67 protein-coding genes and 1 riboswitch (1 of these 68 running past the window's edge) are annotated in these 57671 nt (G+C 37.5%); of the genes, 16 read left to right on the forward strand and 51 right to left on the reverse strand.

What is annotated here, in order from left to right:
* Positions 1-173: 173 nt before the first annotated feature.
* The gene (gene glcT, locus ACM5BR_RS07650; protein ID WP_416827069.1) at positions 174-1022 is read right to left on the reverse strand and encodes a glucose PTS transporter transcription antiterminator GlcT; all 849 of its coding nucleotides are present in this window, start codon (positions 1020-1022) and stop codon (positions 174-176) included.
* A gap of 168 nt (positions 1023-1190) precedes the next feature.
* On the opposite strand from glcT, the gene ACM5BR_RS07655 reads away from it, so the two are divergent.
* Complete coding sequence (locus ACM5BR_RS07655) at positions 1191-1997, forward strand: Cof-type HAD-IIB family hydrolase (protein WP_416827070.1); 807 nt, start codon at positions 1191-1193, stop codon at positions 1995-1997.
* Positions 1998-2564: 567 nt separating this feature from the next.
* Here the strand turns inward: ACM5BR_RS07655 and scpB are convergent.
* The gene (gene scpB, locus ACM5BR_RS07660) at positions 2565-3140 is read right to left on the reverse strand and encodes an SMC-Scp complex subunit ScpB (RefSeq protein WP_416827071.1); all 576 of its coding nucleotides are present in this window, start codon (positions 3138-3140) and stop codon (positions 2565-2567) included.
* Complete coding sequence (locus tag ACM5BR_RS07665) at positions 3137-3889, reverse strand: segregation/condensation protein A (protein ID WP_416827073.1); 753 nt, start codon at positions 3887-3889, stop codon at positions 3137-3139. Before ACM5BR_RS07665 ends, scpB begins: the two co-directional genes overlap by 4 nt.
* 222 nt (positions 3890-4111) lie before the next feature.
* Between ACM5BR_RS07665 and ACM5BR_RS07670 the strand changes: the two genes are divergently transcribed.
* Complete coding sequence (locus ACM5BR_RS07670) at positions 4112-4627, forward strand: DUF309 domain-containing protein (RefSeq protein WP_416827074.1); 516 nt, start codon at positions 4112-4114, stop codon at positions 4625-4627.
* A gap of 13 nt (positions 4628-4640) precedes the next feature.
* Here the strand turns inward: ACM5BR_RS07670 and ACM5BR_RS07675 are convergent, their stop codons facing one another.
* Both ACM5BR_RS07675 and ACM5BR_RS07680 read right to left on the reverse strand, forming a co-directional pair.
* The gene (locus ACM5BR_RS07675) at positions 4641-5003 is read right to left on the reverse strand and encodes a GNAT family N-acetyltransferase (protein ID WP_416827076.1); all 363 of its coding nucleotides are present in this window, start codon (positions 5001-5003) and stop codon (positions 4641-4643) included.
* 407 nt (positions 5004-5410) lie between these two features.
* Entirely contained in the window at positions 5411-5845 is a 435-nt protein-coding gene (locus ACM5BR_RS07680; RefSeq protein ID WP_416827077.1) for a peptidylprolyl isomerase, read from the reverse strand.
* Positions 5846-6107: 262 nt separating this feature from the next.
* On the opposite strand from ACM5BR_RS07680, the gene ACM5BR_RS07685 reads away from it, so the two are divergent.
* Entirely contained in the window at positions 6108-6974 is an 867-nt protein-coding gene (locus tag ACM5BR_RS07685; protein WP_416827079.1) for a DUF1002 domain-containing protein, read from the forward strand.
* Between the two features lie 74 nt (positions 6975-7048).
* Here ACM5BR_RS07685 and ACM5BR_RS07690 read toward each other — a convergent pair whose 3' ends face one another.
* The 11 genes from ACM5BR_RS07690 to ACM5BR_RS07740 form a co-directional block, all read right to left on the reverse strand.
* Positions 7049-8524, reverse strand: coding sequence for a spore germination protein (locus tag ACM5BR_RS07690; RefSeq protein ID WP_416827080.1), 1476 nt, complete (start codon positions 8522-8524; stop codon positions 7049-7051).
* Positions 8499-9080, reverse strand: a complete 582-nt coding sequence (spoVAEA, locus tag ACM5BR_RS07695) for a stage V sporulation protein SpoVABEA (protein ID WP_416827081.1) — start codon at positions 9078-9080, stop codon at positions 8499-8501. Before spoVAEA ends, ACM5BR_RS07690 begins: the two co-directional genes overlap by 26 nt.
* 5 nt (positions 9081-9085) lie before the next feature.
* Positions 9086-9436 carry a stage V sporulation protein AE gene (spoVAE, locus tag ACM5BR_RS07700; RefSeq protein WP_416827083.1) on the reverse strand — a complete coding sequence of 117 codons (351 nt, stop codon included), beginning with the start codon at positions 9434-9436 and terminating at the stop codon, positions 9086-9088.
* 10 nt (positions 9437-9446) lie between these two features.
* On the reverse strand, positions 9447-10451 hold the full coding sequence (spoVAD, locus tag ACM5BR_RS07705) for a stage V sporulation protein AD (protein WP_416827084.1): 1005 nt from the start codon (positions 10449-10451) through the stop codon (positions 9447-9449).
* Between the two features lie 10 nt (positions 10452-10461).
* A complete protein-coding gene (spoVAC, locus tag ACM5BR_RS07710) occupies positions 10462-10914 on the reverse strand; it encodes a stage V sporulation protein AC (protein ID WP_416827085.1) in 453 nt (150 codons plus the stop codon).
* An 11-nt stretch (positions 10915-10925) separates the two neighbouring features.
* Positions 10926-11330 (reverse strand): stage V sporulation protein AB, encoded by a 405-nt coding sequence (locus tag ACM5BR_RS07715; RefSeq protein WP_416827868.1) that lies wholly within the window; start codon positions 11328-11330, stop codon positions 10926-10928.
* Between the two features lies 1 nt (position 11331).
* Positions 11332-11952 carry a stage V sporulation protein AA gene (locus ACM5BR_RS07720; protein ID WP_416827086.1) on the reverse strand — a complete coding sequence of 207 codons (621 nt, stop codon included), beginning with the start codon at positions 11950-11952 and terminating at the stop codon, positions 11332-11334.
* A gap of 155 nt (positions 11953-12107) precedes the next feature.
* A complete protein-coding gene (gene sigF, locus ACM5BR_RS07725; RefSeq protein WP_416827087.1) occupies positions 12108-12866 on the reverse strand; it encodes an RNA polymerase sporulation sigma factor SigF in 759 nt (252 codons plus the stop codon).
* 12 nt (positions 12867-12878) lie between these two features.
* Entirely contained in the window at positions 12879-13319 is a 441-nt protein-coding gene (spoIIAB, locus tag ACM5BR_RS07730; RefSeq protein ID WP_416827089.1) for an anti-sigma F factor, read from the reverse strand.
* Entirely contained in the window at positions 13320-13670 is a 351-nt protein-coding gene (spoIIAA, locus tag ACM5BR_RS07735) for an anti-sigma F factor antagonist (RefSeq protein ID WP_416827090.1), read from the reverse strand.
* Positions 13671-13901: 231 nt separating this feature from the next.
* Entirely contained in the window at positions 13902-15083 is a 1182-nt protein-coding gene (locus ACM5BR_RS07740) for a D-alanyl-D-alanine carboxypeptidase family protein (protein ID WP_416827091.1), read from the reverse strand.
* A gap of 306 nt (positions 15084-15389) precedes the next feature.
* Here ACM5BR_RS07740 and ACM5BR_RS07745 point away from each other — a divergent pair, with 306 nt between their 5' ends.
* Positions 15390-16040, forward strand: a complete 651-nt coding sequence (locus tag ACM5BR_RS07745; protein WP_416827092.1) for an SIMPL domain-containing protein — start codon at positions 15390-15392, stop codon at positions 16038-16040.
* 216 nt (positions 16041-16256) lie between these two features.
* Here the strand turns inward: ACM5BR_RS07745 and ACM5BR_RS07750 are convergent, their stop codons facing one another.
* The 7 genes from ACM5BR_RS07750 to spoIIM all read right to left on the reverse strand — a co-directional run bounded on the left by ACM5BR_RS07750 (position 16257) and on the right by spoIIM (position 21822).
* Positions 16257-17072, reverse strand: a complete 816-nt coding sequence (locus ACM5BR_RS07750) for a purine-nucleoside phosphorylase (protein ID WP_416827093.1) — start codon at positions 17070-17072, stop codon at positions 16257-16259.
* A 13-nt stretch (positions 17073-17085) separates the two neighbouring features.
* Positions 17086-18264: a phosphopentomutase gene (gene deoB, locus ACM5BR_RS07755; RefSeq protein ID WP_416827094.1), complete on the reverse strand. Its 1179-nt coding sequence runs from the start codon at positions 18262-18264 to the stop codon at positions 17086-17088.
* A 266-nt stretch (positions 18265-18530) separates the two neighbouring features.
* Positions 18531-19247, reverse strand: a complete 717-nt coding sequence (locus ACM5BR_RS07760; protein WP_416827095.1) for a FixH family protein — start codon at positions 19245-19247, stop codon at positions 18531-18533.
* Positions 19248-19401: 154 nt separating this feature from the next.
* Positions 19402-20286 (reverse strand): site-specific tyrosine recombinase XerD, encoded by an 885-nt coding sequence (gene xerD / locus ACM5BR_RS07765; protein WP_416827097.1) that lies wholly within the window; start codon positions 20284-20286, stop codon positions 19402-19404.
* 6 nt (positions 20287-20292) lie between these two features.
* Positions 20293-20517 carry a YqzK family protein gene (locus tag ACM5BR_RS07770; RefSeq protein WP_416827099.1) on the reverse strand — a complete coding sequence of 75 codons (225 nt, stop codon included), beginning with the start codon at positions 20515-20517 and terminating at the stop codon, positions 20293-20295.
* Positions 20518-20615: 98 nt separating this feature from the next.
* Positions 20616-21068, reverse strand: a complete 453-nt coding sequence (fur, locus tag ACM5BR_RS07775; RefSeq protein WP_416827100.1) for a ferric iron uptake transcriptional regulator — start codon at positions 21066-21068, stop codon at positions 20616-20618.
* Between the two features lie 112 nt (positions 21069-21180).
* A complete protein-coding gene (gene spoIIM / locus ACM5BR_RS07780; RefSeq protein WP_416827102.1) occupies positions 21181-21822 on the reverse strand; it encodes a stage II sporulation protein M in 642 nt (213 codons plus the stop codon).
* Positions 21823-21942: 120 nt separating this feature from the next.
* Between spoIIM and ACM5BR_RS07785 the strand changes: the two genes are divergently transcribed.
* A complete protein-coding gene (locus ACM5BR_RS07785; RefSeq protein ID WP_416827103.1) occupies positions 21943-22506 on the forward strand; it encodes a GNAT family N-acetyltransferase in 564 nt (187 codons plus the stop codon).
* Between the two features lie 16 nt (positions 22507-22522).
* On the opposite strand, the gene ACM5BR_RS07790 is transcribed toward ACM5BR_RS07785, so the two are convergent.
* On the reverse strand, positions 22523-23071 hold the full coding sequence (locus ACM5BR_RS07790; protein ID WP_416827104.1) for an NUDIX hydrolase: 549 nt from the start codon (positions 23069-23071) through the stop codon (positions 22523-22525).
* Between the two features lie 166 nt (positions 23072-23237).
* Between ACM5BR_RS07790 and ACM5BR_RS07795 the strand changes: the two genes are divergently transcribed.
* On the forward strand, positions 23238-24155 hold the full coding sequence (locus ACM5BR_RS07795; protein WP_416827869.1) for an aldo/keto reductase: 918 nt from the start codon (positions 23238-23240) through the stop codon (positions 24153-24155).
* Between the two features lie 146 nt (positions 24156-24301).
* Here ACM5BR_RS07795 and ACM5BR_RS07800 read toward each other — a convergent pair whose 3' ends face one another.
* From ACM5BR_RS07800 to ACM5BR_RS07815, 4 genes are all read right to left on the reverse strand, one after another.
* Positions 24302-24544, reverse strand: a complete 243-nt coding sequence (locus ACM5BR_RS07800; protein WP_416827105.1) for a YqkE family protein — start codon at positions 24542-24544, stop codon at positions 24302-24304.
* 223 nt (positions 24545-24767) lie between these two features.
* Entirely contained in the window at positions 24768-25229 is a 462-nt protein-coding gene (locus ACM5BR_RS07805; protein WP_416827106.1) for a CopG family transcriptional regulator, read from the reverse strand.
* 421 nt (positions 25230-25650) lie between these two features.
* The gene (locus ACM5BR_RS07810; RefSeq protein ID WP_416827108.1) at positions 25651-26766 is read right to left on the reverse strand and encodes an RNA-guided endonuclease InsQ/TnpB family protein; all 1116 of its coding nucleotides are present in this window, start codon (positions 26764-26766) and stop codon (positions 25651-25653) included.
* Positions 26767-27058: 292 nt separating this feature from the next.
* Positions 27059-28006, reverse strand: coding sequence for a LacI family DNA-binding transcriptional regulator (locus ACM5BR_RS07815; protein WP_416827110.1), 948 nt, complete (start codon positions 28004-28006; stop codon positions 27059-27061).
* Between the two features lie 193 nt (positions 28007-28199).
* On the opposite strand from ACM5BR_RS07815, the gene ACM5BR_RS07820 reads away from it, so the two are divergent.
* On the forward strand, positions 28200-29120 hold the full coding sequence (locus ACM5BR_RS07820) for an alpha/beta hydrolase (protein ID WP_416827112.1): 921 nt from the start codon (positions 28200-28202) through the stop codon (positions 29118-29120).
* 73 nt (positions 29121-29193) lie between these two features.
* Here the strand turns inward: ACM5BR_RS07820 and ACM5BR_RS07825 are convergent, their stop codons facing one another.
* A complete protein-coding gene (locus ACM5BR_RS07825; RefSeq protein ID WP_416827113.1) occupies positions 29194-29433 on the reverse strand; it encodes a DUF2552 family protein in 240 nt (79 codons plus the stop codon).
* Positions 29434-29688: 255 nt separating this feature from the next.
* Between ACM5BR_RS07825 and ACM5BR_RS07830 the strand changes: the two genes are divergently transcribed.
* A complete protein-coding gene (locus ACM5BR_RS07830; RefSeq protein ID WP_416827115.1) occupies positions 29689-29913 on the forward strand; it encodes a CDGSH iron-sulfur domain-containing protein in 225 nt (74 codons plus the stop codon).
* 136 nt (positions 29914-30049) lie between these two features.
* On the opposite strand, the gene crcB (ACM5BR_RS07835) is transcribed toward ACM5BR_RS07830, so the two are convergent.
* Both crcB (ACM5BR_RS07835) and crcB (ACM5BR_RS07840) read right to left on the reverse strand, forming a co-directional pair.
* The gene (gene crcB / locus ACM5BR_RS07835; RefSeq protein ID WP_416827116.1) at positions 30050-30406 is read right to left on the reverse strand and encodes a fluoride efflux transporter CrcB; all 357 of its coding nucleotides are present in this window, start codon (positions 30404-30406) and stop codon (positions 30050-30052) included.
* On the reverse strand, positions 30406-30798 hold the full coding sequence (gene crcB, locus ACM5BR_RS07840) for a fluoride efflux transporter CrcB (RefSeq protein WP_416827117.1): 393 nt from the start codon (positions 30796-30798) through the stop codon (positions 30406-30408). The genes crcB (ACM5BR_RS07835) and crcB (ACM5BR_RS07840) overlap by 1 nt, the downstream gene beginning before the upstream one ends.
* Positions 30799-30960: 162 nt before the next feature.
* Positions 30961-31106, forward strand: a riboswitch (FMN riboswitch).
* Between the two features lie 187 nt (positions 31107-31293).
* On the opposite strand from crcB (ACM5BR_RS07840), the gene ribD reads away from it, so the two are divergent.
* From ribD to ribH, 4 genes are read left to right on the forward strand one after another with little or no spacing between them, the layout of a single operon-like run.
* Entirely contained in the window at positions 31294-32385 is a 1092-nt protein-coding gene (gene ribD / locus ACM5BR_RS07845) for a bifunctional diaminohydroxyphosphoribosylaminopyrimidine deaminase/5-amino-6-(5-phosphoribosylamino)uracil reductase RibD (RefSeq protein WP_416827118.1), read from the forward strand.
* Entirely contained in the window at positions 32385-33026 is a 642-nt protein-coding gene (gene ribE / locus ACM5BR_RS07850; RefSeq protein WP_416827120.1) for a riboflavin synthase, read from the forward strand. Before ribD ends, ribE begins: the two co-directional genes overlap by 1 nt.
* Before the next feature lie 14 nt (positions 33027-33040).
* A complete protein-coding gene (locus ACM5BR_RS07855; protein ID WP_416827121.1) occupies positions 33041-34234 on the forward strand; it encodes a bifunctional 3,4-dihydroxy-2-butanone-4-phosphate synthase/GTP cyclohydrolase II in 1194 nt (397 codons plus the stop codon).
* Between the two features lie 15 nt (positions 34235-34249).
* Complete coding sequence (ribH, locus tag ACM5BR_RS07860; RefSeq protein WP_416827122.1) at positions 34250-34720, forward strand: 6,7-dimethyl-8-ribityllumazine synthase; 471 nt, start codon at positions 34250-34252, stop codon at positions 34718-34720.
* Positions 34721-34773: 53 nt separating this feature from the next.
* Here the strand turns inward: ribH and bioB are convergent, their stop codons facing one another.
* From bioB to ACM5BR_RS07875, 3 genes are all read right to left on the reverse strand, one after another.
* Positions 34774-35772 (reverse strand): biotin synthase BioB, encoded by a 999-nt coding sequence (gene bioB / locus ACM5BR_RS07865; RefSeq protein ID WP_416827123.1) that lies wholly within the window; start codon positions 35770-35772, stop codon positions 34774-34776.
* 227 nt (positions 35773-35999) lie between these two features.
* The gene (locus ACM5BR_RS07870; RefSeq protein WP_416827125.1) at positions 36000-36716 is read right to left on the reverse strand and encodes a DUF554 domain-containing protein; all 717 of its coding nucleotides are present in this window, start codon (positions 36714-36716) and stop codon (positions 36000-36002) included.
* Between the two features lie 118 nt (positions 36717-36834).
* A complete protein-coding gene (locus tag ACM5BR_RS07875; protein WP_416827126.1) occupies positions 36835-37410 on the reverse strand; it encodes a class D sortase in 576 nt (191 codons plus the stop codon).
* Positions 37411-38271: 861 nt separating this feature from the next.
* On the opposite strand from ACM5BR_RS07875, the gene ACM5BR_RS07880 reads away from it, so the two are divergent.
* On the forward strand, positions 38272-38709 hold the full coding sequence (locus ACM5BR_RS07880; RefSeq protein WP_416827127.1) for a MarR family winged helix-turn-helix transcriptional regulator: 438 nt from the start codon (positions 38272-38274) through the stop codon (positions 38707-38709).
* 418 nt (positions 38710-39127) lie between these two features.
* Here the strand turns inward: ACM5BR_RS07880 and ACM5BR_RS07885 are convergent, their stop codons facing one another.
* The 5 genes from ACM5BR_RS07885 to argJ all read right to left on the reverse strand — a co-directional run bounded on the left by ACM5BR_RS07885 (position 39128) and on the right by argJ (position 43945).
* Positions 39128-39691, reverse strand: coding sequence for a DUF2062 domain-containing protein (locus ACM5BR_RS07885; protein ID WP_416827128.1), 564 nt, complete (start codon positions 39689-39691; stop codon positions 39128-39130).
* 127 nt (positions 39692-39818) lie between these two features.
* Entirely contained in the window at positions 39819-40769 is a 951-nt protein-coding gene (gene argF, locus ACM5BR_RS07890) for an ornithine carbamoyltransferase (RefSeq protein WP_416827129.1), read from the reverse strand.
* Between the two features lie 17 nt (positions 40770-40786).
* The gene (locus ACM5BR_RS07895; RefSeq protein ID WP_416827130.1) at positions 40787-41944 is read right to left on the reverse strand and encodes an acetylornithine transaminase; all 1158 of its coding nucleotides are present in this window, start codon (positions 41942-41944) and stop codon (positions 40787-40789) included.
* Positions 41944-42711 carry an acetylglutamate kinase gene (gene argB / locus ACM5BR_RS07900; protein WP_416827131.1) on the reverse strand — a complete coding sequence of 256 codons (768 nt, stop codon included), beginning with the start codon at positions 42709-42711 and terminating at the stop codon, positions 41944-41946. The genes ACM5BR_RS07895 and argB overlap by 1 nt, the downstream gene beginning before the upstream one ends.
* A gap of 10 nt (positions 42712-42721) precedes the next feature.
* Positions 42722-43945, reverse strand: coding sequence for a bifunctional glutamate N-acetyltransferase/amino-acid acetyltransferase ArgJ (argJ, locus tag ACM5BR_RS07905; protein ID WP_416827132.1), 1224 nt, complete (start codon positions 43943-43945; stop codon positions 42722-42724).
* A 560-nt stretch (positions 43946-44505) separates the two neighbouring features.
* On the opposite strand from argJ, the gene ACM5BR_RS07910 reads away from it, so the two are divergent.
* Positions 44506-44703 (forward strand): YqzH family protein, encoded by a 198-nt coding sequence (locus tag ACM5BR_RS07910; RefSeq protein ID WP_416827133.1) that lies wholly within the window; start codon positions 44506-44508, stop codon positions 44701-44703.
* A 62-nt stretch (positions 44704-44765) separates the two neighbouring features.
* Here the strand turns inward: ACM5BR_RS07910 and ACM5BR_RS07915 are convergent, their stop codons facing one another.
* Positions 44766-45554: an SDR family NAD(P)-dependent oxidoreductase gene (locus ACM5BR_RS07915; protein WP_416827134.1), complete on the reverse strand. Its 789-nt coding sequence runs from the start codon at positions 45552-45554 to the stop codon at positions 44766-44768.
* 9 nt (positions 45555-45563) lie between these two features.
* Positions 45564-46508, reverse strand: a complete 945-nt coding sequence (locus ACM5BR_RS07920) for an MBL fold metallo-hydrolase (protein WP_416827135.1) — start codon at positions 46506-46508, stop codon at positions 45564-45566.
* A 227-nt stretch (positions 46509-46735) separates the two neighbouring features.
* On the opposite strand from ACM5BR_RS07920, the gene proI reads away from it, so the two are divergent.
* Positions 46736-47575: a pyrroline-5-carboxylate reductase ProI gene (proI, locus tag ACM5BR_RS07925; RefSeq protein WP_416827136.1), complete on the forward strand. Its 840-nt coding sequence runs from the start codon at positions 46736-46738 to the stop codon at positions 47573-47575.
* Positions 47576-47640: 65 nt separating this feature from the next.
* Here proI and rnz read toward each other — a convergent pair whose 3' ends face one another.
* The 5 genes from rnz to mce form a co-directional block, all read right to left on the reverse strand.
* Entirely contained in the window at positions 47641-48567 is a 927-nt protein-coding gene (rnz, locus tag ACM5BR_RS07930; protein WP_416827137.1) for a ribonuclease Z, read from the reverse strand.
* Positions 48568-48641: 74 nt separating this feature from the next.
* Positions 48642-49862 (reverse strand): DNA polymerase IV, encoded by a 1221-nt coding sequence (locus tag ACM5BR_RS07935; RefSeq protein ID WP_416827138.1) that lies wholly within the window; start codon positions 49860-49862, stop codon positions 48642-48644.
* Positions 49863-49981: 119 nt separating this feature from the next.
* Positions 49982-51097, reverse strand: a complete 1116-nt coding sequence (locus ACM5BR_RS07940; protein ID WP_416827139.1) for a tripeptidase T — start codon at positions 51095-51097, stop codon at positions 49982-49984.
* A 176-nt stretch (positions 51098-51273) separates the two neighbouring features.
* Positions 51274-52824 (reverse strand): acyl-CoA carboxylase subunit beta, encoded by a 1551-nt coding sequence (locus tag ACM5BR_RS07945; RefSeq protein ID WP_416827140.1) that lies wholly within the window; start codon positions 52822-52824, stop codon positions 51274-51276.
* A 2-nt stretch (positions 52825-52826) separates the two neighbouring features.
* Complete coding sequence (gene mce / locus ACM5BR_RS07950) at positions 52827-53240, reverse strand: methylmalonyl-CoA epimerase (RefSeq protein ID WP_416827141.1); 414 nt, start codon at positions 53238-53240, stop codon at positions 52827-52829.
* Positions 53241-53413: 173 nt separating this feature from the next.
* Between mce and prli42 the strand changes: the two genes are divergently transcribed.
* The gene (prli42, locus tag ACM5BR_RS07955; RefSeq protein WP_416827142.1) at positions 53414-53506 is read left to right on the forward strand and encodes a stressosome-associated protein Prli42; all 93 of its coding nucleotides are present in this window, start codon (positions 53414-53416) and stop codon (positions 53504-53506) included.
* A 49-nt stretch (positions 53507-53555) separates the two neighbouring features.
* On the opposite strand, the gene ACM5BR_RS07960 is transcribed toward prli42, so the two are convergent.
* From ACM5BR_RS07960 to ACM5BR_RS07980, 5 genes are all read right to left on the reverse strand, one after another.
* On the reverse strand, positions 53556-54071 hold the full coding sequence (locus tag ACM5BR_RS07960; protein ID WP_416827143.1) for a L,D-transpeptidase: 516 nt from the start codon (positions 54069-54071) through the stop codon (positions 53556-53558).
* A gap of 626 nt (positions 54072-54697) precedes the next feature.
* Positions 54698-55420 carry an amino acid ABC transporter ATP-binding protein gene (locus ACM5BR_RS07965; protein ID WP_416827144.1) on the reverse strand — a complete coding sequence of 241 codons (723 nt, stop codon included), beginning with the start codon at positions 55418-55420 and terminating at the stop codon, positions 54698-54700.
* A complete protein-coding gene (locus ACM5BR_RS07970) occupies positions 55413-56072 on the reverse strand; it encodes an amino acid ABC transporter permease (RefSeq protein ID WP_416827870.1) in 660 nt (219 codons plus the stop codon). Before ACM5BR_RS07970 ends, ACM5BR_RS07965 begins: the two co-directional genes overlap by 8 nt.
* Positions 56073-56224: 152 nt before the next feature.
* Positions 56225-57010 carry a transporter substrate-binding domain-containing protein gene (locus ACM5BR_RS07975; RefSeq protein ID WP_416827145.1) on the reverse strand — a complete coding sequence of 262 codons (786 nt, stop codon included), beginning with the start codon at positions 57008-57010 and terminating at the stop codon, positions 56225-56227.
* Between the two features lie 291 nt (positions 57011-57301).
* Positions 57302-57671 carry the 3' end of an anti-sigma factor domain-containing protein gene (locus tag ACM5BR_RS07980; RefSeq protein ID WP_416827146.1) on the reverse strand. It continues 632 nt past the right edge of the window, so 370 of the gene's 1002 nt are visible here — the last part of the coding sequence; the start codon falls outside the window, past its right edge; its stop codon occupies positions 57302-57304.

Below are 57671 nucleotides of genomic sequence, written 5' to 3' on the forward strand. Positions count from 1 at the left end.
TCGTGAGTAAACAAGTGCAATATTCAACTTGTACGACTAGGCAAACGGTTTCGCTTGTCGTTATACAAAGTTTGTCGAAAGTGAAAAACTTTCCATGCCTTTATTATACATAAGAGATGAAAGCGATTCAACCATTTTTTTTAGCGTTTTCATTTTCGACATTTTTCGACAATTCAGACACCTCGTTTACTCTGAACAAGTCGTTGCAAATGCATAGTTAAGTACACAATCTCAGCATCATACACGTTCATCTGTAATCTATTTTGCATCACTTTAATTAGTTTCCAAGCTAAATTGTATGCAATAGGATATTCATCCTTTAAAATATCAGCAAAACGTTTCGGCTCGACCACTTTTTCTCCGTTTTTAATCCTTTCAATAGCGTAATGAAGATGACGTATGAGTCGTAAATAATGAATACTTTCCTTATCTAACTCCAACGCTAATTGCTCCTCAATTAATGACACTAGAGAGGCAATAAGAAAAGAATTTTGATTAACAGTTGAAAATTCCGAATTCGTAGCCGAGCTATAAATGTGCAAAGCAATAAATCCAATTTCTCCTTCGGGTAAGTTGATTTGGAGATGTTCATTTATTAATTCAACAACTTCAGTAGCTACTTCATATTCATTCGGATACAATGCTTTCGTTTCTAATAAAAACGGATTATCAATAGCAAAACCTTGCTTTAAACGTCTTATGGCAAATGCAATATGATCGGTAAGAGCAACGTGAATGTGTTCATCCAGAGGGGCGTCTATTTTATCTTGAATGAGCAACATAACATCATTCATAATTGCAATAAGCCGTTCACTTACATGAGGAACAAGCATTGTGTACTGTTCACGCTCGCGCTCATTTGTAAGTACAAACATTTTTTCTACAATACCTTCTGGCAGTACATCGCCTACCTTTTTACCGAATCCAATTCCCTTTCCTATTACAACTACTTCCTCATGTTCAGGATGAGAAGCAATGATAACGTTATTGTTTAAAATCTTTTTGATTTCTAGTTCATACATGCGCCTGCCCCCTTTTTACGAAGCGTAATGTGATATTATGTTACATAACAAATCGATTGAAAGTCAATAAAATAATAGTAATATTTTAGACAGAGCAACTGCGGTCTTCTATAATATACTTATGTTCCATACCGACACGGTTTTATAGGAAAATAAAGGAGAAGATACATGATTAAAATGTTTGTAAGTGATATTGATGGTACTCTCATGCAGTCTGGCGGATACATTGACCAACAAGATTTAACCTCACTGCAATCTCTAGATCAAGATGCTATCATGCTTTGCTTTGCATCAGGTCGACTCGATAATGAAATTGTTTCATTAATGAATAAAATAAGCTCTCGTTTTCACCGAATTAGCGTAAATGGTGTTTTTATTTATACAAGCGAAAATAAACAGCTATTCTCAGCTAGCTTTGATCCCACCATATTACATAAATTAGTTGAAACGACAACAAGCAAACGTTTTATTCGCTATGTAAGTGATGAACATCATTATTATATTGAAAGAAAAACTCATGAGGTTCTTCAGCTAGAAAAACTAGCCGCTATGACCTCGGTTGAAATTCCCAATCTAATGCACGAACTCGGTAAGAGTATATTTCCTAACAAAATTTCAATCGGGGGAAAAACGGAAGAATTACTCCAACTTCAAACCACATTACAACATACGTTAAAAGGGTATGTCAGTACCTTTCTTTCTGCTTCAAATTGTCTTGATGTAGTGCCGATACATATAAATAAAGGAGCGGCACTTACAAAGTTAATAAAGCAACATCAATTAAAACCAAACGAAATCGCATGCGTTGGCGATTCATACAATGACATACCTATGTTTGAACTAACTCCCTATAGTTTTGCAGTAGAAAGCGCTGATGAAGAAGTAAAAAAATATGCCAACTATGTGGTTAAAAATGTTCGTGAAGCAGTCGATACTGTGAAAGTGATAAATAAAACCCGGTCACTTCCACTATAATTTCCTCTTGTTACAACCATAAAAACTTGCCTTCTTTTCATATAAAGAAGGCTTCATTTCTCTTGATTGTATTTATACTTAGTCAAATGACATACTACAGCATAACAATTATCGAGAATCCTTATCAATAACCAGGAAACCTCCACTTAAAAACTCTTGTTTGAATACAGTCATTTAAATAGGCCGCAAAAAATATAACGCTTACAAAAATGAATCATACAACATATATAGTATGACAAACTTACTTTAAGCTTAAAACTTTACCATAGTATTTACCTTTTAAGTTTATGGGATAAGTTATTTGCAAGCAAGTGGATTTTTATCAAAAATTGTAGAACATGATCGATTCGTGTCTATTTTATTGCATTTTTATGAAAACAGGCACAAATTATATCCGTTATTTCCTAATTCTGTGAAAGTACAATAAAATCTAAATTATTCCCTGCTTTCATCGTTCCTTATGCAAAGTCTCTGTATAAAGGGAACATTATGCTTTTGTATTGTGAACTACACAATACAAAAAAGAGGCTGTCCAAAAGAAAACATCACCTCTTTTGAATAAGCCCCTTACTCTCCTGAAAAAGCATTCAACGTTCCAAAAAATAAATCAGCTTCTTCTACAATATCTGAATCTTCCGGTAAAGGCGGAAGCTCATCTATGGATTTAAGACCAAATAGGTCTAAAAATTCCTTTGTTGTTCCATATAAAATAGGACGGCCTGTTCCTTCTGCTCTCCCCGTTTCCTTTATTAGAAGATGAGATACGAGCGTTTGCAATGGCTTTTCTGTTTTTACACCGCGAATTTCTTCAATTTCCGTTCTCGTAATCGGCTGACGATAGGCAACAATTGCTAACGTTTCGAGGGCAGCTTGTGAAAGCGAATTAGAAGATGGCGTTTGAATCAGCTTTTCATAATAATGTGCATGTTCACGTTTGGTTGTAAGTCGATATGCATTTGCAAATTGTACAATAGTAAATCCGCGATTCACAGATGCATAATCTTCTACCAATTGTCCAATTAGGGAGCGAACTTCATCTATTCTAATACCTAAAACTTGTGAAATTTGATCTGGGTAAATTCCTTCCTCACCACTAACAAACAGCAATCCTTCTAGAATTCCTTTTTGTTCATTCTGATTCAATTTTTATCATTCCCCTCTTCTAGGACACAAACATATATTTCTTCAAAATTCTTTTCTTGTTCAGCAATAAGCAGCCTTTTTTTCATTAATTCTAAAATAGCAAGAAAAGTAACGACAATTGATTCACGGCTATCTTCAAGAAATAAATCAAAAAAGCTACATCTGCCATTAAATCTTTCTAATCGCTGTACAATCTCTACCATACGTTGTTCAATAGGAATCTCTTGCCGCGATACTGTAGTAGAAATAGGTTTTTGTAATTTTTTCCTACGCATTAGTTTTTGAAATGCCGCTAGCATATCATATAATGTAACATCCATCGGCAATCGTTCTTCTCTTTCCGTATGAACAAAACTGCTTAAATCAGCAGGAGCTCTTGTGTATAATAGAGCTCTTTCACGCTCCCTTTCCTTTAGCTCTATTGCAGCCTGCTTAAATTTTTTATACTCGATTAACCGTTCCATAAGCTCTTGACGAGGATCTTCTTCCCATACCTCTTCTTCTAAAAGCTCCTCTTCTTGTTTTGGCAAAAGCATTTTACTTTTAATTGCTAAGAGTGTCGCTGCCATGACTAAATATTCGCTTGCCACATCCAATTGTAACTCCTTCATCGCATGGATATAGCCAACATATTGCTCTGTAATTTCAGCGACAGGAATATCATATATATCAATTTCAAAGCGATTAATTAAATGCAACAGTAAATCAAGTGGACCTTCAAACGCATCAATTTTAATATTATATTGCACGTAACATCCCACCAACCATTTATATATCAGTATAAGTATAGAGCATGACTGAGGTCTATCCAATCCTTTTTCTATTAAATAGACAAACAGATACGCACAATAACCCATATTATATAATATCATGTTTGCACCGATGAGGAACTACCTTCATATATAGTAGGAGAGAGTACAAGGCAAATACAGTTTGTTCATGATACAATGAGGACAAAAGGAGCGTTTTTCATGTACCCATATGCTTACATACAATTTTTAGTTCACTTCCATGCAGATCGAGATTATTTTGAATGTCATGAAATAGGAGAGGAATATTGGAAACAAGGTTCAAACAGGCTCTCTCTTTGGGTAGCTCTCATACAAATTGCAGTAGCACAGTATCATTATCGTAGAAAAAATACGAATGGGGCGATTCGCTTACTAAATCACGCAATTTCTATTTTAGAGGGCCAAGATGAGACGGTTACCCAATATGGATTACACTATGAAAACCTTCTGACTCTGCTTCATAATGAACTTCTGCGAATGAAGGAAGGAAAAGCATACGAAAGTATTACTTTACCTATTGCTGACTCTGCATTAGCGTTCACATGTATACAAACCTGCAAGGAGCTAGGTCTAAACTGGAATAGCAAAAGTGATATGACAAATACTTTACTCATCAATAAACATACACTTCGCGATCGTACTGACGTAATGAATGAACGCTACAAACAAATAGAAAAAAGAAAGCAGAGATCGTAATCTCTGCTTTCTTTTAATGGTGAATGGTATCCGTTTTGCAACTTTCACAAAACGGTTTTGTAAATTCATTTCCGGATAGGGTAACCCCAGGCATCATGGACCGAATCTCGCTAACCATTTTCTTACCAATACCTACATGACGATGTGATGGCGTTACACAAATATGTTGAATTTGCACGACCCCATCTTCCTTTTTCACAGTTCCTATAATCCCGAGAACAGCTTCATCTTCCTTCCATAAATAAAGCTGCCAATCCTCGTTCGTTTCATATTCTTTCACAGTTGCTTGCAACTTTTTCACTTCTTTTTCAGTCGGCATAAAAGAAAGAAGACCCATCGCAATTTTTTCGTAATTTTTCTTGAAACGAATCAACATAAAAGATTTTCCCTTCTTATCGAAAAAGCTTTCCAACTTAATGTTACTACATATAAAACAGATCTGTCTCCTTTAGCATTACGTAATTACAATTACTAGCTGTGATACGTTCATTCTACAACAATTTTCAAACAGTGAAAAGTTGCTGTTTGCTTCTTTATTACCTCACAATCTTATTATATACTCTTTATGCAAAGAAATGTTCCGTGTATGCCTAAAACAAAAGGAAATGATATCCTTATTTATTCGACATTTTTTTCCTTTATCAAAAAGGAAATGGCTGGACGTAATCGCTTTCAAAAATAATGAAATTCTACAAAAAGAAAGCATGGGCAAAAAGATGATAACAAACCAGGTAATTGCTACCCATTATTCATTATCATCCTTATCCCTAGCTAAATATTAACTTATTCTTCCCAAACCTTAACTTCTTTCATGACATCCCCATTTTTCATGGCAAGAACCGTATCCATTCCACTAGTAACCTGTCCAAACACAGTATGAACACCGTCTAAATGAGGTTGTGGTGCGTGAACGATGAAGAATTGGCTACCGCCTGTATCTCTTCCTGCATGTGCCATAGAGAGTGCTCCTGCACCATGACGATGTGGATTGCCTTTTGTTTCACATTTAATCGTGTATCCAGGACCACCAGCTCCTGTGCCTGTTGGATCCCCTCCTTGGCTAACAAATCCAGGAATAACTCTATGGAACGTTACGCCATTATAAAATCCATCATTAGCTAATTTTTCAAAGTTCGCAACAGTTCCTGGTGCTTCGCCTGGAAAAAATTCCATTTCAATTTTCTGACCGTTTTCCATTAATATATAGCCTTTTTTCATATTCGTATGTACCTCCAATTATCCCCGTTTATTGTAAGAAAAGCTCCATCTATACTACTCTTTGTAAGCCATAGGGAGTATTCTTAATTCTGATTCATCATAACATAATTATTATAGAAAAAGGAAATAAGGTGCAGTGAAAAAATAAGACAAACTGAGAATCTTTCATAAAATTCAACTTAAAACCGATGACAAATCATAAAAATGTACTATAATGACTTTACTGCCCTACAATTTTCGAAAAGGTAAAGGAGCGATTTTCGTGAAAACGAAATTAAGTGCGTTTCTTCTCATCTTTACATTGCTTATTCCAACCTTGGCATATGCTGATACAACTGAGGGAGAAACGATTATCACATTGGGTGAAAATTTAACAGACCAACAGAAACAAACCGTATTAAATGATATGAAAGCACCACAAGATGCACAAATCATTACTGTTTCTAATGCAGAAGAGCATAAATATTTAGACAGTTACGTACCACAGTCACAGATTGGAACAAGAGCCATCTCTTCGTCAAAAATCACATATACGAAGGCTGGGTCGGGTCTTGTCGTTCAAACCCATAACATCTCGGGTATTACAGATGCCATGTACACCAATGCACTTATTACGGCAGGGGTAAAAGACGCAAACATCTATATAACTGCACCATTTTCCGTTTCGGGTACAGCAGCATTAACAGGTATTATGAAAGCTTACGAAAAAACATCAAACAAAGCAATACCAGAAGGAGTAAAACAAGTAGCAAACCAAGAAATGGTTACTACATCAAACCTTGGAAATCAAATTGGTAATGACAAAGCGGTGCAACTTGTGAATAATATCAAAGGAGCCATCGCACAAAATCCGCCTCAAACTACAGATGACTTACGAACTTTGATTAAGAAAATTGCAGATCAAATGGGAATTCAGCTTACAGATGACCAGTTAAATAGCCTTGTTTCTTTATTTGATAAAATGAAAAATTTAAATATTGACTGGAATCAAGTTGGCAATCAGTTGAACAATGCAAAAAACCAAGTATCAACGTTTCTAAAATCTGATCAAGGACAAAGCTTTTTAGATCAAGTTAAATCTGTCTTTTCTAGCTTTATTGATTTTATTAAATCATTGTTTAAAAATTAAGATTGGTATAGAGAAAAGGGGGCGAAGAATCTTTCGTCTCCTTTTCCTTCTATTATTTACTTATATTGAGTAGTCTACTCTTGTCGTCTACTATTTTGCGGATGAACAATACTCGGTCTAATTTTTAAGCTTGAAATGGTTGGTCGAACAAATATTTTCATTAGTGCACCACCATCAAATGGAAGAAATGGCCATAAATACGGTGTTTGTAAGCTTCTTGTCGAGGCAAGATACAAAATAAGCAAGGTAAAGCCGATAATAAACCCAGATTGATGTAGCCAGGCCGTTAATAAAATAATGATAATTTTCGTAATTTTGTTTGCTAGACTAAGCTCGTAGCTTGGTGTTGCATAAGCACCAATAACGGAGATTGCTGAATACAAAATAACCTCTGGTACAAACAATCCTACTTGAATTGCAATTTCTCCAATTAGCACTGCGGATATTAAACCTAAAGAGGTGGAAATAGCGGCCGGTGTATGAATAGACGCCATTCGTAAAAACTCTAAACCGATTTCAGCAAATATAATTTGTAGAAACGTTGGTAAATGTGTGACTTTGTTTGGTCCAATAAAAGCAAGCTGAGGAGGAAGTAGCGTTGGATCAATCACAAACACAAGCCAAAAGGGAAGTAAAAATAGCGAAAAGAAAATTCCAAGATATCGTACCCATCTTTGAAACGTTCCAACGACCGGATTTTGGCGAAACTCTTCCGCATGCTGTACGTGATGGAAAAATGTAGTTGGTGTAATCATAGCACTCGGTGTCGTATCGCAAATAACGAGAACATGTCCTTCTAATAGATGGTTAGCTGCTACATCAGGACGCTCCGTGTAACGTACGAGTGGAAATGGACTAAAATGATGCTTGACAAGAAATTCCTCAATCGTTTTATCCGACATGGTGATTCCATCTATTTCAATGGCTTGTAGCTCCTGTTTTATTATTTTTATCAAATCAGGATTTGCAATATCTTGTATATATGATATACAAATATCCATTTGAGATCGTTCGCCTACCCTAATGATCTCATTACGTAGTCGTGGATCTCGTATCCGTCTGCGAATAAGAGCGGTATTTACAATTATATTTTCAACAAATCCATCTTTAGCTCCTCGAACTACCTTTTCTGTATCTGGCTCTGTTGGGGTACGTCCTGGATAGCTTCTTACATCAATCTCAAATGCCTCTGTCTCACCATCTACAAAAATGACAATAAGGCCCGACAGAACTTTTAAAATTGCATCATCCATCGTCTTCACTCGAGCTACTTGTTGATGAATAAGATGATTTTCAATCAACTCCATAGGAGAATTTGTATACACATCCCCTTTATTCAAATCAACGACCTCTTCTAAAATGTGAATGATATAATTACTATCACATAATCCGTTAACAAACGTAACAGCGATTTTTCTACCAAGTATGTTGAACATACGCATGCCAACATCAAAGGTGACACCGATTCCTACTGTTTGTTTTAAGTAGTTTTCATTATCACTTAAAAAAGATGAGATAGGGATTTTAATACGTTGTTCTTTTTTTGGCATAATATCCGCTCCTTTCGAGGATTAGTTCAACAGCCTTTTTCGTTATGGGAGATCCTTTCTTTATGTCGTCATTCGTGCACATTTTTCCAATATCTCCAATTCCAACAATGATAGGAACCTCAAGAGAATCTAAACAGTACACTGTATCTCCATTTATTCGCCCTATCTCTATATCAGAAAGTCCGTATTTATCAACACCATACTCCGTCAAGGAACCATAACGATCTATACTTACATCCACGCGAGCCCATTCATACCGATGGGTGTTAGAAGCTACGGCTAAAATACCAAGTACCTCAATATCCGAATGAGCCGTAACGTATCGCATAGCACTTTCTCCGGTTCCCTCCCCTACGTAGCCGCTATCATCAAACATAATAAATACCGGATCATACGGTGCTTGAAGGATAAGCTTAACCATTTCACTGCCGGTAAGTCGTGTTGGATTCCCCTGCGATGCAGAGATACAGCGACCTCCAATTTGCTTTGCGACATATTCGATTGTTCTTTTCGCGTATTCATCTCCATCGGTTACTAAAATGACCTTTCGCTTCATCTGTTTTATCCTTTCGGTTTAAATATAAGCGCTGCTAGAAATGCAAATAAAACTGCTGATGATATTCCAGCCGATGATAGCTGAAACATCCCCATTCCAATACCAAGATATCCATGTTGCTCGGCTTCCCGCATCGCTCCGTGTAAGAGGGAATGACCAAAACTCGTAATGGGAACGGTTGCCCCTGCACCAGCAACCTGAATCAGAACATCGTAAATGCCAAATCCATCTAATATAGCACCAACTACAACAAAAATTGCCATTACATGACTAGGAGTAAGCTTTGCAAAATCGAGAAGAAGCTGTCCTATAACGCATATCGCACCACCTAAAGCAAATGCATATAGAAATTCCATCTCATCCTCCTTACGCTCGTTCGAATGAAACAGCGTGCGCAATCGCTGGGATTGATTCTTTTTGCTGCATCATAATTGGATTTAATAGTGCACCCGTTGCAACCACAAGAATACGATGATAGGTACCTTTTTTAAGTTCATGAAATAAATGACCATAGGTTACCACAGCTGAGCAAGCACATCCACTGCCTCCTGCAAACGTATTTTGACCGCTATCATAAATGAGTAAACCACAATCATCATACCTAGCCCCTAAATCATATCCTTCCTCATGCAGCAATTGACGTGCAATCGGGGTACCAACTCCCGATAAATCTCCTGTTACGATAAGGTCATACTCCTTGTATGAAATATGTAAATCTTCAAAGTGCTGACAGATAGTATGAACAGCTGCCGGGGCCATTGCAGAGCCCATATCATAAGGATTCGTTATTCCTAAATCATGTACCCTTCCTATGGTGGCACTCCGGATGACAATGCTGCTTGGCTCTCGGCTGATTAGACAGGTTCCCGCACCTGTAACAGTGGAAGTAGCCGTTAATGGTTTTTGCCCCGCATATTCTGTTGGATTACGAAATTGACGCTCTGCAGTAGCATTATGGCTGCTAACGGTAGCAAGAATTCGGTTAGCAAACCCTCCATCCACTAATGAACTGCCTATTGCGATCGTCTCCATTGAAGTCGAGCATGCGCCAAACATACCTAGAAATGGAATTTTGTGCTGCCTAGCAACATAATTAGCAGTTACATTTTGATTTAATAAATCACCAGCTAAAAAAAAATCAATATGATGTGGTTGTAGGTTTTCCTTTTTTAACGCGTATTTGATGGAATCTTGCATGAGTCGTCGCTCTGCAAGCTCCCAATTTTGTTCCTTACAATGTAAATCATCATAGTAGCTATCAAAACTGTCTTTTAAAGGGCCAGCTCCTTCGATTGGGCCTACTACTGTACCCGTTGTATTTACATATATTCCATTTTCAAACACCCATGATTGCTTTCCCGTTAATCTCATACGTTTCCTCCTACATAAGTAGCTTCACCGTATATCGAATGAGTCCGACAATATATGCACCAACAACACCGAATACGATCGCCCCTCCAGCAAGCTTAAACATATTTGTTGCTATGCCTAGTACAAGTCCTTCACTGCGATGCTCCATAGCAGCACTCGTCATCGAATTAGCAAATCCTGTAACAGGTACCAAAGCACCCGCTCCAGCAAATTGACCGATTCTATCATACACACCAAAACCTGTAAGAAGCGTAGCGAGTAAAATAAGTGTTGCAACAGTTGGGTTTCCTGCATTTTGTTCAGTAAAATGAAAATAATGAATATAGAATACTGTTAATGCTTCTCCAAGTAGGCAAATAAGTCCGCCTACTACGAAGGCTTTTAAACAATTTTTCAAATAATTCGGTTTTGGATGATACTTCTTAATCTTATTTTTATAATCATCCTTTAATTTTTTATTCACGTAACTTCCTCCTATCTCACAAAAAACATCCAATGGAATAAAGATCCAAATACTTTCCCTAACACAAGTGCCATTAGCAGAGCTACCATTCTATCGACCATCCCTACTCGCTTCGCTAAAATGGGAAGAACATTTAAAACTTCTGTTAATGCAGCAGCAAGCATACCAACAAATACACCGCACAAAAGCCCAATCAAAATTAACCAATACTGCGATAGATAAAATATAGAATCTCTTAAGCTGAACCATGAACCACATAAAGCGCCTAGTACAACTGCCCATTCATAAATAGGAATGAGCTTCACACTTTTTGTTAATTGTGTTAATCGTGGAATGACACCTAATACAGATAAGAAAGCCACGAATCCTGCTCCTACTGCAATCCCTCCTGCAAGACCTGTAAATGCCACTACCATTTCAAGGATTATCAATTTTCTTCGTACTTTCTTTATTTTGATTCATCATGACATATTCATCGAGGGATTGCTGATATTGAAACATTTCCACCTCAAGAGGGCTTGGCTCCTCATTAATACGTTTCTTGAATAAATGATTAAAAAACAGAATCATTCCTAGACCAAGACCTATGGAATAGGGAATTTGCAGGATAAGAGGTTTTCTATTTATCTTTCCTGTAATCATGTAATACAATCGTTCATGTACTTGCTGCATACTTACATCCTCATGAAAGTATATAATTGCAAGCCCCGCTCCTACGAAAAGAAGAAGCCATACTAAAGCAAAAAAAAATGGGTTACTTGCTTTTCTTTCATACATAATTTCTACAATCGTTTGCGATGAGCCGATTAGATTCACTTCAACCGAGTTGTTCGCATTTTGAATCGCTACTAAAATCATCATCGCATCGATGACAACATGTGTTTTATCTGCTGATGTAATCTCATAGACAGGCAATTCCTGCAAATACGATATTACCTGACTAGGTCCGGAAATTTGTGCAACGTCTTTTAACGTAAGTCGATAGTTTGGAGAGACTTGCAGACGTTGTCGCATTTTCACATAAATCATGTCAGTCAAGTCTATTCCTCCTTCTGAACGAATCTTATATTTGTAGTATGGTTGAGAGGCTTTTTTTCATACAATGTTTTTACATTCGATTCTAAAGGAGTTTTTTTAAATTAATGGATAATTACGGAATGATTGTCTGTAAAAAATGGAAAAGACCGAATAGGCTATTCACCTATTCGGTCTTTCATCTCTAGTAAAATTTTCTTTTCTAGACGAGACACTTGCACCTGCGAAATCCCTAGACGCTCTGCTACCTCTGATTGCGTTTGATCCTTATAATAACGCAAATAAACAATGAGTCTCTCTCGTTCATCAAGCTCTTGAATAGCCTCTTTTAAAGCAAGTTTATCAAACCATCTCGATTCCGTTTGATCTGCAATTTGATCCAAAATGGTAATCGGATCTCCATCGTTCTCGTACACGGTTTCATGAATAGACGACGGCGTTCGACTTGCTTCCTGAGCCATAATTACTTCTTCAACCGTAAGATTCAAAGCTTCTGAAACTTCCGAAATAGTAGGAGTACGCCCTAGCTTCTTCGATAGCTCATCCTTCATCTTCCGTACTTTATTTCCTGTTTCTTTAAGGGAACGGCTCACCTTTACGGTACCATCATCACGAAGAAATCGTTGAATCTCACCAATAATCATCGGTACAGCGTACGTTGAAAATTTGACATCATAGGACAAGTCAAATTTATCCACTGATTTTAACAATCCAATACAGCCGATTTGAAACAAATCCTCTGGCTCATACCCACGATTTAGAAAACGCTGAACGACTGACCATACGAGACGCATATTACTTTGTACAATTGTATCGCGTGCTGCTTGGTCTCCTGCTTGGCTTTTCTGAATCAATTTCTTTAGCTCATGGTCCTTTAACTGCACTTTCCCATTTTCATTTCTCACCTCTATGTCCATAGGCTCGTCTCCTTAATTGCATAGAGCGTTGCTTTTTGACAAATACTTTGTAAGATGGATTGTTGTTCCGTATGATTCATTAGATATAACTTCAACCTCGTCCATAAAGTTTTCCATAATCGTAAATCCCATGCCGGAACGCTCTAATTCAGGTTTTGTTGTAAATAATGGCTGTCTAGCTTCTTCCAAGTTCTTTATTCCAACGCCTTTATCACGAATGGTTAATCGTACAATTTCATCATCTAGCGTAACCGAAATATATACGGTACCTTCAGGATTTCCTTCATAGCCATGTATGATGGCATTCGTAACAGCTTCAGAAACAACAGTTTTAATTTCTGTTAATTCGTCTAAGGTAGGATCAAGCTGCGCAATAAATGCTGCTACCGTAACTCGAGCAAACGACTCATTTTGACTTAAAGCGGAAAACTGAAGGTGCATTTCATTTTTCATTTAAGCCACCCCCAGTGTTGCAAGCGCATTCTTCTCATTTATTTCTAATCGGATAATTTTAAATAAACCAGACATTTCGAATAGACGTTTTACAACCGGAGAGATTGCGCATACAACCATTTCTCCACCTAAACTCTTTATGTGCTTATATCTTCCAAGTATGACTCCTAGTCCAGAGCTATCCATGAACGTTAATTGTTCTAGATTTAAAAGGATATGATGTACTTGATAAGTTTGTAGTGTGTCTTCTACACGACTACGTAATTCTTCTGCTGTATGATGATCGAGTTCTCCAATTAAACGGATACACAATACATCACGTTTTACTTCCATATTGATCATCAGACTCACGTTTACTTCCTCCTTTTCTAAGCGCACACTGCGCAAAAAAGTATAAGGAATCTTTCGCCGATTCACAACATGAATCCTTCTTGACGACAAAAGAAGTGGTTTTTCGAAGGAAGGAGAAATATTTGTCCTATCTTTAAGACAATGAGAATAAGATGACGCAAACAATTCATCTTCCTTGCGTCATCTCTAAATTTCTCCATTTCAGAGCCCTATTATTTGCAAACTATCCTATCATTCGACCTTTGAAAAGATTTGAAGGTTGCGTTTCACCATTTCCCAAAGGCTGGCTTGTTTTACGGCTTCACCTGCAATAAGCGGTTCCTTCGTTACAACAGTATCTCCTTTTTTTATGACGAGCGTACCAAGCGTATCTCCCTTTTTAATCGGAGCTTTCACAGTCTGCTCTGCTACAATTTCTTGTTTCACGGAATCAGATTGTTCCCCTCTTTTCATAAGAAGTGAAACCTGATCCTTGGCTACAAGATTTACTGTACTTTTGTCTCCTCTGCTTACTTTAACAGATGTAATAACTTGATCTTTGGCAAATAGCTTCTTTGTTGCATACTGGCTGTAAGCAAAATCAAGAAGCTTGGTAACCTGGGCATTTCGCTCCTTCGAAGTAGGAGCCCCCATAACAACTGCAATTACACGCATGCCATCTCTCTCGGAAGAAGCAGTTAAACAGTACCGTGCCTCTGCTGTAAACCCTGTCTTTACACCATCAACTCCAGGATAAAAACGGACAAGCTTGTTGGTATTTACAAGCCAAAACTTTTTATCTGTATTTTCTCGTAAATAGTCCTCATATTTACCTGTATACTGGCGAATCAGCGGGTATTTCATTAACTCTCTTGCCATAATTGCCATATCATAGGCCGTTGAATAATGATTTTTAGCTGGTAACCCTGTTGGATTTTGAAAATGAGTATTTTTAAGTCCGAGAGATTTTGCTCGTTCATTCATTAATTTCACAAACCCCTCTTCTGATCCCGCAATATGTTCTGCCATAGCAACAGATGCATCATTCCCTGAAGCAATAGCTATACCCTTGAGCATTTGATCCACTGTCATTTCTTCACCAGGCTCAAGGAAAATTTGAGATCCTCCCATAGAGGCAGCATGTTCGCTTGTCCTTACCTTTTCTTCTAGCTTCAGCTTTCCACTTGCTATTTGTTCCATTATTAACAGCATCGTCATAATTTTCGTCATGCTCGCAGGTGGAAGTTTTTCATTGCTGTTCTTATCAAAGAGAATTTGTCCTGTATCCTGTTCTAACAACACGGCTGATGACGCTTGTTCCACTAGCTTCGGCTGCTCTTCCTGCTTTTGATTTGTCTTTGATTGCGCAAATCCGACCGAAGTAACAGAGCTTAGCAAAGTGAAACTTAATAAAATTGCAAATAATCGTTTCATGTCTGCACCCTCCATTCCATATCAAACCTATTTTTTCCATTTCAAAGATGTTTATACAAATTTTCTTGAAAAAGAGGATACAGGTGATAGTAAAAAAGACCGTCAAGTTTCACTTGACGGTCTTTACACATTCTCTTTTCAACTAACAAGACCTATAAAGTCCCATAGAAGGATATTTTTTTGTTTTTCAGGTTGGTAATCTTATTATTTTCTTTAATCTCTCATATACATGAAAAATAAGAATAGAATGCCCAACAATTAATGAAACGATGCGGGCTAGTATTAGCTTATTTGATAGGAAGGATGATGAATAAAGTGCAATATATACCTCCATATTTACCTCCATATCGTGAAACAAAAGATACATTCATACAGGTGCATGGTGAAGGGATGGTCAAGGCAGAACCGGATGTTGTCATTGTAACGCTTGGTGTAATAACTGATGATATAAGTGTTCAAACTGCACAAGAAAGAAATGCTACTACCTCAAAGTCTTTGCTTTCAGCATTAAAACAAATCGGAATTGAAGAAAGCGATATTGCAACATTATCTTATACAATTACCCCTTTATATAAGGTAGACAACACACTACAAGGCTATCGTGTAGAGCACTTATACGAAATTACAGTCGTAAATGTGCAAAAGGCAGGGGGTGTTTATGCAGTGGCTATGGAGGCAGGAGCAAATATTACTCATGGACTTACCTTTCGCGTTTCAAACCCTAATACGTTTATAAATAAAGCACTAACGATAGCCGTTGCAAACGCACTCGAAAAAGCATCGGTTATTGCAAATGCGCTGCGTGTAACCATCCATCCTGTTCCAATTTCTATAAAGGAAGAAAGAGGGACTAGTTTTGCGGTTTACGGTGCTAGTCAAATCTTGTCAGCACCATCCATTCAACCAGGTGAAATAACAATTACAGCTCGTGTTATAGCTAATTTTACATATACTTAATGAATAAGAATTTGCTATAACACGGTGAACCCTATAGAGGATTATTAAAAGTTGCACTTGGTAACAAAAAGAAGTTGGAAAAACTTTATATATTATAGCAAGTTTGTTTTTCTCAACATTTGTATTGCATACGATTTTATAGTAAAAACGACGCAAAAGAAGGAATCTCCTTATGCGTCGTTTTTTTGCCATGTATTTTTCAATCCCTATCTATTCCTAAAGTGAGCTAACTATTTCTTTAACTAGAGATAGAAAATTTGCTTTGACCCGTTCTGTCGTTTCAATTACTTCCTCGTGATTCAGTGGTTGATTTAAAATACCTGCCGCCATATTTGTAATACAAGAAATACCAAGCACCTTGATCCCGCTATGTCTAGCAACAATCACTTCAGGTACAGTTGACATACCTACAGCATCTGCCCCTAGTGTGCGAAACATATGAATTTCAGCTGGTGTTTCGTAAGAAGGGCCCGTAACTGCTAGGTATACCCCCTCTTGAACGTCTATATGTAAACGTTTAGCAGCATCCTTTGCGATTTGTCTAAGATCATTAGCATACGCCTCTGACATATCAGGGAAGCGAGTACCAAGATCCGACTCATTTGGACCGATAAGCGGATTCGTACCCATAAAATTGATATGATCGCGAATAATCATTAAATCTCCTGGTGCAAACGAGGTTTGTATTCCTCCAGCAGCATTTGTTACGAGTAACGTTTCTACACCTATCGCTTTCATAACACGAACGGGAAAGGTTACACTATTCATTTCATAGCCTTCATAATAATGGAAACGGCCTTGCATAGCCACAACGGATACTCCTTTTAATGTACCGAAGACAAGCTGACCCGCATGACCTTCTACAGTTGTAACGGGAAACCCTGGAATATTCCCGTAGCTAACCTTAACCGGACTTTCGATTTCATCAGCTAACACACCAAGTCCTGACCCAAGGATAAGTCCTAATTTAGGGATATTCTTACATTTATGTCGTAAATAATCAGCTGCTTGTTCAATCAATTCGTACTTCATCCTATGACTCCTCCTATTGTAACTGTTTTAAAAAGCTCTTTCCATATTTCGGCATGTTTACCTCAAAGTTTTCCGCAACGGTAGCACCTATATCCGCAAATGTTTTGCGAATCTTTAGATCCTTTCCTTCTTTCATAGATGGACTATATACGAGTAACGGAACGTACTCACGTGTATGATCGGTACCAGCGTGAATTGGATCATTTCCGTGGTCAGCTGTAATAATAAGAAGATCATCATCCTTAAGTAGATCGAGAACTTTAGCAAGACGTACGTCATACTCCTGCAATGCTTCCCCATAGCCTTGCGGATTGCGTCTGTGACCATATAGTGCATCAAAGTCTACTAAGTTTACGAAGCTAAGACCCGTAAATTCCATATGAAGGGTGTCAACAAGCTTATCCATTCCATCCATATTCGATTTTGTACGAAGCGACTTTGTAACTCCCTCTCCATCATAGATGTCGGAGATTTTTCCAATTGCAATCACATCAAATCCACTATCCTGCATTTCATTCATCACCGTTCTGCCAAACGGCTTCAATGCATAATCATGGCGGTTTGCAGTACGTGTAAAGCTTCCAGGTTTCCCTATGAATGGCCGTGCAATAACGCGGCCTACCATATATTTCTCATCTAATGTTAGCTCACGAGCAATATTGCAAATAGAATAAAGCTCCTCAAGAGGTACAATATCTTCATGGGCTGCAATTTGCAATACACTATCTGCTGATGTGTAAACAATAAGAGCCCCTGTTTTCATATGTTCTTCTCCCAGCTCGTCTAAAATAGCAGTACCAGAAGCGGGCTTGTTTCCAATAATTTTTCGTCCAGTACGTTTTTCTAGTTCGTCAAGCAATTCTTTTGGAAACCCTTTCGGAAATACACGAAAAGGGGTATCAATAAATAGACCCATAATTTCCCAATGCCCTGTCATCGTATCTTTTCCAACTGATTTTTCTTCCATTTTTGTATAATATGCCATTGGATGTTCACTTTTTTTAATCCCTTTCAGCTCACGAATATTGCCGAGCCCTAATTTCTCCATATTTGGCATATGTAGTCCATTCATGTGTTCGGCTATATGACCGAGTGTATCCGCCCCTGCATCTCCGAAAGCTTGTGAATCAGGCGCCTCTCCAATCCCTACAGAATCCATCACGATTAAAAAAACCCGCTTAAACTTTTTCAACATAATTTCCTCCTATTTAAAAGTATCAAGATAAAGTTATTGACTATGTCAGATGTCAGACTTTATCATCTGTGCCATTTTTGTTTTATATATCCTAGTATATCGTATGTAAAACCGTACTTCAAACTGGCAGTTATGTAACGTAGATTTCTTTTATCCCTCACTTTAGAGAGTAAACTAAGGTTGCTATCCCTCTACTCTGATACCTCTCCTATCTTGGAATAAAAAAAACTGATTACATCCTAGTTTGATGTAATCAGCTAACTTCATTTTACTTCAACAAGCTGTTCCATATGATCATGCAATGAATCTTTTTCAACATGCACCTTTACATGATAGCTTCCAGCATCTTTAAACACTGGATTGGCATTGTACTCACCATTCATTCCTTCTTTTGCAGAAACAAAATTATGCTTCTCGTCTCCATCTTTCCATGTTTCAAACTCAACATTTGCTCCCGTTAACGGAGAACCATTTTGTTTTATATGCGCCATCATGTTAGTCGGAACATTGGCTTTCAATGAATCTACCATAAGTTGAATCGCTACATCATTATTTCCGTCATTACCATTATCCTTAGTAACTGCTGCATTTCCTACTGCAATCTTCACTTCAGGCATAACGTGCGTATCTCTAGCATTTGTATGTGCTATGATGTGATACACTCCATCTTGAGGAAAGGTGATGTCTGCTGCATATATACCGTTACTTTTATGTTTTGCATCTGTCATCGTATGCTTTTGATCATTTTCTTTCCACGTTTCAAATTTCACATCTTGTGCATCATCGACCGCTTTTCCATCCTGTGTAACAATTGCTTGCAGTTCAATTTTTTCATTTGGTTTTAATGTATCTGGATTCGTTTTTATTTCAACTTTTACTTCCTTTGGTACTGCATCGCTTTGTGTATGTTGGTGGCTTTGTGAATTACATCCAGCTAATACAATAAGCGTCATACATAAACTTGTAAGAACTTTTTTCATCGTACAACCTCCTCTAATCTAGTATAGAGGAATATAAAAATATTTGTCTATATACGCATAGTGATTAGATTGAAAACAATATAAGAATAAAATGTGAAGTTTCTGTGAAGTGAAAAAGTCAAATAGAAGGGCTTACATGAACAGCAGCATAAGATTACGCCCTTGGATGAAACTGCTGATATACATCTTTAAGCCGTACTTTTGAAACGTGAGTATATATTTGTGTTGTTGAAATATCTGCGTGACCTAGCATTTCTTGAACTGCTCTTAAATCTGCCCCGTTTTCTAATAAATGAGTTGCAAAGGAATGACGGAGCATATGCGGGGTTAAATCCTTCTGAATGTTTGCATCTTTGGCAAGCTGCTTTAAGATTTTCCAGCATCCTTGCCGAGACAAACGCTCTCCATGATGATTTAGAAAAAGCGCATCTGTTGATTTTTTCCGTGCTAGTTCATTCCGACCTCTTTCGATATACTTTGTAATCGCCTCTGTTGCCAATCTGCCGAGCGGAATAATTCTTTCCTTGCTCCCCTTACCAAGGCACCGTACAAATCCCATCGTAAGATGAATATCTGCAAGATTTAAGTTAATAAGTTCAGAAACACGTAAACCGGTTGCATATAATAATTCTAGTATTGCTTTATTTCGTAATCCGAAAGCACTCTTATCACGAACTTCAAGAAGTGCTTCTACTTCTTCAATGGATAGAACACTCGGTAGTTTTCGCTCAAGCTGCGGTGTTTCAATATGTACAGAAGGGTCACTTTCAGCAATCCTCTCACGCAATAAAAATTGATGGAAGGAACGGATTGAGGCAATATGACGTGCTATCGTTTTTGCTGATTTATCTTGATCCTTTAATAGATGAAGAAAATGAATAATGTTTATCCGTGTAACGTCTGTTACGTTTATTCTTTCTACCTTATCTATATATTGCAAGTAGCTTTTTAAATCTCGTTCATAAGACAAAATCGTATTGCCAGCTAGTCCCTTTTCTATCCGCATATAATGTATAAAATCCTTTAGATATTCCTCCAAGTTCCTCTACTCCCCATTTTCAAAGAAAAAAAACAGTCGATTCATCCAAGCAACTGATCCATCTAGCTTTGATACTTCTTCTACTGATTCTCCCTTTGGCTTTTCGAATCGATGATAACTCTGATATTCTTCATTTATCCATAGCATAGCAAAATAAAAAAGAAGCGTACAACTTGTAAATAAGAGAAAAACCTTGATCAATTGCGCTACCATTTTCAATCCACTTCGCATGTAAAGCCCTCCATATGCTTTGATATTACAACATATGCCAAGCTTACACTGCTTTATACATTTCCAAATAAAAAAACCTCTTCCAAGAAAGGAAAAGGTTATTTATCGTTTTGCTTTTGCCAACATGAATGACAAATACCATAAAAAGTGAGTCGATGATCTTTCACTTTGAATTTCCAAGTTTGCTCAACTTTCTTTTCCACATCTTTCAATAAATCTTCTTGAATTTCCTCAACTATTCCACACACCGTACAAAACAGGTGATGATGAAAACGAGAAGCGCCTTCTTGGCGTAAATCATAACGCGAAACACCGTCACCAAAATTAATTTTATCGACTATTTTAAGCTCTGTTAATAGCTCTAACGTGCGATAAACGGTTGCTAATCCTATCTCGGGCGACTTTTCTTTTACAAGGAGGTAAACATCTTCCGCGCTTAAGTGGTCTTCTTCATTTTCTAGAAGTACACGTACGGTAGCTTCTCTTTGTGGTGTAAGTTTATAGCTTGCTGCGTGCAATTGCTTCTTTATCCGGTCAATTCTTTCTTCCATTCGGTACTTTCCCCTCCCTCGCCACTCTTACACCATTATAACAAAAGTAAGGAGAGTGTCAAAAGAAAATAATGAAAATTATATAAGTTTATATATCAAATGATAATTATTATTATTTAATTCCCGTCATGATTGTTTTCATAAGCGTAGGTGAAAGATATGCTTCGATAGCTGAAGCAAACACTAAAACAACCCCCACTATAATAAAAAAAACCGTATATCGAATAAAGAAAGGAAGTAAAGGCCCATTCATTTTCCTCACAAACTGATGGCGAATCATTCGAAGAGAAAAGCTAATCGATACCGCTGTCATGATAAGAAATACGGGTATTATAATTAAATTTTGCGGAAGCACAGCTGCAAATGATAGTAGGATCCCTTTCCAGCCAAGTTGATTAACAAGAAATCCTACTGTAAAGCCTACCACAACACCTTTTAAAAAGAGCAAAATAAAAATAACGGGTAAACCAATCATAGAAATACCTAATAGCCAAATAAAACCGGTATACTTGATATGGGATAAATAGCTTTGTTGAAACATTTCTCCCGAACTCGCAAATTTCCCTTCAGAGACTTGTACGAAAAATTTATTTAAATAAAAGTATAAATCTTGCTTTTGGCTATCTTGCAAACTATTTACTAGAATAGCTCCAAAAATAACGCCCATCACTAGTAATATACAAATAAATAAATAGAGCGAGGAATGATTTTGTATATACGTAACAACACGATCCTTCCAGGATTTCCGCACCATTTAATCCCCTTTCCATCTTCTATGCTACATTGTATGAGAGAAATGGTAGATTATGAATGACACAAGTAATGGATAATCGGTTTTTTGTTTGATAAACTATGAATAGGAGGAGGGATACGTATGAATCCATTGTTACTCGATTTTCCAACAATGTTTCAAACAAAACGACTGCAATTACGAAAGCCATTTCCTGGAGACGGAAGTGAATTGTATGAGGTCTATCAGCGATCTGCATCTGATCTAAATTCATGGTTATCATACGGTGCTGCGATCCAGTCTGAGGATCAAGCAGAGGCAGATGTCCGGGAAGCACATGCTAAATTTTTAATGCGGGAACAGCTTCGCTTTCATTTGTATGTAAAAGAAGATAATACCTTTATTGGCAGCATCACTCTTCAACCAGTAGACTGGGACATTCGAAACTTCGAAGTTTCTTGCTGGCTCGCAAGTGATGCGCGGCATAAAGGCTATATGACAGAGGCTCTTACAGGATCTATAAAATTCGCTTTCGAGAAGCTCCAATGTAACCGACTTGAAATTCGATGCGATTCGCGCAACGAAGATGCAAGACAGCTTGCAGAACGAACCGGGTTTATCCTCGAGGGAACATTACATAAAAATTGTAAAGCACTTAATAGTGACGACCTTTGCGATACATGCATCTATGCAAAAATAAAAGAATAGGTTTGAGCCTATTCTTTTATTTTTGCAACTGTAAATATTGAAGAGCCATGAATGTTTTACTATCATGAATACGCTGTTCTTTCATTAGTTCCATTGCCTCTTCTAGAGTAACTTCTAGTAACTCTACAAATTCATCTTCATCCAAACTAGCTTTCGTTTCCTTTTTCTCAAGACCAATTGCTTCATAAAGATATACAATTTCATCTGAAAATCCTGGAGATGTATAAAAAGAAGTAATAAGGCGCATTTCCTTACAGGAATATCCCGTTTCCTCATCGAGCTCCCGAATAGCACAATCCTTTGGTTCCTCGCCCTTTTCTAACTTTCCTGCAGGTATTTCTACGAGCATCTTCTCAAGTGCCTTTCGGTATTGTTCAACTAATACAATTTTCCCGCTATCTGTAACAGCGATAATAGCAACCGCACCAGGATGCTTTACAAGCTCTCGCGTACTAGCCTTGCCATCTGGTAATACTACGTCATCTACCTGCACTTGAATGACTCTACCAGAGAAGATTGGAGTGGTATGGGTTGTGCGTTCTTCAAAATGATTCAATAGACTCATCTCCTTATTCGAATCCCATGTTATACATATTTATTTTATCATATTATAAGGAGGGGAGGTCTTATTGCCCGCAAATAGCGGGATAAAATAGATCATAATGCTAACTTAACTATTTGTCTGGATGCTTACCTTTCCTTACAATAGTTACTGGGAGGGATGAATGAAAATGATAAAGCATCAAATCGGATCTTCCGATTTATTCGTAAGTAGAATTGGTTTAGGCTGCATGTCTCTTGGAACAAGTGAGAAAGAAGCTGTCTCCATACTGCACGCTGCCATCGATACAGGTATTAACTATTTAGACACTGCCGATTTATATGATTACGGTTTAAATGAAGAATTTGTAGGAAAAGCATTGCGTGGAAGAATAAGAGAACAAGTAATTGTTGCTACAAAGGTAGGTAACCGCTTTACAAAAGAAAAAAACGGTTGGAGCTGGGATCCATCGAAAGCATATATTATGCAAGAAGTAAAAGAAAGTTTACGTCGTCTTGGGACTGACTATATCGACTTATATCAATTACACGGAGGAACAATCGAGGATTCAATAGATGAAACCATTGAAGCATTTGATCAATTACAAAAAGAAGGAATTATTCGTTACTATGGTATTTCTTCCATTCGGCCTAATGTTATACGAGAATATTTAAAACGTTCACATATTGTAAGCGTCATGATGGAGTATAATCTATTGAACCGTCGTCCTGAGGAGCTCTTTTCTCTGCTTGCCAAGCATAACGTTAGTATCCTTGCACGTGGACCAGTTGCAAAAGGCCTGTTAACGAACCATAATGCCCAGAAAATACAACGAGTAATGGATAAGGGTTATTTATCCTATTCCTATGAAGAATTACAAGCTACGATTAAACGTGTCAAACAAGCAACAAGTACACGATCCTTATCTGAAACTGCTATACAATATTGCCTATACAACCCAGTAGTTGCCGCTGCCATTTCTGGTGCAAGTTCGCTAGAGCAGCTCTATGAGAATGTACGAGTAGCTGAAGCTATGCCGCTCACAAAGGAAGAATACGATTGCCTTGCATCCATCACTAAGCAAGACCAATATACATTGCATCGTTAATCCTTAACCCTTTTAGCGTACGAAAAATGAACGAAACAAAGGAGAATAGGTTCGCCTATTCTCCCTTCCTACCTTTGCTATTTTAACGTACGAATGAAGGTATCTTCACCTACTCGTTTAATATTGTTCGAATATATTACAATCTGCTATTTATAATCCTTCCAAGAAAGACCACTTTCGTTTAATAGCTCTTCAAACGACTTATTTTTTTCTCGTTCACGTCGTTCACGAATTTTTCGTTCTTCTTCTTGCTTTTGACGTATATCTTCTGCAGCAGCAAGCTGCTTCTTTTTGTCCTTTAGCTGCTGTAGTATGCTCACCTCTATACGGTCACTTACATGTAACGCTTCATCTGTGTTAGGTTTGCTATTTTTGTTCTTTTTTGCCACGTTGCTCACTCCTTCCTCGTTATTATAGTAAAATTTGTATTCCCATGCCAGTAGGTAGCCGCTCATAATTTTGTTCTTTCTACCAAACCTTTTATTTTGAAAATACAAAATTGGAAGTCTTAAAGTGTCTCAAAACTAAAATATGAAGGCACACGAAATAGACTGGCACAAATAGGAATAGTTTTCTCCCTTTTGCACCAGCTACTTGGTCCATTTCGATTGATTATTTTACTTTTCCTTCCCACTCGTGAATCCATTTTATAAGTGCTGCTTCTACAATTCGTGATTTTTGCATACCTGTAATACGAGCGTAATCATCGAGATGCTGTAGGATTCCAATTTCTATCGAAAAACTTCTTCTTACCCTCTCTCCTTCTCTTTGCGACGCAGAGCTTAGGGTTGCAACTCGTTCTAATAAGGTACGAATACGAACGAGTTCCTCATACATACGTTCTTCAATCATAAGAGTATTAGGAACTTCTTGTAAAACTGGATCTAGTATGTTAAAATCCAGTCTCTCTTCCCCTTTCCCTACAAATATTCGTTTTTTACTTTTGCTATCATATACATAGCCAAGAATACGAAGCTTTTTCGATAGGGAATAAGGTGAAATATTTAATTGTTTTGCAATAACTGCTAGCGGTTCATTCTCATTTAATCGCTCAAGAACTTCTTTAACCTTCATAGATCACCCCTATTTATACATAATAAAAAAGGAGCGTATACTTGCTTGTCTGTATTATTTTCCTAAAAAATAGTTCCTTTTCAAGCATTTCGTTATTATATAGAAAACGATGCTGCAAAAAGGAACGGTTATATGTGATGGTAGCACACAGTATATGTACGAGCTTCTCATTACCAATACGGAATGGTAAAGAACTCGGTATCAGAAGCAATTTCCTATTGAATGGAGGTCAACAACCCGCCACTTAATACCCTTACGGGTCGTTTGAAGTGGGGGCTTGCGTCTATCAGAGTTCGACAGTGCTTCTACCCTCATAGAGAGCAACTACGCTTATTCCTACCCAGTAGTGCGAACGAGCAACGCTCTCCTACCTTAGTGTGGTGGAACATAAGGACGGTTGACTTCGCCCTTACTACAAGAGCTATACTCCTGTAGTAACTACACCAATATGTTCAATCCCTTTACGGTGTAGATTCATAGCACCAATACGGTCATCATTTGACTTGTATTGGCAGTTTTTACAACAGAATGTGTGTAATTTCTTATTACGGTTTGCTTTCTGGATATGCCCACATTTAGGGCAGGTTTGAGAAGTATATTTTGGGTCTACGACAATTACCTTCTGTCCGTTCATTTTTGTTTTATATTCCAGAATTTGACGAAACTGGTAGAAAGCCCAAGAGACAGAAACATAGCGGTCTTTCACTCGTACTTTTTCAGTTGCAGAACGAACACCTGTTAAGTCCTCTAAAACAAACATAGTACCTCTAGGGTATTTATCAACGAGTGCCTTTGTAATTTGATGGTTTACATCAGTTACATAACGGTTTTCTCTTGAACCAATTTGTTTTAGTTTTTTACGAGCAGACGGTGTTTGTCGCATTTGCAATTGTTTACGAGTAGCTTTAAACTTACCACGCTTATGTTTAACAACATTTCCGTTGTAGAAAGTAGTTTCACCCTGACTATCATAAGTGGTAGCAAGAAAGTTGATTCCTAAATCAATACCGACAATATTGTTTACATCTGCGTAATCTAATTCAGCAAATTCTTTTGCCATTGGAATGTGTAAGATCCATTTTTTATGTTTATGCACAAGTTTAGCAGTACCAAACTTCCAAGTATTATTAAAGTATTTTTTCATAGCCTTGCGTTCATAATTCAATTTAAGACGACCATCAAGTGTATTTACACTAAATTGGCTCTGAGTTAATGAGTAGTCACGATTCCAAACAAGGTCATATTCTGGAAGTTTAAATTCAATTAAAGACCATTCATGTCCATTTGATTTAGCTGACTTGTATCGAGCGATCACTGTTTTCATAACAGATTGAGCCATTTGACTTTTTAGTCCAAACTGATTTCGTAAGTCAGAATAATACAAGTTATTCAAGTTTACTTGATTTAGATTTTTGGTTTCAAAGATATGTTTTGATAGCCAATTACAAGCCTTACGATAAGCGTTAGTTGTTATCTTTAGGCTTTCAGCTTGATTGCCAGAAACATAGATTTGTATTTTCGCAGTAATTGTAGACATTATCCTCACCACCTTTCACTAAATATATTATAACAAAATTTTAATGAAATTAAATAACCTGAATAGGAGGAAGGAGGAGGCAAGGTGGAAGTTTCAGATACTTAATATGGTACAAAATCTTACGATTTTTAACGTACCATACCGTATCTGACGGCAACTCCTCCCCCACTTATCGTCGGGCTACGCCCTGCACACGATTGAAGTAGGGGTATCCTTGCCAATTTTAGATGAAAGAGAGTAGCCAAAAGATAGACATATTGGTGACAGAAATAAAATGGTAATCCTATTATGTTTATATTAGCTGTAGTATGCTTTGTTTCGTAGAATCCCTCTCTACTATATAATGATGAGCATGATGAACAGCAATAGGACCCGAAATCTGTTTTATTTGCTGTACCAGCTGCTTCACCACATATTTTGTCTCATCTGCTGCATTTGTTTGCACCGTCGTTAGACTAGGATACACGTACTCTCCGATTTGACTTCCGTCAAACGCTATCACTTGTAGCCTGTCCGGCATAGGAATATGAAGACTATGTGCTGCACGAATAGCGCCAATTGCCGCCATTTCACTGCTAGCAATAATAGCATCGATATAAGGAGCACTACGTAACGCTGTCGTCACAGCTTGTTGGGCCTTAGCAATCTCAGGCTCTGCTTCGATTACCCGATACGGAATTCGTTTATCCTCTACCATATCTAAAAAGGCTTCCAACCTTTCCTGCATCTTACTAGTCGTATCTCCCACTAGAAACGCAGGGAACTTTACATCTCGTTCTAATAAATATGTAGTTGCAAGGCTGGATCCTTCATAATAACTCTCCAATGGCTCCTTCAATACCATATACGGTACAGAAAAAGACATCTCTTTCATACTTTCATAGGCAGACTCTGTAACAAGAATACCTGCAACTCCCATATGTAAAATAGCTTCCATACTTTTTTGATTTTGTATATTCCATAGGAATACTTCAAAGCCTTCCTCATGGGCTGCTATCTCTATGGAAGGTAGTACATTTGCATAAGAAAGGTGGGCAAAGTCGTCTACAAAAACAGCTATTAGTGGTGAAACCTTGATTGGTTCAGCAGATGCTGCATTCGGCCTATATCGAAGCTGACTAATAGCTTTTTCAACTAGTTGTATCGTTTCCTCGCGAACATAGCCCTTTTTATTTATCACGCGAGAAACAGTTGCAATAGAAACTCCTGCTAATTTAGCAACATCACGAATAGTAGCCACACGTTCACTCCTTGTCTGGAAATAGATTACAATTTCACCGTAATGCATCTAAGAGAAGACGTCAAGCTGAAAATCGATAGAAATAGTAGTCAACATGATTCAGGCTCAATCACTAAGTAGTATAATGAAAAGATAGAATATCATTTTACTGGATGGTAAAATAGACCATAATATGAATGGCAGGAGGATAATCATGGCAGTACTATGGACGTTTATCCTAGTTTTCGTACTTCTCTTTTTAGCGATTGGAATCGTATTTTCAAATAAGGTCATGTACATTCGAAAAAAAACGGATGAGGAAATTTTAGAGCGTGAAGCCGGGACCTATTATAATGCGGAGGAATATGACGCCTTGCCAAAGGAAATGGTGATAATACAGTCTCCATTTGGATATAGTATTGACGGTCTTTACATTCCAAACAATAGTAAAGCATGTATGATTTTTTGCCACGGCGTTACGGTTAATAAAATAAATTCTATTAAATATGCTAATCTGTTTCACAAACGTGGATTTAACATTCTCTTATACGATCATCGTAGGCATGGAAAAACAGGTGGTATGACAACGAGCTATGGTTATTATGAAAAGCAAGATTTAAAGGCAGTGGTTGACTATGTAAAACAACGATTCGCCCCAGATATTATTGGCATTCACGGAGAATCTATGGGAGCAGCCACTCTTCTACAATATGCAGGTTCTGTGGAGGATGGTGCCGACTTCTACATTGCTGATTGTCCGTTCTCAGACTTCTATGAACAGCTTGCCTATCGATTACAAGTTGAATTTCATCTGCCTAAACGGCCTATATTAGACATTGCAACTTTATTTTTAAAATGGAGAGAGGGCTACTCACTTAAAGATGTATCCCCTATTACTTACATTCAAAACATTGCACATCCCATTTTATTTATCCATAGCAAAGAAGATGATTATATTTTACCGAGTATGACGGAAGAATTATACGAAAAGAAACAAGGTCCAAAGCAACTGTTTCTTGCTGAAAAGGGGACTCACGCTCTTTCCTACGGAAAAAACAAAGAAGCCTATGAGGAAGCACTCGATTCTTTTTTGCAAAATTATGTATTTCATGAAAACAATAGTTCATTAAAATAAGTTTTTTATACGAATGAAATTTCAATGTTTTTTCATCCTATTATGATGTAATAATTTACTCCCCTTTACTATGCTATTCTAAAAGAATGTCAGTACTATACATATTTTGCATAATAAAGTACATTGCTTCGTCAACATTAGAAAACTTTTTTATTTCAAACGTAATTTCATTTTGAAGTAACCACTCCTCCATCTCATCCTTCATACTAGAAATGGACCATCGTAGAAGTGTATATGGATGGTTTTCATGCAAAAAGGATACCCATGTTCGTTCTAACGCTATCACTTGTATTTTCTTGTATACTTCGTTCATGCTGTCATTCACCTTTATGTATGTTTGTTCTGCAGTAGCAGTATATAAGATCCTTCATTCAAGGATTAAGAGAACCCATCAAAGCCAAAGTAAAGATTACTGCCTAGGGAAGGATCACTTTATCCGCATTGTAACACAATTCTTATCTAGAAAGTACGTATTCGAATTGTAAACTTGCAATACAAACATACGAACTTTATCATAGGTAAAGAATGAAATTCAGATACGATTCCAACACTTAGGAGGATGAAAGACATGGCTAATGTAAAAATTATGGTTAAGGATAATGGTGCATTTCGTGTAACAGGAGATGTAGAACTCGTAGATTTCGAAGGAAATGCCTTTGAAACAAAAGAAGCCTTTTCGCTATGTCGATGCGGTCTATCTACAAAAATGCCATTTTGTGATGGAAGCCACAAAGGAAAATTTCAATCTGTCGTACGTGCATCAAAATCTCAAGATGACATAAACGAAGAATAAAGTGCTAGGGTCTACTTTACATATATGGAATTTCGCTTGAGCCTTAAAGGTGAGTCTTACTGCCTTAAATAGCATGATAAATGAAAGTGACGAAAACAGGAGGTAAGTTCCGTTTCGTCACCTTTTTATAATATGTTTAGTTGATCATCGTACCAGTCATAAATCCTGCAAATGCAAGAGAAATTCCTGCTACATAGCTAAGCATAACATAAACGATAGTGATCATTTTGCTATTTTCCCAGAGCAGGATACTTTCAAGCTTAAAGGTTGAAAAGGTTGTAAAAGCCCCCATAAACCCCGTTCCTAATAAAAGATACCAAGCATGTTGTACATGCATTCCAAGTAACATACCAAGTAAAAATGCCCCAAGTAAATTGATACACAACGTAGCATATGGAATATTACCCTTATAATAGACTTTTATAATATTTCCAATCATAAAACGGGCAATCGCTCCAAAAAAACCACCAGTTGCAACTAAAATAATATCCATTATGCTTCCTCCTGTATAAATCGCTTCCATACCTTATTTCCAAGCCGGAAGCCAGCCCACGCCATAAAAAGTCCTCCGACTAAACTAGCGAATACATACAGAAAGGCAATCCTATAATTAGGCTCCTGAAGAAATTGCAACGTTTCCACGCTAAATGTAGAAAATGTTGTAAATGACCCGATTAATCCTGTCCCAATTGCAGGTGCGATATACGGATGAAGACCTTTCATTTTAAAAATGGACGCTGTCAAAAATGCGAGAAAAAAGCAACCAAGCATATTAATAAACCACGTAGCAATTGGTGACGGATAAGAATGTGCTATTGCTATCCCAAGGCTATATCGCAGGACAGCTCCTATTATTCCAGCTACGCCTACAAGTATGTATTTCATATTATTTCCTTCTTTCAAATTTCAAAATAAGAGTCCAGGATACATTATAACAAATCATATTCTTCTGTTACGCTTCGAATTTGACCTATTTTAAACAAACATTAATGTTATAAGCAATTTAACTTTTCTTTCCTTTTATTTATGATATAATAACAACAAACAAATATCCTTCGGGGTCGGGTGAAAGTCCCAACCGGCGGTGATGAAGCTGGCAGCTTCTTAGTCCGTGACCCGTTTTGCGTAAGCAAACCGGTGGACCTGGTGAAAATCCAGGACCGACAGTACAGTCTGGATGGGAGAAGGATTACGTTTTCATTTTGGGATACTTTTTATTTATTATGTATACGGATTTTTAATATTCTATTTTCCTTGTATTCTTACCAAAAAAATAGGATTATTTCGTATATTCCCATTTCCTTTTGAAAACCCGACTCTCTCAAACCCTAAAGGATGTCTCCTTTAGGGTTTTTTATTTTTTCAAGGAGAGGTGAAACGATGACGGATGAAGAGTATATGAGACTAGCCTTGCACTTAGCTGCTAACACGCAGGGACAAACAAGTCCAAATCCGATGGTAGGGGCGATAATCGTTCAAAATGGCTCCATAGTAGGAATAGGAGCTCATCTGCGCGCTGGTGAAGCACATGCAGAAGTTCACGCAATAAAAATGGCCGGTGATAAAGCACAAGGCTCAACGGTATATGTAACATTAGAGCCTTGCAGTCACTTTGGTAAAACACCTCCTTGCTGTGACCTACTTATAGACAAAGGGGTAAAACGAGTTGTTATTGCAACTCTTGACAGCAATCCCCTTGTTTCTGGTCAGGGAGTGCAACGTTTACAAGAAGCTGGAATCCAAGTAGATGTAGGTATTTTAGAAGCAGAAGCAAAGAAATTAAACGAAATATTTTTTCATTACATGGCTACCAAAAAACCTTTTGTAACCTTAAAAGCAGCCACAAGCTTAGATGGGAAAATTGCTACTTCTTCTGGTGAAAGTAAATGGATTACAGGTAAATTATCCCGAGAGGATGTACATCAATATCGTAACAATCATGATGGGATTCTCGTAGGGGTAAATACCGTTATCACGGATAATCCGAGCCTTACAACACGGCTTCACGGCGGCGGCAAGAATCCCATACGCATTGTACTTGATACGTATTTACGAACTCCTTTATCTTCAAACCTAGTAAAGGACGGAGAAGCACCGACATGGATCATTGTAGGTGCGCACGTGCAAAAGGAAAAGATAAAGCAATATGAAGCATATGGTGTCGCTATTATTCAAATGAAATCACCATTAATAGAAATAGATCCATTGCTATCCCTTCTTGGTGAACGCGGCATTCTATCTCTTCTTGTAGAAGGCGGTCAGCACGTTCACGCTAGCTTTTTAGAAGGGGGCTATTGGGACAGGCTTATTTTGTATATGAGCCCCCGTTTAATTGGTGGAGTGAATGCTCCTTCCTTCTTTGGCGGGAAAGGCTTTTCTTCTCTTCAAGATACTCCCCTTCTATCTATTCAAAAAATAGAAATGATTGGTGAGGATATAAAACTGATTGCACATAAGAGGGGCGTGCGCTGATGTTTACAGGAATCGTTGAAGAAATAGGAACGATTGCAAGTGTGCAGCGTTCTGGAATGGCTATTCGAATGAACATTTCTGCAAAACAGGTTTTAGAGGATGTACAAAACGGAGATAGCATTGCTGTAAATGGCATATGCTTGACGGTTGTTTCGTATACCCCTTCCTCTTTTACCGTTGATGTAATGCCAGAAACCATAAAAGCAACGTCTTTACAAGCAGCAAAAAACGGATCGCACGTGAATTTAGAACGAGCAATGGTTTCCAATGGACGGTTTGGTGGTCATTTTGTATCGGGGCATATAGACGGTACAGGAACGATAATAGCAAAACATCACGAAGCAAATGCTGTATATTATAAGATTGAAATTTCCCGTCACCTATTACGGTACTGCATTCAAAAAGGATCCATTGCAATCGATGGTACAAGTCTTACCATATTCAAGATAGATAACAATTCCATTACGATTTCACTTATTCCCCATACGCTTAACTATTCGGTTCTGGGACATAAGGAAGTCGGAGAGATTGTAAACATTGAATGCGATCTAGTAGGTAAATACATTGAACGTTTTATAACAAAGCCACCTGAAAATAGCTCTATCACAACAAGCTTTTTACAAGATAACGGATTTATGTAAGGAGGAGAAAAGGAATGTTTCATACAATTGAAGAAGCATTGCATGATTTAAAAAACGGTAAAGCGGTTATTGTTTGTGATGATGAGAATCGTGAAAACGAAGGCGATTTTATCGCCTTAGCAGAAACGATCACACCTGAAACCATTAACTTTATGATTACACATGGCCGCGGACTTGTGTGTGTACCGATTACAATCGAGCACGCACAGCGATTAAATCTAAAGCCAATGGTAAATCAAAATACAGATTCACATGGAACTGCCTTCACAGTAAGTATCGATCACAAGCATACTACTACTGGAATTAGTGCATTTGAACGCGCGATGACGATTCAGGAAATGATGAATCCAGAATCAACCGAATCAGACTTTCATCGTCCAGGTCATGTATTTCCGCTCATCGCAAAAGCTGGGGGTGTATTGCGACGTGCTGGTCATACAGAAGCTGCTGTAGATTTAGCAACGCTATGCGGAGCTGGGCCTGCTGGCGTTATTTGTGAGATTATGAATGAAGACGGAACGATGGCTCGTGTTCCTGAATTACAACAAATTGCAAAACAATTTGATATGAAAATGATCACAATCCAATCTTTAATTGAATTTCGCCGTCATCACGAAACACTTATAAAGCGTGAAGTGGAAATCCAACTTCCAACATCATTTGGAACCTTCCGCGCAGTTGGTTATTCGAATGCCATTGATGACAAGGAGCATATTGCACTAATAAAAGGTGAAATTACACCAGACGCTCCAGTACTCGTTCGCGTTCACTCCGAATGCTTGACCGGAGATGTATTTCACTCTTTACGCTGCGATTGCGGACCGCAGCTTCATGCAGCATTAGCTCAAATTGAGAAAGAAGGAAACGGCATACTTTTATATATGCGCCAAGAAGGACGGGGCATTGGTCTTTTGAACAAGCTACGAGCCTATAAGCTGCAAGAAGAAGGTTACGATACAGTAGAAGCGAATCATAAGCTTGGATTTCCTGCTGACTTACGAGACTATGGTATTGGTGCTCAAATATTAAAGGATTTGGGCGTTTCAAAAATAAAACTTCTTACGAATAACCCAAGAAAAATTGCAGGCTTAAAGGGACACGATTTAGAGATTGTAGAACGGGTTCCAATCGAAATGCCTGCTACAGAAGAAAACGCTGCTTATTTGCAAACAAAGGTAGACAAATTAGGGCATCTATTACATTTATAAGAGGAGAGATATACTATGTTATTTGAAGGACATTTAGTTGGTACAGGTTTAAAGGTGGCAATCGTCGTGGCACGTTTTAATGAATTTATAACGAGTAAACTATTGAGTGGTGCACAGGATGGCTTAAAACGCCACGGAGTTGAAGAAGCTGATATAGATGTAGCATGGGTACCGGGGGCTTTTGAAATTCCTCTAATAGCAAAGAAGCTTGCTGAGAGCGAAAAGTATGATGCTGTCATTACACTTGGTACAGTCATTCGCGGTGCAACCTCTCATTATGATTATGTTTGTAATGAGGTAGCAAAGGGAGTTGCTGCTACATCTGCACAAACAGGCATACCTGTCATTTTCGGTGTCGTTACAACAGAAAATATAGAACAAGCAATCGAACGTGCTGGAACAAAAGCAGGAAATAAAGGATGGGATGCAGCTGTTTCGGCAATTGAAATGGCAAACCTTAATCGTCAAATCCAACTTCTCTCCTAATACAAAAACAAAAAAAGAGATACAAAAGAAAATCTTTTGTATCTCTTTTTTTATTACAATGCACATTCTTCAATTTCAAATCCTAAATCTGAAATCAAATTCCAATCTGCAGTCGGTTCTTGTCCTTCCGTCGTTAAATAATCACCTACGAAAATGGAGTTTGCTGCATATAATCCAAGAGGCTGTAGTGCACGTAAGTTTACTTCACGACCCCCAGAAATACGAATCTCCTTAGAAGGATTTACAAATCGCATCATCGCTAAAATCTTTAAACATTGTAACGGATGAAGCTCTTTTGTCCCTTCCAGCGGAGTACCTGGAACTGCAACAAGAAAATTACAAGGTATAGAATCTGCATCCAATCTCTTTAACTCGAATGCAATGTCAACTCGTTGCTCTTCATTTTCACCCATTCCAAAAATAGCACCTGAACAAGGAGAAATGCCTACTTCTTTCACTTTCTCAACTGTATCCACTCGATCATCATACGTATGGGTAGAACAAATACTTTCATAATTATCTACATGAGTATTTAAATTATGATTGTAACGGTGCACACCAGCGTCCTTTAATTGTTGTGCTTGATCCTCATTTAAAAAACCTAAACAACAGCAAATTTTTAAATCTGTTGTATCTCGAATTTCCTTTACTGCGCCAATTACATGTTCTACTTCTTTATCAGATGGACGTCGACCTGATGCTACAATACAGTATGTACCTGCTTTACGACGAACTGCTTCTTGCGCCCCTTGCACAATTTTTTCTTGTGTAAGCCACGCATACTTTTCAATAGGAGCTTCTGATATGACAGATTGAGAACAATAATTACAATCTTCAGGACAAAGACCCGATTTTGTGTTAATGATCATATTCAACTTTACTTTTTTACCAAAATAATGTTGACGAATAATATAAGCAGCATTCATAACCTCTAAAATATCATCATCGGATGACTGTAAAATACTAAGTGCTTCTTCTCTCGTTATTTCTTTGCCTTCCACAATTTCATGAGCAAGCTTCTGCCAATCCTTTTTCACTAAAGCACCTTCCATCTTTCTTCTCCCCTTTTCCTATCATACCTATTCTCAATCATGTATAAATGGAAATTCCATTACATGCGTGAGTATGTAGACATCATTATATGTTAACCTTTATAAAATAAATGTTAACATTATGAAATAAATGCTGTCAATACAAACAATATTTTCAATAAAAAAAAGCACAGTCTCCTGCTGTGCTTTTTATTGAAGATAGAAAAAATAAAGCTTCTTTTCTCTATTTACATTGTAAATAGAGGAAAACTATTGACAAGTACAACGAGTAAGATAGCGATTACTAAACTTGGAAGCATATTTGCGATTCGAATAGAGGTGATTTTAAGCATATTTAATCCGATAGCAATAATTAATATACCTCCTACTGCGGTTACCTCCAGAATAATTTGATTCATTAAATACTCTGGAACTATAGCATGAATTTGTGTTGCTAATAAAGCAATTATGCCCTCGTATATAACAACAGGAATAGCTGAAAACATAACGCCGAGACCGAGTGCAGATGTAAAAATAATAGAAGAAATTCCATCTAGCATGGACTTCGTATACAAAACAGTATGATCGAAACGCAAACCGCTATCTAACGCTCCTACTATAGCCATAGCTCCTACAACATAAACCAGTGTTGCAGTAACAAAACCTTTTGAAATACTTCCTCTATGTTTGTTCCCCACTTTTTTTTCTAGCCAATATCCTAGAGCATTCATCTTTCCTTCTAAATCTAACAGTTCCCCAAAAACGGAACCAATGGCTATACTGCCAATTACAATAAGAAATTGCTTACTTTTTAACCCCATACCAATTCCTAAAATAATAACGGAAAGCGCAATTCCTTGCATAACCGTCTCTCTTATTTTCTCAGGTATATTGCGAAACACAAGGCCGAGAAGACTACCAATAATAATAGCAAGTCCATTCACGATAGTTCCTAATAGCAACATTTCTACCTACATCCCTTTCTACAGCCTACTATGTATTCTAGTTCTATTACATTTACTTAGATAGTGAATAGATATGTAAGACTCGTTCCCATTTAGATCTTTGGAAGAAGATTTACGATCACGGCTTTTCTACTGGATAGGCATAAATGATATACCGATCTGGGGCTGAACCAATATAACGAAACGGATAACACGTTGATAGAATTAACACTTCATTTGGCTTAGTAGGTGCAATAACAGTGGTGTCATCAGCTTTAACAATTCGTGCATGATCCATTTTGTAATGAAACGTACCATATGGAAGCTCTACGATGAATTCATCCCCCTTTTGTATTTCGCCAAAACGGCGAAATACAGTATCACGGTGCCCCGATAACAATATTTGATCATGGTCACTAGGAAATGCAGTTCCTGAATAATGGCCTACCCCTTTTTTTAAATCATCAGGATTTGTACCTTCTACAATCGGAAGCTCTGCATCAATTTTAGGAATTCGCAAGACTCCAATCGTTTCATTTTGACTTGGATTAAATTGCTCACGCATTTCGTGATTATCCCTTCCCTTTTGAATCGTTTCAGTAGCTTGTACCATAGAATGAGTCTGTTGGTTATTTGTATCAACAAGCTCCCAAGCACTATAGCCAATAAAACCAATTCCTACTACAAGCAGTACTGTAGCTATGAACTTTTTCATAATTTTCGTACAGGACACCTGCGACTTCAGTTATGGGAGGAATGTGCGATTTTTGCGTAAGCAAAAACACGTCCTGTACTCCTCCTTTCGTGATATAATTTAATTTAGATAAAGGAGAAAACCGTTGAATATGGAAGGCACTCCCTTACTCGTTTTGCTCTTTGACAAGATATGAGGTTGTTACAAAAAGTCGTTTGTAGCGTAAAATCTTAGACGTATTCGTCTGCCTAGTTGGATGTGGAAGCCTAGTACTGCCACTAGGCAAAACCGCCTGCGTAACGGTTGCTATTTGGGTATATCCCTTGTAGTAGGGTAGCAGTCAATCTGCCCATGATGTAACACCACCCTAAGGAAGGAGTCGCAAGACGTTTGCACTTCTGGGTAGTTACAAGCTCGCGACTTCAGTCGTGAGTAATTGACACATCCCCCTAACTCTACAGCATATTTTCTAATTCGCTTCACTTCTTTTGAAAAGAACTACAGCCTGCCACAGCTACCATAATCCCAGCAGTTATGAATGCAAAAATATTTGGTTGCTGCAACAGATAATTGATTTGATTATTTATATTCATACTTTAATTGTAATAGGTATCCTCGACATTTATCTTATCGAACGGCACCACTTTCAGTCAATTTATATTTTTTGAATAAACAAAAAACACTGTGAATTATTGATTATCAATTTGTTTTATAGCTAATGGCCCTTAAATAGCAGGATTAAAACATTTTTCATTGTATTATTTACCGGGAAATGAATAGAAAAAGGCATCGTGTATACTGTATTATTAACACCAAATTTGAATTACCCTTTTATTTACTCCTTAACATTTGCTACAATGGGATTGGAAAGGAGGCTTTTCAATGAATAATCCACAATGGGACCATATTGTAGATAACCTGCTTTCGTTAGTGCCTCTTTTTTACCGAAAATTTATGTTCCATGATCATAAGCATATGCCACAATCTCATACACAAGTGTTATTACTTCTGCATGAACATGATGTGCTTACGGTTTCAGAAATTGGAAAACGCCTTTGCATTTCACGTCCGAACATGACCCCACTTTTAAATAAACTGATTGACGAAGATCTTATACACCGCCATAACAGTGAAAATGATCGTCGCGTTCTAATTGTTTCTTTAACAGATAATGGAAAAAGTTTCGTGGATCAGTACAAGCAATACATTATGGACAAAATGCAAGAGTCATTCCAGGACATAAAGGACAATGAATTGGCAAAGTTAGACGAATCACTGCAAACACTTCAATCATTCATTTCCAAGCTTAGCGTACTATAGAGAAAATCCACTTAAGTGGGGGTTTATATTACGCGTTAATGGGAGATAGAAATTTCTATCTCTTATATAATTTGGATTTGCTACAACAACAAAACAGAATAAAAATTTGAAAGAACGAAATGCAGGTTTTAACAAAAACATCGTTTAAATCAAAAGTTATACATCGATAACATTTACTTGCTTTTATCTATGTATGAAAAAAGGAATTCCTTTCGAATTCTCAGCGTATCGAATTTTAAATTTGCACTGCATTTGCAGTGCATTTTTTTTAGACATGTAAGCTATTCATTAAAGTAAAAACAGAATGGTAATCATTCCACAGTTTTAATTACCAGAAAATCACAAATTTATACAAGTAGAAGATATGGCTAAAACACTAAAGAGCTATCCAATTCCAATGAATTGAATAGCCCTCCCATTACGTTCTCATTACAGATATGTTCATTTGGTTCTTTTTACGTCGTTGTAATCGTCTAACTCGCTCTTTTTCATAAAAATGAAAGACGATAAAGTATGAAATAAAACCAAGAACTAAGCCTATAATTGCCATACCAATAAGTGTATATAAACCCGTGCTTAGCAAATCTCTTAAGATGCCCCCTATATTCCCTGAAAAAATTTCATTGAAAGAGTGGTGAACATGATGATGCATACCAGAGCCATTCACTTTAAAAGGATACACGACTTTTCCGATTGCATGCCCAAGTGGAAGGAAAAAAACCGGTAGAAAAGTCGCCTTACACGCCAAATTTCCAATAACCGCTGCAGGAAGGGATCCTTTGCATATTCGAACAATCGGAATAAATAATAAATATACAAGCGACGCTGTTGAAATTACTGTCATTTCGATTCCAAAACCGATAGAAAATCCTAGCGATACCTTTCTTGCACCACCAGGAGAACGAAATAGTCTATAAATATTAAGCTTTAGTGCCCGCTGAAAACGCTGTAAGAAATTAAATTTCTGATTTTTATTTTTCACCTATTCATCTCTCCCAAATAGTCCTTTTACAAATAATAAAGGTCCTCTTATATTATAACTTATAACATAAATATAGAGAATACCTCAATTATTTTTATTCCTGCTGGTAATGGGAGGAAATATTAAATCATTTGTTTAACAGGCTTACGAGAAGCGCCTTCTGTGCATGAAGACGATTTCCAGCCTGCTGAAATACAGCAGAATGAATTCCGTCTATAATATCTGCTGTTACTTCCTCACCACGATGGGCTGGTAAACAGTGTAAGAATGTATAATCATCAGCTGCATATTGCATTAACTGATCATTGACTTGATAAGGGCCAAAAACCTGCAAACGTTCCTTTGCTTCTTCTTCCTGGCCCATACTTGTCCATACATCACTATAGACGAAATCTGCATCTTTCACGGCAGCAATCGGATCTTCACAAACTTCGATTAATGCACCTGTCTTTGCTGCTATATTCTGCGCTTCCTCTACAAATGTGGCGTTTGGTTTATAGCCTTCTGGACAAGCTGCTACAATATGCATCCCTACCTTTGCCGCTGCAAATAATAAGGAATGACATACGTTATTTCCATCACCAATATAGACGAGTTTTACACCTTGAAACGTTCCCTTTACTTCATAGACAGTCATTAAATCTGCCAACGCTTGACAAGGATGATGATCATCTGTTAATCCATTAATAATAGGAATCGTTGCGTGCTTTGCTAATTCTTCCACTTTGGAGTGAGAAAACGTACGAATCATAATTGCATCTACATATTGTGATAATACTTTCGCCGTATCTTCAATCGATTCACCACGTCCAAGCTGCAATTCTTTTCCACTTAAGAACATACCGTGACCACCAAGCTGAAGCATTCCCGCTTCAAAGGACACACGCGTACGTGTAGAATGTTTATCAAAAATCATTCCTAAAATTTTTCCGTTTAATAAAGGAGGATTATTTCCTTCCTTGTGTTGTTTCTTTAAATCTAGAGCAAGCATAAGAACATCCATGATCTCCTGCGAGCTCATTTCCTTTAATGACAAGACATCCTTTGTTTCCAACTTTATTGTTTTCATCGCATTCATTAATATCATCCCTCTCTTTATGAAATAGATACATAGCTTTTTTCTAATACGTCATGGAGCATTTGAACTGCTTTTTGAATCTCATCCTTTGTTACAAGTAAAGGCGGTAAGATTCGGATAACATGTGACCCTGCGGAAAGAACAAGCAGTCCTTTTTGTTGTAATGCTTCTATTAACGGTCCAACTTCCTGCTTACATTCGATTCCAAGTAATAACCCATTTCCACGAACCTCTTTTACCACTGGTAATGGTTCAATTTCATCGTGAAGCAATTGTAAGAAGTAAACTCCTTTTTCTGCAACATCTTGCAAAAACGATTCATTAAAAATAGTTTGTAATACTGTCTTTGCTGCAGCCATTGCTAGTAAATTACCGCCAAATGTAGATCCATGTACGCCCGGACCAAAGCTTTCTGCAAGCTTTTCCTTTCCAATCATCGCTCCAGTTGGTATTCCATTTCCAAGAGCCTTAGCAATTGTAATAATATCAGGTGAAACTCCAGCATGCTGATAAGCAAATGCTTTCCCCGTTCTTCCTATGCCCGCCTGAACTTCATCTACGATCATTAATGCCCCGTACTGTGTACAAAGCTTTTCAATTTCTTGTAAAAATTCTTTCGTAGCTGGCAGAACACCACCTTCACCTTGAATAGCTTCAACCATAATCGCTGCCGTTTCTTCGTCCATTGCTTCACGAAGAGCTGATATATCATTATAGGGTGTATAAACGAAAGTAGGTAATAGAGGACCAAAGCCATCGTGTATTTTACTTTGTGCAGTTGCACTCATTGTAGCGAATGTACGTCCATGAAAGGAGTGAAAAAATGTAATAATTTTAGAACGCTTTGTATGCTTACGTGCTAGTTTAATTGCTGCTTCATTTGCCTCAGCTCCGCTATTACAAAAGAATACATATTGTCCATCACTATTAGCTGTAAGTAGCTGGGCCACTTCCTCCTGCAATGAATTTTGAAATAGATTGCTAACATGCCAAACTTTATTAAGTTGCTGTTTAACTGCTTCCATAACAGCAGGATGACAATGACCTAAATTACAAACTGCAATACCAGAAACAAAATCTAAATATTCTTTCCCATTTGTATCTGTTACGACTGCTCCATTTCCTTTTTCTATTTCTATATCCCATCGTTTATATGTTGAAAATAAAGATGTCATTAGACGCTTACCCCTTTCATAACCGTTGTTCCCTCTATTATTCCATTTTCCTTTATGAACCCACGGAGACCATCTACAATCACGACACTCTCTAATTCACCCTGTAGTGAAGTGAGTGCAGCTTTCACTTTTGGAATCATTCCTCCAGTGATTGCTCCTTCATCAATCAGTTGTACGATAAGCTCTTCATCTGCCTCTTTGATTAACTTGCCATTATAAAGTACACCAGGAACATCTGTCGCAAGCAAGAAATGCTTAGCATGTAAATAATGAGCAACAGCAGCTGCAGCCGTATCTCCATTTATATTATAAAGCTGAGCAGATTGGTCAATCCCAATAGGTGATATAACCGGTACATAATCTTGACGTAATAAATTATAAATAAGAGAGGTGTTCACACTAGAAACTTCCCCAACATATCCTAATTCTTTATCTAAAGCATTTGCTTGCAGCAATGAGCCGTCACATCCCGCTAGACCAACAGCAGGAATTTGAGCCTTTTCCAGACGTGAAACTAATTTTTTATTAACACTCCCACATAAAATCATTTGTACTACTTCTAGTACTTCCTTCGTTGTAATACGAAGACCATTTTTTTTATGGACAGGTATATTTAGACGCGTAAGCATTTCATCAATCTCAGGGCCACCACCATGAACGATGACTACAGCATACGTTTTTTTTAATTCTCGTAAACTAGTAAAAAAAGATGGAGATAAATTCTCTAAAATGCTACCGCCGCATTTTATAACTACAATATCTTTCATGATTTCCTCCTTACGTACGATAGCATGCATTAATTTTGACATAGTCATAACTCAAATCACATCCCCAGGCAGTACCAGATGCCTCTCCAATATGAAGATCTAACGTAATCGAAATGGTATCTTTCTTTAAATATGCTTGCATCGTATCCTCTGCAAAGCTCTGAGGTTCACTTTGTTTTAATACATAGATATCGCCAATTTTTATATCCACATGCTCCGGATTAACAGTTGCCTCGCTATGCCCAAGAGCACTTATAATACGCCCCCAATTGGCGTCCTCTCCAAAAATTGCCGTTTTAACAAGACTGCTGCCTACAATTTTTTTAGCAGCCATGCGAGCCTCCTCTTCCGAAACAGCTCCTGTTACTTGGACCTCTACTAGCTTTGTCGCACCTTCCCCATCTTTTGCAATCAATTTTGCTAAATCTTCACAAGTTTGTTTTAATGCTAGGTAGAAGGAATCCCAATCATTATGCCCCGGATGCAATGGTTCATTGCCAGCAAGTCCACTAGCCATCACAATAACCATATCATTTGTTGAAGTTTCACCATCTACAGTAATTTGGTTAAATGTTTTCTCTGTTATCATGCTTAATGCTCCTTGCAGCATTTCACTCGAAATATTGGCGTCTGTTGTAATAAAGCCAAGCATAGTAGCCATATTCGGATGAATCATACCGGAGCCCTTTGCTGCACCGCCAATCGTAACTTGTACATCATCCACCTTCGTTTTATAGCAAGCAGTTTTGGTAATTAAATCTGTCGTTAAAATCGCTTCGCTAAAATGATTAGCCTCCTTATCATCCTTTTGAGGAGAAAGTGAAGAAATTCCTGCTCGAACCTTTTCCATTGGCAACTTTTCTCCGATAATTCCCGTCGAGGCTACTGCCACAAGATGCTCATCAATTTCGAACTGTTTTGCAGCAAGAGATCGCATTTCAAATGCATCCTGTTCTCCTTGTTTACCTGTACAAGCATTCGCATTTGCACTATTTACAACAATCGCTTGCAGCTTATGCTCCGTTTGAATACTATGTTTTGTTACAAGAATAGGAGCCGCTTGAAATGAATTTAGCGTATATACAGCTGCACAGCTAGCAGGAACATCACACAAAATTGCCCCTACATCTTTTCTTACTTTTCGAAGTCCTGCATGAACACCAGTGGCTGCAAACCCTTTAGGAGTTAAAAGCGAGCCATTATTAACTTTTTCATATACACTCGTTTGAATCATTGTTTTGCCTCCCTTTTTATTCAAATACTAAAATCTACTTCATTCTATGTTTTTTTCGTACACGATTACCGTGCTCATCCACTATTGATATGGCTACAAACTACAATTCTATTTGTTTATCAAGTGCGTGTAAGCAGCACATTGTGATAGTCCATCATAACCAACACTCAATTTTTCTATTTCAATGTTTTATTTCGCTTCGTAACCTATACGAATGAAAGCTATAAAAGCTTTGAAATAAAGAATTTACGGAATTTCGTCTCCTTATTTGCATCATTCTCATTTCACTTCCCGTCATTCCTTAAAATTAAAAAAGTCACTTAAATTTATCTCTGATTATAATATTGTATATTTATTAAGTCAATTAAATATTTATAAATTATTATTTTTTTGTGTAATTTCTGACTATATAACTTACAGGAATGTATATGTATAAAGAAATGACATGGTATAATGAATACGCATTATCTATTCCATACGACGATATTGACGAAAACATAGAGTATTTATGCACTGCAATGTATTGCATAGTTATAAGAATAAACATGGAGGCAAAACATTTGGATGAGAGATTATTACAAAAAATGATAAGAAACTGTTTTTTGCAATATTATGATTGTGAAGTCTCGATTCCTATCTCAGTAGTCGAGTTAAAAACGATGATTTCCAAAATAAAAAATAGACAAAAAAACGGGGAAGAAACAATTTACGAGCTTATTGAAGATGCTGTTTATGAATATGTAACCATGAAAGAATAGTAGATTATGTAAAACTACCCCCACATCCTCCCTAGAAGTGGGGGAGCTGTTTAAATTCAATTCTATTTTTTACGTAAAGCTGCTCCTGCTATCACCTCAAAGGTGCGCGGAAATAATGCGAATGCTACAGGACCAATCCCCATCCAACGAGGTAATTGTAACTCACGCTTGTATTTCCAAGTTGTTTTTAGAGTTTCTGCAGCTACATACTCTGGTTTTAACAGAATGCCCTGTACACTCTCCACATATTGTCCTGAACGATCAGCAATCTTAAAAAAGTTTGTATGGATAGGTCCTGGATTTACTACTGTCACCTTTATATTGGTTGCAGCTAGCTCCATGCGCAGGCTGTTTGATAAACCTATAACGGCATGCTTCGTTGCAGCATATGCACTTGATTTAGGGGTTGCAATTTTTCCTGCCATAGACGCAATGTTAATAATATGACCGTTATTTCGCTCTACCATTGCAGGCAGAACAGCCTTTATACAGGCTACTACACCAAATACATTCACATCAAACATTGCTTTTACTTCATCTAAAGAGGCATCTTCAAATGATAGAAACTTTCCAAAGCCTGCATTATTGACGAGTACATCTATATATCCTACTTCCTTTGCGATACGATCGAATACATCCTGTACTTGCTCTTCCTTTGTAACATCTACTTTGTAGGAATAACAAGAGGTTCGATACTCTTTTTCTAATTTACATTGTAACGTTTGCAGGCGTTCTTCAGTTCGAGCTAATAAAACAGGAATTCCTCCAAGTTTAGCTGCTTGTATTGCGAGTTGCTCTCCTACCCCGCTGGAAGCACCCGTTATTACAATAATCTTTCCTTTCAATTTCACTAACGTCACCTACTTTGCATAATACAACCACTCTTCCGATGATGGATCAATGATCACCTGTTGATTATATTCTAAAAAATCAAGCTGTCCAATTGTTTCTGACATCGTTAAGGATAGTTGCTTCTCATGCACGGCAGGAAATAACTCCACACACACTTCAAAGGCTGTCATTGGTCGTTCTTTCAGCATATTTAGCACCTTAAAAGCACGTTCTTCCTGTTTTTGTAATCGTTTTTCTACCAGGGGCTTTACATTCGTAATATCCTTTCCATGACCTGTTATAATACGGGAAATAGGCATCTGTGCAAGTCTACGCAAGGTTTCATTATATTGAAGAAGAGATTTCGCTCGCTTTGTTTCGCCATGGTAGGGGGGCTCTAGAATTGGATTTGATGAGGTTCGCTCTAACAATACATCTCCCCCAATTAATAATTCATCTCTTTCTCTATACAAGGCGATATGGGTAGAAGCATGTCCGGGGGTTTCAAGTACAGTAAACTCTGGTAGAATATCTATACTATCTCCTTCTCGTACTCCCGTTGTTAACGATCGCTTACAGGTGTATGCAAATGTTTTCTTTAATGAAATATTATGAAAAACGCTTGGGATACCGAACTTTGGCATGCTTTGTTTGATATATGTATCATACGAATCGATAAAATTTTCATCCTGTGAGATCCACGGTTCATTCCATGAATGACCAATTATATCGGCATCGTTTCGAAATTCATTTAACAAGCCACAATGATCCGCATGATGATGTGTAATAATAACGCTCTCAATATCGTCTATACGATATCCTATTTCCCCCAGCTGCTTGATAAGCATAGCTTTACACTTTTCTGTTTTTGTCCCTGTGTCAATTAACGTTAGTTTTTCTCCCTTCACAACATACACATTTACCGTGCCTATAGCGAATGGAACAGGTAATTCGATTCGTATGATTTTATTCATATCTTCTTCCTCCTCTCACTACTTACAAAAACTGAATGTACATTCAGTTTACACGTTCCTAAAATATTTGTCATTATTTTCAGATAAGTAGAGGAAAATGCACGAAAACGAATTATAATAGTAGTATTGCTTACATAGAAGTACAAAGATTCTATCCATTGTAAGCGCCCTGGGCTTTTCTTCATAGGCTCCAGTGAAATGGAAGGATTACATTTAGGAGGACTATCATGAAAATTCATAAACTTGCATTTGTCGGATCAGGCTCTATAGCTGAAGCGATAATTGCCGGTCTCATACGTACCCATTACGTTGAACCTGAACAAATTATCGTCAGCAATCGGTCTAATAAAGACCGTCTTACGTATTTTGCTGAAACATACGGTGTGAACGGCACCCAAGATAAAATGGAATTATTGAAAGAAGCAAATGTTGTATGCTTTGCCATGAAGCCAAAGGATGTGATAGGAGCCATAGCTTCTATAAAACCATTTATTCGTGAAGATCAACTTATTCTTTCACTAGTAGCAGGAGTAGATAGCTCATCCATTACACATTTGTTAGGGAAGAACAATCCCATTGTTCGTGTTATGCCAAATACTTCAGCAGCTATCCTAAAATCTGCTACTGCTATATCTCCTTCTAAGCACGCAACACAAGAACAGCTTTCACTCGCACGTGAACTATTTGAAACGATAGGTATGGTTTCCATCGTAGATGAGGAACAGATGCACGCTGTTACTGCTCTTTCAGGAAGTGGCCCTGCGTATATTTATTATGTTGTGGAAGCAATGGAGAAAGCTGCTATGCAAATTGGCCTTTCTGAGGAAATAGCTACGCCTTTGATCCTGCAAACTCTACTAGGAGCAGCGGATATGCTGAAGACTTCTGCCAAGCATCCATCACAATTACGGAAGGAAATTACGTCACCAAACGGTACGACAGAAGCAGGGGTTCAAGTTCTTGAATCTTATAACATGCAGGAGGCTTTCATTCAATGTATCGTCCAAGCAACCGAACGCTCGCACGAATTAGGTGAGGTATTAAACGAAACGATTGAAAAACTATAATGCAAAAAACTCCCGCTATCTAATTAAGAAGCGGGAGTTTCATTACCAAATATTCGGTTTCCTTCTTATCTTTTCGCAATCGAATAGTGCATAAAATCTTCAGCCATCTCAGTCGACGAAAATATTTCTCTTGCTTCTTCTAGTAGCTTGGCAACAGCCTCACCTTGATACCGTGAACTAATATGTGTCAGAATAAGCTGTTTTACACCTGCAAGCTTTGCAATCGTTGCCGCCTGCGTGGTTGTAGAATGAAAGTAGGAAAATGCTAGTTCTTCTGCATCCGCAGCTAATGTTGCTTCATGAATCAGTACATCAGCATGATCTGCTAGCTTTATGCCTGCTTCGCAATATCTCGTATCTCCAAGTATGGTTAAAATTCGGCCTTTATGCGGAGCTCCTATAAAATCGCTTCCCTTTAGAACCGTTCCATCTTCTAACGTAACAATCTGCCCTTCCTTTAATTGCTTATAGATTGGGCCAGGCTTCACTCCTTGCTGCAAGAGCTTATCTACTAAAAGAGCGCCTGGAATGTCTTTCTCAACAATCCGATAACCAAAGCATTCTATACCGTGGGACAGATGAGCTGTAGAGACGATAAATTGCTCATCCTCAAAAACAACTCCGTCCTCACTTAATTCAACAATATCAAGCTGATATTTAATATGTGTCCCGCTGACCAATAAAGCAATGTTAATATATTCTTTTATTCCTTTAGGTCCATACACTGTTAACGGTTCTTCCCCACCTTGAAAAGAACGGCTTCCTAATAAGCCTGGTAATCCAAAAATGTGATCACCATGCAAATGAGTAATAAAAATTTTTTCAATTCGGCGAGGACGGACAGATGTATATAATACTTGATGCTGCGTTGCTTCTCCACAATCAAAAAGCCACGTGGTCCCTCTCTCTTCAAGGAGCTGCAATGCCATTGCTGATACATTTCTTCCTTTTGAAGGTACACCAGCTCCCGTTCCTAAAAACACAAATTCCATATTCTCTTACCTCTTTCTCATCTTCTAACGTTTATCTTACGGAATGTTATGTAAAATGGCAAATCAATCCTCTATTATGTGAATTTTTTTCGTAAGCGATCCTGAAAGGAACTATTTTTTTCCTTTCCTTTTTGGACAATTGATTCACCATATTTTTTACGTAGCTCTTCTAGTACTTGTTGAAGGGGCTCTTGCTGCACATCCTCTTCATAAGAAAATAAGTCTAGCTGCTTGCCGGATGATTTTAATTCCACAACATTATTTGCTGTAATCCCTAGCAAACGAACAGAACTGCCATTCCAGTGGTTTTTCCATAGTAAACAAGCTACCCTATATATATCCTGCTTACAATCTGTCGGTCCTTGCAGTTGCATACTTCTCGTTACTACTACTCGATTACTATAGGTCATAGTGAGTTGAATGCTATAAGTAACCATATTCTTTTTTTGTAATCGATTGCTTACCATACCCGCTATATTCTCAAGCCATGGAAACACAATATGTTCTTCATCTGTATTGGTAGGCAATGTTCGCGAGTTCCCAATCGATTTGAATTGATTGATTTGCTCTGGATCAACAGGTCGATCATCGACTCCATTTGCGCGTTGTTTTAATAAGGCGCCGTTTATGCCTAACTCTTTACGTAATACTTTTTCGTCGCCTTGTGCAAGATCACCTATCGTAACAATGCCCATTTTATTTAATCTTACTGCCGTTTTTTCACCTACGCCGTGCATGCATGTTACATTCAGCGGCCACAGAATTTTAGGAACATCTCGTTTTCGCAAAATGGTTATACCAAGGGGCTTTTTCATATTTGAAGCCATTTTTGCTAGAAATTTATTCGGAGCAATTCCGATACTGCAAGGTAAGGAAAGCTGCTTAAGTATTTCTTTCTGAATATCGTTTGCAGTACCAAGAGGATTTTCTAAATTCATATCATTCGTCATATCTAAATATCCTTCATCGATAGAAACTGGCTGGATGATGTTTGTATATTGAGATAAAAACTGAAAGAGTAAAAAGGAAGTACGTTTATACAAAGGAAAATTTGGCTGTTTTACAATAAGATGAGGGCAAAGGCGCTTCGCTTCCCAAACAGGCATGCGCGTGTGAATACCTAGCGCACGTGCTTCATAATTACAGGTTACAATTATTCCTTTTCTTTGTTTTGCATCGCCTGCTATCGCCAGTGGTTTCCCTTGTAGACTATGATCCTTTGCCATTTCAACAGAAGCATAAAAACTATTCATATCTACATGTAAGATAATACGCTGCTTGCTCTTTCTCTCCAATTCATCCACCTCATTCAAAAGAACATACATTCTTATTATACAAAGGAAGATCAACGCTATCAATGTATGAAAAAAAGGACGAACTCAAAGTAGTCCGTCCTTCTTATATTACGATAGGATTATTTTGCAACTTCTTCAATAATAGAAACGACAAGCTCCGCTGTTTTTACTAATTCCTCAACAGGAATTCTTTCTTTTGTTGTATGAATATCTTCATATCCTACTGAAAGGTTAACAGTTGGAATTTGGAATCCAGCAATCACGTTCGCATCACTGCCGCCGCCGCTTTGATGCAAAGAAGGCATACGGCCAATACGAGTAGCGGCACGTTTTGCCACTTCTACAACGTGGTCGCCATCTGAGAATTTAAATCCTGGATACATTACTTTCACTTCAACCTCAGCGCTTCCACCCATCTCTTTAGCAGTCGTTTCAAATGCTTCTTTCATTTTACGTACTTGTTCTTGCATTTTTTCTTCTACAAGAGATCTTGCTTCAGCCAAAATCATAACATGATCACAAACGATATTTGTTTGTGTTCCGCCTTCAAAACGTCCAATGTTTGCAGTCGTTTCGCTATCAATACGTCCAAGCGGCATTTTTGAGATAGCTTTTGCTGCAATCGTAATTGCAGATACACCTTTTTCAGGAGCTACACCAGCATGAGCTGTTTTGCCATGAATAATAGCATTTACTTTAGCTTGTGTTGGTGCCGCTACAACAATTTCTCCAACCTTACCATCGCTATCAAGTGCATAACCGTATTTTGCAGTAATAAGAGAACGATCTAACGCCTTTGCACCAACTAGACCTGATTCTTCTCCAACAGTTATGACAAATTCTATCTTACCATGAGGAATATTGTTTTCTTGAATCACTCGAATTGCTTCTAACATGGAAGAAAGACCTGCTTTGTCATCAGAGCCAAGAATAGTTGTACCATCTGAAACGATGTAACCATCCTTTATAGATGGCTTTACTCCATTCCCAGGAACTACCGTATCCATATGTGACGTGAAATAAATTGTATCCGCATCTTTCGTAGCAGGAAGAGTACAAATTAAATTTCCAGCACCATGTCCTGTTACGGCAGTTGTATCATCTTCAAATACTTCTAAACCAAGGGCAGTAAATTTACTCTTTAAAACTTTGCAAATTTCTGCTTCGTGTTTTGTTTCAGAATCTACTTGTACAAGTTCAAAAAACTCGTTTACTAAACGTTGTTCGTTAATCATTGAAAATGCCTCCTAATTGATATGTACAACAACATCTATTATAACAGAATGTCATAGTAAGAAAAGTTATGAAGGGCTGTCACTTTCGAAGATAAATAAAAAAAGAGTACCGAACATAACATTCGGTACTCAAATAAAGTAAAACTTTCCTAAAGCAGGAGGTTTTACTACTTCTATTATAAAGGAATATTGCCGTGCTTCTTTTTCGGGCGTTCTTCTTTTTTGGAACGAAGCATATCAAGAGATTGAATCAATTTAATTCTTGTATCACGAGGATCAATAACATCATCAACAATTCCGTGCTTAGCTGCTACATATGGATTTGCAAATTTTTCACGGTATTCATCGATAAGCTTCGTGCGTGTTGCTTCTGGATCGCTGCTTTCGTTAATTTCCTTTGCAAAAATAACGTTAACTGCGCCTTGTGGCCCCATAACTGCAATTTCTGCATTTGGCCAAGAATATACAACATCTGCGCCAATGGATTTACTGTTTAAAGCAACATAAGCTCCGCCGTAAGCTTTTCTTAAAATGACGGTAATCTTTGGAACAGTTGCTTCTGAATAAGCAAATAGTATTTTTGCCCCGTGGCGGATAATTCCTCCGTGTTCTTGTTTAATTCCTGGGAAGAATCCTGTTACATCTTCAAACGTAACAATTGGAATATTAAATGAATCACAGAAACGAATGAAACGTGCAGCCTTATCAGAAGAATCAATATCCAGACTTCCGGCCATTGCCTTTGGTTGATTACATACGAGTCCTACAACTTCGCCTTTAATTCTTGCAAAGCCAATTACAATATTTTTTGCGAAGCTTTTCTGAATTTCCATAAAGGAGCCTTCATCTACAATTTGCTCCACTACTTTGCGCACATCATATGGACGAAGTGCATCAAACGGAATAACATCGGTTAAGTCCGGACGATAATCGTCTTCATCCGGTGTACCATACATAAGTGGTTTTTCTTCACAGCTTTGTGGTAAATAGCTTAGCAACGCTCTTACAATTTCAATTGCATTTTCTTCATCTGTAGCTGCAAAGTGAGCATTTCCACTAATCGTATTGTGAACCTTCGCTCCTCCAAGGTTTTCACCAGAAATGCTTTCACCTGTAACAGCCTCAATTACTTTTGGTCCTGTAATAAACATTTGACTTGTTTTTTCTACCATAATAACGAAGTCGGTAATGGCAGGAGAATATACAGCACCACCCGCACATGGTCCCATAATGACAGAGATTTGTGGTACAACACCTGAATAAATTGCGTTACGATAAAAAATATGTCCGTAACCATCTAACGAAAGAACGCCCTCTTGAATTCTCGCACCACCAGAATCGTTAAGACCAATGATTGGAGCCCCATTCTTCGCTGCTAAATCCATTACATTTGCAATTTTCTTTGCATGCATTTCACCTAAAGCGCCGCCAAACACAGTAAAATCTTGAGAAAATACATATATCAGACGCCCATTTACTTTTCCGTAGCCTGTTACAACGCCATCCCCTGGTCCTTTTTTAGACTCTAGTCCAAAATCCACGCAGCGATGCTCCATAAATGCGTGCAATTCTACAAATGTACCTTCATCAAGAAGTAAATCAATTCTTTCCCGTGCAGTAAGCTTTCCTCTTTCGTGTTGCTTTTCGATGCGCTTATCTCCGCCGCCTAATTCTATTTCACGCTTTCTATCGTATAAATCATTAATTTTTTCGTAAATATCTACCATGTTTACACCTCGGCCCCTATCTTTTTCTCACAAAGCTCATATAACACACCGTGCGCAGCTTTTGGATGCATAAATGCAATTTTCGATCCATGTGCTCCATTGCGTGGTGTTTCATCAATCATTCGAATTCCTTTTTCCTTCATTTCTTTCAAACGATCTTCAATTGAGCTTACTCCGAGTGCAACATGGTGGATTCCTTCTCCACGTTTTTCAATAAATTTTGCAATTGGACTGCTGTCTGTTAGCGGTTCCAAAAGTTCTAACTTACTTTCCCCCAATTGTAAGAAAGCCACTCTTACTTGTTGTGATTCAACCTCTTCTTCCCCTAGTAGTTGCAGTTGTAACGCTTCAGTATAGAACGGAAGCGATTCTTTTAAAGATCGAACCGCAATACCAATATGATCGATTTTTTCCATTTTGTACTTCACCCCTTGTTGAACGTTTGATGCAAATATATACATTCTTTTTATATATTCTCGATAAATTTCGAATTTCCTGTTTATTTATATATTTTTTTATCGAAATTTGTCTCTTGTTCTACTCCTATTCTATCGCTACAATAAATCTATGAAAGAATAGGAGGTTTATCATGAACAGAAGAACACAAAAGTTTTTTGTTTACGTTATGCTCGTAAGTATAATACTTACTACGATTCTCACTGGAATTAGTATGTTTTGGTAAAATATAAACATTTTGTTGAATTTACGGCAGCTATTCATACCAATACTCTCTATTTCTTTGGAATAGCACCTTTTGCCCTTGCGATTTCTTCGAAGGTTTGCATACTGTTAAGAATGTATACCTTCGTTCCAATCGGAATATGAGAATATAAATATTCAATATTCTGATTAAGCATTCGAATGCACCCACTTGAAATATATTTTCCAATTGAATTTGGTTGATTGGTGCCGTGAATTCCATATTTTGATCCATTCGTACCTCTAGCATTAAAGCCAATCCAGCGCGTACCGAGTGGATTGTTTGGACTTCCTCCAGGAATATCCTTTTTTATGTAGTAAGGATTCACTAGTTTACTTACAACATCAAATTCTCCCTCTGGCGTTAACTCATCCGTTTTTCCGGTTGCCACCGGAATAATCGCTTGAATTTTCCCTTTATCAATATATGCAAGCTTATTGCTTTGTTTATTAATAATAATATAAGGATCTCCCACACGGGGATTATCCCCTAAAGGCCATATAGGTGACAGTGCAATCACTAGCATAATTGACAATAATTTCGTCATAGCTCTTCCCTCTTTTCAAAATCCTTTTTTTGTATATTTCCCTATACTTTATTTTTCATCATACCTTTAGAAAAACTTATAATAGGAAGAAGGATTCTACTATGTTCCTGTCATATTAAAGCTATACCTGTATTTTTTCATTTCTATCGGATAGTAGTATGAAATACATATTCTCTATGAGCATACATACAGTATCTATAAGAGAGATTGTCAGATGTAAAGTGGATATTCTCACCGAAAGATAGTCGGAGCATTCTGACATATACGGGATAAAGTATGATAGGAAGGAAGAAGTAGTATGCGACTTCGTAGCTTTGTCATTTTTTATGTAATCGTTTCCGTTCTTTATGGTTGCTACAAGTTCTTATTCATATTTCTTAGGTTTCATGACCATAGTATCCTTTCCCCTTCCATTCTCGAACATATTGGATTTACATGCTACATGATATTTTCCATTTCTATCGCATTTGCTTATTTAAAACGAGTACGTTATTCCATTCCTGTTGCATTATTTTCGTTAACTTGGACCTCAAATATCGTTTGGATTTGGATATATCTTCATATTCTTATCAATTTCTAACAAAAAAAGAGATGATTCTAAGAATCATCTCTTTTCACTATAAAGATTATAACATTTTCTCTAAAAATTCTTGCGCGCGTTTACTTTTCGGTGATGTAAAGAATTCTGAAGGTGGTGCATCTTCAGCTAGCTTACCATCTTCTAAGAACAGAACACGATCTGCTACCTCTCGGGCAAATCCCATTTCATGGGTAACGATTAACATCGTCATACCTGTATGAGCCAGTGACTTCATAACTTCAAGAACTTCTTTTACCATTTCAGGATCAAGCGCAGAAGTCGGTTCATCAAATAACATAACCTCTGGTTCCATTGCAAGTGCTCTCGCGATGGCAACACGCTGCTTTTGTCCTCCAGATAATCGGTTAGGATATTCATTCGCCTTTTCACTCAATCCAACTTTGCTTAGAAGTTCGCCTGCCTTTTCACCTGCTTGCTCTTTTGTTAAACCTTTCACTTTAATCGGAGCATAGGTTAAGTTTTCTAAAACAGTCATATGAGGGAAAAGATGGAAATGTTGAAATACCATTCCAACATTTTGCCGTACTTTCATAATATCGGTTTTCTTATCAGCAATGTCTTCCTCTTTAATCCAAACATGCCCTGAAGTTGGCTGTTCTAATAAATTAATGCAACGTAAAAAGGTAGATTTTCCTGATCCAGACGGTCCAATAATTGCAACAACCTGGCCTTGTTCAATCGTAGTTGTAATATCTTTTAGTACTTCAAGTTTACCAAATGATTTATGCAGTCCTTCAACCTTAATCACTTTTTTTCATTCTCCCTTCTATTGCTTTTCCGAGAATCGTCAATAGAATGACTAAAACGTAGTACACTGCCCCAACGAAAATAAGTGGTTCAAAATACGCATATTTTTCTCCACCGACAATATACGCACGGCGCATTAAATCGCTTGCTCCAATTACTGTTACAACAGCAGATTCCTTCGTAAGCGAAATAAACTCATTCATAAGTGCAGGCAAAATATTTTTAATTGCTTGTGGAAAGATAATATTCATCATCATTTGACGATAGGGAATACCAAGAGCCATTGCTGCTTCTGTTTGCCCTTTATCAACTGCCTGTACACCAGCACGAATTATTTCTGACATATATGCTCCAGAGTTGAAACCAAAAGCTAATACAGCTGCTAAAAATGCACTAATATCATAACCAGTAATTTGGGGTAACCCGTAGTAAATAATCATAAGCTGTAAAACAAGCGGTGTTCCGCGAAATACCGAAGTATAGGCATCCGCAATCCATCCGAGTACGCGTATTCTAGCAATTTTAAATAAGGCAAGTAGCGTACCTAATGCAAATCCCATAATAGCTGCTACTGCAACGATTTGGAGTGTAACTTGTAACCCTGCTAGTATATAAGGTATCGATGGGACGATTTGGGAAAAATCAAGTTTCATCTCTACAACCATTCCTCTCTTCCAACATCTTTTCTTAATTCAAAATATTCTTTTAAAACATTCACATGACAGAACACAATTTACAGCAGGGATATCCCTGCTGTAAATTGTGTTCTCGATAAAATAAAATATACGATTTCAATTCGTCTATCTTATTGTACAGTTCCATCAAACCATTTCTTTATTAGCTTGTCCATTTCACCATTTTGTTTCATTTTTTCAATGACTTTATTAAATTCAGCTGTGTATTTGCTTCCTTTTGGAAGGGCGATAGCAGATCCAGATTCATCAGCAGCTTCTGGAATATCTACACCTTTAAGGTCAGGAAGCTGTGCTAAATATCCTTTTGCAACTGTACTTTCAATGATAATAGCATCGACACGTCCATCTTTTAATTCTTGAAATAAATCTGGTACACGATCACGTCCTTCAATCTTAAAGTCCGTTTGCTTTTGTAAATCTTTTGCTTTCGTTTCTTGAATAGAACCTGTTTGAACGCCAACTGTTTTTCCTTTTAAGTCGTCCATTTTTTGGATCGTTCCATTTTTGGAAATGACAACATTTTTAGCCGTGTAATAAATATCTGTGAAATCAGCATTCTTTTTACGATCGTCAGTAGGTGTCATACCAGCCATTACAAAATCAACTTTACCAGCTTGCATTGAAGCTAACAAACCGCTAAAATCACTATCTTTTACTTGAATCGTATATCCAAGTTCTTTACCAATATAATTTGCAACATCAACATCAAACCCGATTGGTTGAGTACCTTTTGCTGTATCAACGTACTCGTATGGCTTATAATCAGCGGAAGTTCCCATTACAAGAACCTTCTTTGTACCATCGTTTGCAGTTGAAGAGTCTGGTCGTTTCGAACAAGCACCTAGCACCCCTATTGTAAGGACGCCGGCAAAAAGAAGTAATACTAGCTTTTTCATTTTGTGCCCTCCAATTATATCTTTTTTCTATAGAAAATATGAGATTACAAATAAATTATTATTCGATAGTTTGTATTTTAACACATCTTTATAATTATGCAATATCTATTTTGTATTATTCACACTGAAAAGTAGTAACTTTTGTATTTAGAGTTAGTACTTTTCTATTTTACTGATAGCTATACTTAATATATATATTTGCATATCTCTGCATATCACTGCAAATATATTCATCCATTTTTCTAAAAAAAAAACTAGAACGGTACGTTCTAGTTTTTTTTTTACGATACATTAATCTTGTTTATTTTGTTTCACCTTGTGGTTTCCTTCATCCTGTTTATTCTGATCTTGATTGCCTTCATTTTCATTGTCCGATTTCTTCTCGTCCTTTTTCTGCTGACTTCCTTTTCCCTTATTATCTGCATGATCAGACTTATTTGTAGAAGAATTGGCTGAGTCCACATGACCGCTTACAGCTTGATTCCCTTTATCATCATTTTTTGTATCATCTTTCTTCTCTTGTGTTTGCGGATGATTAGCAAATCCATTTGATGGAGGTGTGGACGGATCCATTGGAAAATGATTAGAAGGTAATGGTGACCCATCCTGTGTTATCGTGTCAGGTGGAGAAGACTCCTGCTTTGAAGAAGTATCATTCTTC

Source organism: Ectobacillus polymachus, from assembly GCF_048159605.1.
Taxonomy (GTDB): Bacteria; Bacillota; Bacilli; order Bacillales; family Bacillaceae_G; genus Ectobacillus; species Ectobacillus polymachus.

Excerpts from the sequence above, each read along its gene's own strand:
- glcT (WP_416827069.1), bottom strand. The coding sequence starts at position 1,022 with ATGTATGAACTAGAAATCAAAAAGATTTTAAACAATAACGTTATCATT.
- ACM5BR_RS07655 (WP_416827070.1), top strand. The coding sequence starts at position 1,191 with ATGATTAAAATGTTTGTAAGTGATATTGATGGTACTCTCATGCAGTCT.
- ACM5BR_RS07670 (WP_416827074.1), top strand. The coding sequence starts at position 4,112 with ATGTACCCATATGCTTACATACAATTTTTAGTTCACTTCCATGCAGAT.
- ACM5BR_RS07675 (WP_416827076.1), bottom strand. The coding sequence starts at position 5,003 with ATGTTGATTCGTTTCAAGAAAAATTACGAAAAAATTGCGATGGGTCTT.
- ACM5BR_RS07680 (WP_416827077.1), bottom strand. The coding sequence starts at position 5,845 with ATGAAAAAAGGCTATATATTAATGGAAAACGGTCAGAAAATTGAAATG.
- ACM5BR_RS07690 (WP_416827080.1), bottom strand. The coding sequence starts at position 8,524 with ATGCCAAAAAAAGAACAACGTATTAAAATCCCTATCTCATCTTTTTTA.
- spoVAEA (WP_416827081.1), bottom strand. The coding sequence starts at position 9,080 with ATGAAGCGAAAGGTCATTTTAGTAACCGATGGAGATGAATACGCGAAA.
- spoVAE (WP_416827083.1), bottom strand. The coding sequence starts at position 9,436 with ATGGAATTTCTATATGCATTTGCTTTAGGTGGTGCGATATGCGTTATA.
- spoVAD (WP_416827084.1), bottom strand. The coding sequence starts at position 10,451 with ATGAGATTAACGGGAAAGCAATCATGGGTGTTTGAAAATGGAATATAT.
- ACM5BR_RS07715 (WP_416827868.1), bottom strand. The coding sequence starts at position 11,330 with ATGGTAGTGGCATTTACAGGTCTTGCAGGAGGGATTGCAGTAGGAGCA.
- sigF (WP_416827087.1), bottom strand. The coding sequence starts at position 12,866 with ATGGACATAGAGGTGAGAAATGAAAATGGGAAAGTGCAGTTAAAGGAC.
- spoIIAB (WP_416827089.1), bottom strand. The coding sequence starts at position 13,319 with ATGAAAAATGAAATGCACCTTCAGTTTTCCGCTTTAAGTCAAAATGAG.
- ACM5BR_RS07740 (WP_416827091.1), bottom strand. The coding sequence starts at position 15,083 with ATGAAACGATTATTTGCAATTTTATTAAGTTTCACTTTGCTAAGCTCT.
- ACM5BR_RS07745 (WP_416827092.1), top strand. The coding sequence starts at position 15,390 with ATGAATAAAGTGCAATATATACCTCCATATTTACCTCCATATCGTGAA.
- ACM5BR_RS07750 (WP_416827093.1), bottom strand. The coding sequence starts at position 17,072 with ATGAAGTACGAATTGATTGAACAAGCAGCTGATTATTTACGACATAAA.
- ACM5BR_RS07760 (WP_416827095.1), bottom strand. The coding sequence starts at position 19,247 with ATGAAAAAAGTTCTTACAAGTTTATGTATGACGCTTATTGTATTAGCT.
- ACM5BR_RS07770 (WP_416827099.1), bottom strand. The coding sequence starts at position 20,517 with ATGCGAAGTGGATTGAAAATGGTAGCGCAATTGATCAAGGTTTTTCTC.
- fur (WP_416827100.1), bottom strand. The coding sequence starts at position 21,068 with ATGGAAGAAAGAATTGACCGGATAAAGAAGCAATTGCACGCAGCAAGC.
- spoIIM (WP_416827102.1), bottom strand. The coding sequence starts at position 21,822 with ATGGTGCGGAAATCCTGGAAGGATCGTGTTGTTACGTATATACAAAAT.
- ACM5BR_RS07785 (WP_416827103.1), top strand. The coding sequence starts at position 21,943 with ATGAATCCATTGTTACTCGATTTTCCAACAATGTTTCAAACAAAACGA.
- ACM5BR_RS07790 (WP_416827104.1), bottom strand. The coding sequence starts at position 23,071 with ATGAGTCTATTGAATCATTTTGAAGAACGCACAACCCATACCACTCCA.
- ACM5BR_RS07795 (WP_416827869.1), top strand. The coding sequence starts at position 23,238 with ATGATAAAGCATCAAATCGGATCTTCCGATTTATTCGTAAGTAGAATT.
- ACM5BR_RS07805 (WP_416827106.1), bottom strand. The coding sequence starts at position 25,229 with ATGAAGGTTAAAGAAGTTCTTGAGCGATTAAATGAGAATGAACCGCTA.
- ACM5BR_RS07810 (WP_416827108.1), bottom strand. The coding sequence starts at position 26,766 with ATGTCTACAATTACTGCGAAAATACAAATCTATGTTTCTGGCAATCAA.
- ACM5BR_RS07820 (WP_416827112.1), top strand. The coding sequence starts at position 28,200 with ATGGCAGTACTATGGACGTTTATCCTAGTTTTCGTACTTCTCTTTTTA.
- ACM5BR_RS07825 (WP_416827113.1), bottom strand. The coding sequence starts at position 29,433 with ATGAACGAAGTATACAAGAAAATACAAGTGATAGCGTTAGAACGAACA.
- ACM5BR_RS07830 (WP_416827115.1), top strand. The coding sequence starts at position 29,689 with ATGGCTAATGTAAAAATTATGGTTAAGGATAATGGTGCATTTCGTGTA.
- crcB (WP_416827116.1), bottom strand. The coding sequence starts at position 30,406 with ATGGATATTATTTTAGTTGCAACTGGTGGTTTTTTTGGAGCGATTGCC.
- crcB (WP_416827117.1), bottom strand. The coding sequence starts at position 30,798 with ATGAAATACATACTTGTAGGCGTAGCTGGAATAATAGGAGCTGTCCTG.
- ribD (WP_416827118.1), top strand. The coding sequence starts at position 31,294 with ATGACGGATGAAGAGTATATGAGACTAGCCTTGCACTTAGCTGCTAAC.
- ribE (WP_416827120.1), top strand. The coding sequence starts at position 32,385 with ATGTTTACAGGAATCGTTGAAGAAATAGGAACGATTGCAAGTGTGCAG.
- ACM5BR_RS07855 (WP_416827121.1), top strand. The coding sequence starts at position 33,041 with ATGTTTCATACAATTGAAGAAGCATTGCATGATTTAAAAAACGGTAAA.
- ribH (WP_416827122.1), top strand. The coding sequence starts at position 34,250 with ATGTTATTTGAAGGACATTTAGTTGGTACAGGTTTAAAGGTGGCAATC.
- bioB (WP_416827123.1), bottom strand. The coding sequence starts at position 35,772 with ATGGAAGGTGCTTTAGTGAAAAAGGATTGGCAGAAGCTTGCTCATGAA.
- ACM5BR_RS07870 (WP_416827125.1), bottom strand. The coding sequence starts at position 36,716 with ATGTTGCTATTAGGAACTATCGTGAATGGACTTGCTATTATTATTGGT.
- ACM5BR_RS07875 (WP_416827126.1), bottom strand. The coding sequence starts at position 37,410 with ATGAAAAAGTTCATAGCTACAGTACTGCTTGTAGTAGGAATTGGTTTT.
- ACM5BR_RS07880 (WP_416827127.1), top strand. The coding sequence starts at position 38,272 with ATGAATAATCCACAATGGGACCATATTGTAGATAACCTGCTTTCGTTA.
- argF (WP_416827129.1), bottom strand. The coding sequence starts at position 40,769 with ATGAATGCGATGAAAACAATAAAGTTGGAAACAAAGGATGTCTTGTCA.
- ACM5BR_RS07895 (WP_416827130.1), bottom strand. The coding sequence starts at position 41,944 with ATGACATCTTTATTTTCAACATATAAACGATGGGATATAGAAATAGAA.
- argB (WP_416827131.1), bottom strand. The coding sequence starts at position 42,711 with ATGAAAGATATTGTAGTTATAAAATGCGGCGGTAGCATTTTAGAGAAT.
- argJ (WP_416827132.1), bottom strand. The coding sequence starts at position 43,945 with ATGATTCAAACGAGTGTATATGAAAAAGTTAATAATGGCTCGCTTTTA.
- ACM5BR_RS07920 (WP_416827135.1), bottom strand. The coding sequence starts at position 46,508 with ATGAATAAAATCATACGAATCGAATTACCTGTTCCATTCGCTATAGGC.
- proI (WP_416827136.1), top strand. The coding sequence starts at position 46,736 with ATGAAAATTCATAAACTTGCATTTGTCGGATCAGGCTCTATAGCTGAA.
- rnz (WP_416827137.1), bottom strand. The coding sequence starts at position 48,567 with ATGGAATTTGTGTTTTTAGGAACGGGAGCTGGTGTACCTTCAAAAGGA.
- ACM5BR_RS07940 (WP_416827139.1), bottom strand. The coding sequence starts at position 51,097 with ATGATTAACGAACAACGTTTAGTAAACGAGTTTTTTGAACTTGTACAA.
- ACM5BR_RS07945 (WP_416827140.1), bottom strand. The coding sequence starts at position 52,824 with ATGGTAGATATTTACGAAAAAATTAATGATTTATACGATAGAAAGCGT.
- mce (WP_416827141.1), bottom strand. The coding sequence starts at position 53,240 with ATGGAAAAAATCGATCATATTGGTATTGCGGTTCGATCTTTAAAAGAA.
- prli42 (WP_416827142.1), top strand. The coding sequence starts at position 53,414 with ATGAACAGAAGAACACAAAAGTTTTTTGTTTACGTTATGCTCGTAAGT.
- ACM5BR_RS07960 (WP_416827143.1), bottom strand. The coding sequence starts at position 54,071 with ATGACGAAATTATTGTCAATTATGCTAGTGATTGCACTGTCACCTATA.
- ACM5BR_RS07970 (WP_416827870.1), bottom strand. The coding sequence starts at position 56,072 with ATGAAACTTGATTTTTCCCAAATCGTCCCATCGATACCTTATATACTA.
- ACM5BR_RS07975 (WP_416827145.1), bottom strand. The coding sequence starts at position 57,010 with ATGAAAAAGCTAGTATTACTTCTTTTTGCCGGCGTCCTTACAATAGGG.